At 57.8% G+C, this 54,065-nt stretch carries 66 protein-coding genes and 5 tRNA genes (2 of these 71 only partly in view); 12 read left to right on the top strand and 59 right to left on the bottom strand.

From position 1 onward, the window contains the following. From pyk to F8A88_RS07625, 49 genes are all read right to left on the bottom strand, one after another. Positions 1-924, bottom strand: partial view of a pyruvate kinase gene (pyk, locus tag F8A88_RS07865; RefSeq protein WP_151150574.1) — the 5' portion only. Its footprint begins 504 nt before the window's first position; 924 of the gene's 1,428 nt are visible here — the first part of the coding sequence; it begins with the start codon at positions 922-924; its stop codon lies off the left edge, out of view. A 66-nt stretch (positions 925-990) separates the two neighbouring features. Beyond that, positions 991-1,905, bottom strand: a complete 915-nt coding sequence (locus tag F8A88_RS07860) for a selenium metabolism-associated LysR family transcriptional regulator (RefSeq protein WP_151150573.1) — start codon at positions 1,903-1,905, stop codon at positions 991-993. A gap of 80 nt (positions 1,906-1,985) precedes the next feature. Further along, positions 1,986-2,510 (bottom strand): 50S ribosomal protein L17, encoded by a 525-nt coding sequence (gene rplQ, locus F8A88_RS07855; protein WP_151150572.1) that lies wholly within the window; start codon positions 2,508-2,510, stop codon positions 1,986-1,988. Then, positions 2,500-3,540, bottom strand: a complete 1,041-nt coding sequence (locus F8A88_RS07850; protein ID WP_151150571.1) for a DNA-directed RNA polymerase subunit alpha — start codon at positions 3,538-3,540, stop codon at positions 2,500-2,502. Before F8A88_RS07850 ends, rplQ begins: the two co-directional genes overlap by 11 nt. 13 nt (positions 3,541-3,553) lie before the next feature. Next, positions 3,554-4,180: a 30S ribosomal protein S4 gene (gene rpsD / locus F8A88_RS07845; RefSeq protein WP_151150570.1), complete on the bottom strand. Its 627-nt coding sequence runs from the start codon at positions 4,178-4,180 to the stop codon at positions 3,554-3,556. Positions 4,181-4,192: 12 nt separating this feature from the next. Then, positions 4,193-4,576, bottom strand: coding sequence for a 30S ribosomal protein S11 (rpsK, locus tag F8A88_RS07840; RefSeq protein WP_151150569.1), 384 nt, complete (start codon positions 4,574-4,576; stop codon positions 4,193-4,195). A gap of 95 nt (positions 4,577-4,671) precedes the next feature. Then, positions 4,672-5,046 carry a 30S ribosomal protein S13 gene (gene rpsM / locus F8A88_RS07835; RefSeq protein WP_151150568.1) on the bottom strand — a complete coding sequence of 125 codons (375 nt, stop codon included), beginning with the start codon at positions 5,044-5,046 and terminating at the stop codon, positions 4,672-4,674. Positions 5,047-5,058: 12 nt separating this feature from the next. After that, positions 5,059-5,172 (bottom strand): 50S ribosomal protein L36, encoded by a 114-nt coding sequence (gene rpmJ, locus F8A88_RS07830; protein ID WP_151150567.1) that lies wholly within the window; start codon positions 5,170-5,172, stop codon positions 5,059-5,061. 118 nt (positions 5,173-5,290) lie between these two features. Beyond that, positions 5,291-6,061: a type I methionyl aminopeptidase gene (gene map, locus F8A88_RS07825; protein ID WP_151150566.1), complete on the bottom strand. Its 771-nt coding sequence runs from the start codon at positions 6,059-6,061 to the stop codon at positions 5,291-5,293. A 2-nt stretch (positions 6,062-6,063) separates the two neighbouring features. Continuing rightward, the gene (gene secY / locus F8A88_RS07820; RefSeq protein ID WP_170283783.1) at positions 6,064-7,380 is read right to left on the bottom strand and encodes a preprotein translocase subunit SecY; all 1,317 of its coding nucleotides are present in this window, start codon (positions 7,378-7,380) and stop codon (positions 6,064-6,066) included. Between the two features lie 26 nt (positions 7,381-7,406). Further along, on the bottom strand, positions 7,407-7,853 hold the full coding sequence (rplO, locus tag F8A88_RS07815) for a 50S ribosomal protein L15 (protein ID WP_151150565.1): 447 nt from the start codon (positions 7,851-7,853) through the stop codon (positions 7,407-7,409). Next, positions 7,850-8,023 carry a 50S ribosomal protein L30 gene (gene rpmD / locus F8A88_RS07810; RefSeq protein WP_151150564.1) on the bottom strand — a complete coding sequence of 58 codons (174 nt, stop codon included), beginning with the start codon at positions 8,021-8,023 and terminating at the stop codon, positions 7,850-7,852. Before rpmD ends, rplO begins: the two co-directional genes overlap by 4 nt. 11 nt (positions 8,024-8,034) lie before the next feature. Further along, the gene (gene rpsE / locus F8A88_RS07805) at positions 8,035-8,526 is read right to left on the bottom strand and encodes a 30S ribosomal protein S5 (protein WP_151150680.1); all 492 of its coding nucleotides are present in this window, start codon (positions 8,524-8,526) and stop codon (positions 8,035-8,037) included. Between the two features lie 15 nt (positions 8,527-8,541). Then, positions 8,542-8,901, bottom strand: a complete 360-nt coding sequence (rplR, locus tag F8A88_RS07800) for a 50S ribosomal protein L18 (RefSeq protein WP_151150563.1) — start codon at positions 8,899-8,901, stop codon at positions 8,542-8,544. Between the two features lie 15 nt (positions 8,902-8,916). Continuing rightward, complete coding sequence (gene rplF / locus F8A88_RS07795) at positions 8,917-9,453, bottom strand: 50S ribosomal protein L6 (protein WP_151150562.1); 537 nt, start codon at positions 9,451-9,453, stop codon at positions 8,917-8,919. A 12-nt stretch (positions 9,454-9,465) separates the two neighbouring features. Then, the gene (gene rpsH, locus F8A88_RS07790; protein ID WP_151150561.1) at positions 9,466-9,849 is read right to left on the bottom strand and encodes a 30S ribosomal protein S8; all 384 of its coding nucleotides are present in this window, start codon (positions 9,847-9,849) and stop codon (positions 9,466-9,468) included. An 18-nt stretch (positions 9,850-9,867) separates the two neighbouring features. Beyond that, the gene (locus F8A88_RS07785) at positions 9,868-10,053 is read right to left on the bottom strand and encodes a type Z 30S ribosomal protein S14 (protein WP_151150560.1); all 186 of its coding nucleotides are present in this window, start codon (positions 10,051-10,053) and stop codon (positions 9,868-9,870) included. A gap of 10 nt (positions 10,054-10,063) precedes the next feature. Continuing rightward, complete coding sequence (rplE, locus tag F8A88_RS07780) at positions 10,064-10,603, bottom strand: 50S ribosomal protein L5 (RefSeq protein ID WP_151150559.1); 540 nt, start codon at positions 10,601-10,603, stop codon at positions 10,064-10,066. Positions 10,604-10,613: 10 nt separating this feature from the next. Beyond that, a complete protein-coding gene (gene rplX, locus F8A88_RS07775; RefSeq protein WP_151150558.1) occupies positions 10,614-10,934 on the bottom strand; it encodes a 50S ribosomal protein L24 in 321 nt (106 codons plus the stop codon). Between the two features lie 12 nt (positions 10,935-10,946). After that, positions 10,947-11,315 (bottom strand): 50S ribosomal protein L14, encoded by a 369-nt coding sequence (rplN, locus tag F8A88_RS07770; RefSeq protein ID WP_151150557.1) that lies wholly within the window; start codon positions 11,313-11,315, stop codon positions 10,947-10,949. Positions 11,316-11,336: 21 nt separating this feature from the next. Then, a complete protein-coding gene (gene rpsQ, locus F8A88_RS07765; RefSeq protein ID WP_151150556.1) occupies positions 11,337-11,603 on the bottom strand; it encodes a 30S ribosomal protein S17 in 267 nt (88 codons plus the stop codon). A 3-nt stretch (positions 11,604-11,606) separates the two neighbouring features. Continuing rightward, a complete protein-coding gene (rpmC, locus tag F8A88_RS07760; RefSeq protein WP_151150555.1) occupies positions 11,607-11,798 on the bottom strand; it encodes a 50S ribosomal protein L29 in 192 nt (63 codons plus the stop codon). After that, on the bottom strand, positions 11,798-12,214 hold the full coding sequence (gene rplP, locus F8A88_RS07755) for a 50S ribosomal protein L16 (RefSeq protein ID WP_151150554.1): 417 nt from the start codon (positions 12,212-12,214) through the stop codon (positions 11,798-11,800). The genes rpmC and rplP overlap by 1 nt, the downstream gene beginning before the upstream one ends. After that, a complete protein-coding gene (rpsC, locus tag F8A88_RS07750; protein WP_151150553.1) occupies positions 12,214-12,855 on the bottom strand; it encodes a 30S ribosomal protein S3 in 642 nt (213 codons plus the stop codon). The genes rplP and rpsC overlap by 1 nt, the downstream gene beginning before the upstream one ends. Before the next feature lie 9 nt (positions 12,856-12,864). After that, on the bottom strand, positions 12,865-13,197 hold the full coding sequence (gene rplV / locus F8A88_RS07745; RefSeq protein ID WP_151150552.1) for a 50S ribosomal protein L22: 333 nt from the start codon (positions 13,195-13,197) through the stop codon (positions 12,865-12,867). Positions 13,198-13,207: 10 nt separating this feature from the next. Further along, positions 13,208-13,483 carry a 30S ribosomal protein S19 gene (gene rpsS, locus F8A88_RS07740; protein WP_151150551.1) on the bottom strand — a complete coding sequence of 92 codons (276 nt, stop codon included), beginning with the start codon at positions 13,481-13,483 and terminating at the stop codon, positions 13,208-13,210. Between the two features lie 10 nt (positions 13,484-13,493). Then, entirely contained in the window at positions 13,494-14,324 is an 831-nt protein-coding gene (gene rplB / locus F8A88_RS07735) for a 50S ribosomal protein L2 (protein WP_151150550.1), read from the bottom strand. A 3-nt stretch (positions 14,325-14,327) separates the two neighbouring features. Further along, complete coding sequence (rplW, locus tag F8A88_RS07730; protein ID WP_151150549.1) at positions 14,328-14,618, bottom strand: 50S ribosomal protein L23; 291 nt, start codon at positions 14,616-14,618, stop codon at positions 14,328-14,330. 2 nt (positions 14,619-14,620) lie between these two features. Then, positions 14,621-15,241, bottom strand: a complete 621-nt coding sequence (rplD, locus tag F8A88_RS07725; RefSeq protein WP_151150548.1) for a 50S ribosomal protein L4 — start codon at positions 15,239-15,241, stop codon at positions 14,621-14,623. A 21-nt stretch (positions 15,242-15,262) separates the two neighbouring features. Further along, on the bottom strand, positions 15,263-15,895 hold the full coding sequence (gene rplC / locus F8A88_RS07720) for a 50S ribosomal protein L3 (protein WP_151150547.1): 633 nt from the start codon (positions 15,893-15,895) through the stop codon (positions 15,263-15,265). Between the two features lie 12 nt (positions 15,896-15,907). After that, positions 15,908-16,225, bottom strand: coding sequence for a 30S ribosomal protein S10 (gene rpsJ, locus F8A88_RS07715; protein ID WP_151150546.1), 318 nt, complete (start codon positions 16,223-16,225; stop codon positions 15,908-15,910). Positions 16,226-16,357: 132 nt separating this feature from the next. After that, positions 16,358-18,430: an elongation factor G gene (gene fusA / locus F8A88_RS07710; RefSeq protein ID WP_151150545.1), complete on the bottom strand. Its 2,073-nt coding sequence runs from the start codon at positions 18,428-18,430 to the stop codon at positions 16,358-16,360. 15 nt (positions 18,431-18,445) lie between these two features. Next, on the bottom strand, positions 18,446-18,916 hold the full coding sequence (rpsG, locus tag F8A88_RS07705) for a 30S ribosomal protein S7 (RefSeq protein WP_151150544.1): 471 nt from the start codon (positions 18,914-18,916) through the stop codon (positions 18,446-18,448). Between the two features lie 92 nt (positions 18,917-19,008). Further along, positions 19,009-19,380: a 30S ribosomal protein S12 gene (gene rpsL, locus F8A88_RS07700; protein ID WP_151150543.1), complete on the bottom strand. Its 372-nt coding sequence runs from the start codon at positions 19,378-19,380 to the stop codon at positions 19,009-19,011. Positions 19,381-19,591: 211 nt separating this feature from the next. After that, entirely contained in the window at positions 19,592-23,740 is a 4,149-nt protein-coding gene (rpoC, locus tag F8A88_RS07695; RefSeq protein WP_151150542.1) for a DNA-directed RNA polymerase subunit beta', read from the bottom strand. 82 nt (positions 23,741-23,822) lie between these two features. Further along, the gene (gene rpoB / locus F8A88_RS07690; RefSeq protein WP_151150541.1) at positions 23,823-27,938 is read right to left on the bottom strand and encodes a DNA-directed RNA polymerase subunit beta; all 4,116 of its coding nucleotides are present in this window, start codon (positions 27,936-27,938) and stop codon (positions 23,823-23,825) included. Between the two features lie 285 nt (positions 27,939-28,223). After that, positions 28,224-28,613 carry a 50S ribosomal protein L7/L12 gene (gene rplL, locus F8A88_RS07685; RefSeq protein WP_151150540.1) on the bottom strand — a complete coding sequence of 130 codons (390 nt, stop codon included), beginning with the start codon at positions 28,611-28,613 and terminating at the stop codon, positions 28,224-28,226. Positions 28,614-28,655: 42 nt separating this feature from the next. Next, entirely contained in the window at positions 28,656-29,186 is a 531-nt protein-coding gene (rplJ, locus tag F8A88_RS07680) for a 50S ribosomal protein L10 (protein WP_151150539.1), read from the bottom strand. Positions 29,187-29,332: 146 nt separating this feature from the next. Continuing rightward, complete coding sequence (rplA, locus tag F8A88_RS07675) at positions 29,333-30,040, bottom strand: 50S ribosomal protein L1 (RefSeq protein WP_151150538.1); 708 nt, start codon at positions 30,038-30,040, stop codon at positions 29,333-29,335. An 11-nt stretch (positions 30,041-30,051) separates the two neighbouring features. Continuing rightward, complete coding sequence (gene rplK, locus F8A88_RS07670; RefSeq protein WP_151150537.1) at positions 30,052-30,474, bottom strand: 50S ribosomal protein L11; 423 nt, start codon at positions 30,472-30,474, stop codon at positions 30,052-30,054. Positions 30,475-30,519: 45 nt separating this feature from the next. Beyond that, complete coding sequence (gene nusG, locus F8A88_RS07665) at positions 30,520-31,068, bottom strand: transcription termination/antitermination protein NusG (protein WP_151150536.1); 549 nt, start codon at positions 31,066-31,068, stop codon at positions 30,520-30,522. 40 nt (positions 31,069-31,108) lie between these two features. Then, positions 31,109-31,360, bottom strand: coding sequence for a preprotein translocase subunit SecE (gene secE, locus F8A88_RS07660; RefSeq protein ID WP_151150535.1), 252 nt, complete (start codon positions 31,358-31,360; stop codon positions 31,109-31,111). A 29-nt stretch (positions 31,361-31,389) separates the two neighbouring features. Then, a tRNA-Trp gene (locus F8A88_RS07655) sits at positions 31,390-31,466 on the bottom strand. Between the two features lie 13 nt (positions 31,467-31,479). Next, positions 31,480-31,629, bottom strand: coding sequence for a 50S ribosomal protein L33 (rpmG, locus tag F8A88_RS07650; protein WP_151150534.1), 150 nt, complete (start codon positions 31,627-31,629; stop codon positions 31,480-31,482). A gap of 2 nt (positions 31,630-31,631) precedes the next feature. Beyond that, positions 31,632-32,825, bottom strand: a complete 1,194-nt coding sequence (tuf, locus tag F8A88_RS07645) for an elongation factor Tu (protein ID WP_151150533.1) — start codon at positions 32,823-32,825, stop codon at positions 31,632-31,634. 52 nt (positions 32,826-32,877) lie between these two features. Next, positions 32,878-32,953: transfer RNA gene (locus tag F8A88_RS07640), tRNA-Thr, on the bottom strand. Between the two features lie 68 nt (positions 32,954-33,021). Then, positions 33,022-33,098: transfer RNA gene (locus tag F8A88_RS07635), tRNA-Gly, on the bottom strand. Between the two features lie 62 nt (positions 33,099-33,160). Further along, positions 33,161-33,246, bottom strand: a tRNA-Tyr gene (locus F8A88_RS07630). Between the two features lie 17 nt (positions 33,247-33,263). Beyond that, positions 33,264-33,339: transfer RNA gene (locus tag F8A88_RS07625), tRNA-Thr, on the bottom strand. A 280-nt stretch (positions 33,340-33,619) separates the two neighbouring features. Between F8A88_RS07625 and F8A88_RS07620 the strand changes: the two genes are divergently transcribed. Both F8A88_RS07620 and F8A88_RS07615 read left to right on the top strand, forming a co-directional pair. Beyond that, on the top strand, positions 33,620-34,633 hold the full coding sequence (locus F8A88_RS07620) for a tRNA dihydrouridine synthase (protein WP_151150532.1): 1,014 nt from the start codon (positions 33,620-33,622) through the stop codon (positions 34,631-34,633). 57 nt (positions 34,634-34,690) lie between these two features. Beyond that, positions 34,691-35,665: a chemotaxis protein gene (locus F8A88_RS07615; RefSeq protein ID WP_151150531.1), complete on the top strand. Its 975-nt coding sequence runs from the start codon at positions 34,691-34,693 to the stop codon at positions 35,663-35,665. Positions 35,666-35,736: 71 nt separating this feature from the next. On the opposite strand, the gene F8A88_RS07610 is transcribed toward F8A88_RS07615, so the two are convergent. The 4 genes from F8A88_RS07610 to F8A88_RS07595 all read right to left on the bottom strand — a co-directional run bounded on the left by F8A88_RS07610 (position 35,737) and on the right by F8A88_RS07595 (position 39,274). Next, entirely contained in the window at positions 35,737-36,636 is a 900-nt protein-coding gene (locus F8A88_RS07610) for an alpha/beta fold hydrolase (protein ID WP_241667386.1), read from the bottom strand. A gap of 72 nt (positions 36,637-36,708) precedes the next feature. After that, the gene (gene hypE / locus F8A88_RS07605; protein ID WP_151150529.1) at positions 36,709-37,713 is read right to left on the bottom strand and encodes a hydrogenase expression/formation protein HypE; all 1,005 of its coding nucleotides are present in this window, start codon (positions 37,711-37,713) and stop codon (positions 36,709-36,711) included. Between the two features lie 3 nt (positions 37,714-37,716). Beyond that, positions 37,717-38,811 carry a hydrogenase formation protein HypD gene (hypD, locus tag F8A88_RS07600; RefSeq protein WP_151150528.1) on the bottom strand — a complete coding sequence of 365 codons (1,095 nt, stop codon included), beginning with the start codon at positions 38,809-38,811 and terminating at the stop codon, positions 37,717-37,719. Between the two features lie 145 nt (positions 38,812-38,956). Next, positions 38,957-39,274 carry a TusE/DsrC/DsvC family sulfur relay protein gene (locus F8A88_RS07595; protein ID WP_151150527.1) on the bottom strand — a complete coding sequence of 106 codons (318 nt, stop codon included), beginning with the start codon at positions 39,272-39,274 and terminating at the stop codon, positions 38,957-38,959. Between the two features lie 275 nt (positions 39,275-39,549). Between F8A88_RS07595 and F8A88_RS07590 the strand changes: the two genes are divergently transcribed. The 7 genes from F8A88_RS07590 to F8A88_RS07560 all read left to right on the top strand — a co-directional run bounded on the left by F8A88_RS07590 (position 39,550) and on the right by F8A88_RS07560 (position 46,699). After that, the gene (locus tag F8A88_RS07590; RefSeq protein WP_151150526.1) at positions 39,550-40,167 is read left to right on the top strand and encodes an HD domain-containing protein; all 618 of its coding nucleotides are present in this window, start codon (positions 39,550-39,552) and stop codon (positions 40,165-40,167) included. Then, positions 40,133-41,050, top strand: coding sequence for a D-alanine--D-alanine ligase family protein (locus tag F8A88_RS07585; protein ID WP_151150525.1), 918 nt, complete (start codon positions 40,133-40,135; stop codon positions 41,048-41,050). The genes F8A88_RS07590 and F8A88_RS07585 overlap by 35 nt, the downstream gene beginning before the upstream one ends. Next, positions 41,047-42,330 (top strand): 3-deoxy-D-manno-octulosonic acid transferase, encoded by a 1,284-nt coding sequence (locus F8A88_RS07580; RefSeq protein ID WP_151150524.1) that lies wholly within the window; start codon positions 41,047-41,049, stop codon positions 42,328-42,330. Before F8A88_RS07585 ends, F8A88_RS07580 begins: the two co-directional genes overlap by 4 nt. 21 nt (positions 42,331-42,351) lie before the next feature. Beyond that, positions 42,352-43,092 (top strand): 3-deoxy-manno-octulosonate cytidylyltransferase, encoded by a 741-nt coding sequence (kdsB, locus tag F8A88_RS07575; RefSeq protein ID WP_151150523.1) that lies wholly within the window; start codon positions 42,352-42,354, stop codon positions 43,090-43,092. Continuing rightward, positions 43,093-44,217, top strand: a complete 1,125-nt coding sequence (gene carA, locus F8A88_RS07570) for a glutamine-hydrolyzing carbamoyl-phosphate synthase small subunit (RefSeq protein WP_151150522.1) — start codon at positions 43,093-43,095, stop codon at positions 44,215-44,217. Between the two features lie 39 nt (positions 44,218-44,256). After that, positions 44,257-45,057, top strand: a complete 801-nt coding sequence (locus F8A88_RS07565; RefSeq protein ID WP_151150521.1) for a tetratricopeptide repeat protein — start codon at positions 44,257-44,259, stop codon at positions 45,055-45,057. A 235-nt stretch (positions 45,058-45,292) separates the two neighbouring features. Continuing rightward, a complete protein-coding gene (locus F8A88_RS07560; protein WP_151150520.1) occupies positions 45,293-46,699 on the top strand; it encodes an FAD-dependent oxidoreductase in 1,407 nt (468 codons plus the stop codon). Positions 46,700-46,705: 6 nt separating this feature from the next. Here the strand turns inward: F8A88_RS07560 and gmhB are convergent, their stop codons facing one another. From gmhB to F8A88_RS07530, 6 genes are all read right to left on the bottom strand, one after another. Further along, positions 46,706-47,290, bottom strand: coding sequence for a D-glycero-beta-D-manno-heptose 1,7-bisphosphate 7-phosphatase (gene gmhB / locus F8A88_RS07555; RefSeq protein WP_151150519.1), 585 nt, complete (start codon positions 47,288-47,290; stop codon positions 46,706-46,708). Continuing rightward, positions 47,287-48,303: a 4-hydroxythreonine-4-phosphate dehydrogenase PdxA gene (gene pdxA / locus F8A88_RS07550; RefSeq protein ID WP_151150518.1), complete on the bottom strand. Its 1,017-nt coding sequence runs from the start codon at positions 48,301-48,303 to the stop codon at positions 47,287-47,289. Before pdxA ends, gmhB begins: the two co-directional genes overlap by 4 nt. A gap of 7 nt (positions 48,304-48,310) precedes the next feature. Continuing rightward, positions 48,311-48,766, bottom strand: a complete 456-nt coding sequence (locus F8A88_RS07545; RefSeq protein WP_151150517.1) for an NUDIX domain-containing protein — start codon at positions 48,764-48,766, stop codon at positions 48,311-48,313. A gap of 330 nt (positions 48,767-49,096) precedes the next feature. Then, positions 49,097-50,581, bottom strand: a complete 1,485-nt coding sequence (locus F8A88_RS07540) for a hybrid sensor histidine kinase/response regulator (protein ID WP_241667385.1) — start codon at positions 50,579-50,581, stop codon at positions 49,097-49,099. A gap of 17 nt (positions 50,582-50,598) precedes the next feature. After that, entirely contained in the window at positions 50,599-51,204 is a 606-nt protein-coding gene (locus tag F8A88_RS07535) for an L-threonylcarbamoyladenylate synthase (RefSeq protein ID WP_151150516.1), read from the bottom strand. Between the two features lie 36 nt (positions 51,205-51,240). Continuing rightward, positions 51,241-51,831, bottom strand: a complete 591-nt coding sequence (locus F8A88_RS07530) for a TrmH family RNA methyltransferase (protein WP_151150515.1) — start codon at positions 51,829-51,831, stop codon at positions 51,241-51,243. Between the two features lie 137 nt (positions 51,832-51,968). On the opposite strand from F8A88_RS07530, the gene F8A88_RS07525 reads away from it, so the two are divergent. The 3 genes in view from F8A88_RS07525 to F8A88_RS07515 are tightly spaced (at most 24 nt apart) and all read left to right on the top strand, a layout consistent with a single transcriptional unit that may run on beyond the window. Beyond that, a complete protein-coding gene (locus F8A88_RS07525) occupies positions 51,969-52,364 on the top strand; it encodes a response regulator (RefSeq protein ID WP_151150514.1) in 396 nt (131 codons plus the stop codon). A gap of 24 nt (positions 52,365-52,388) precedes the next feature. Then, positions 52,389-53,141 carry a histidine kinase gene (locus tag F8A88_RS07520; RefSeq protein WP_151150513.1) on the top strand — a complete coding sequence of 251 codons (753 nt, stop codon included), beginning with the start codon at positions 52,389-52,391 and terminating at the stop codon, positions 53,139-53,141. 2 nt (positions 53,142-53,143) lie between these two features. After that, on the top strand, positions 53,144-54,065 hold the 5' portion of the coding sequence (locus F8A88_RS07515) for a chemotaxis protein CheA (protein WP_151150512.1). Its footprint extends 737 nt past the window's final position; the window shows 922 of its 1,659 coding nt (coding positions 1-922); its start codon is at positions 53,144-53,146; its stop codon lies beyond the right edge, outside the window.

Below are 54,065 nucleotides of genomic sequence, written 5' to 3'. Positions count from 1 at the left end.
CGCCCCGTCCAATATGGCGTTGGCCACATCCGTGGTTTCCGGCCGGGTGGGAGCAGGATTGTCAACCATGGAAATAAGCATCTGCGTGGCCACGATGACCGGCTTGTCCTTGGCGCGGCAGGCATCGATGATGGTCTTCTGCATGATGGGCAGCTCCGGCAGGGGGCATTGCACGCCCAGATCACCCCGGGCAACCATGAGACAGTCGGCGGCCTCCAGAACGGCCTGCAGATTGTCGTAAGCGGCCCGCTGCTCCATTTTTGCGATGATGGGCAGCACACGGCCGTCCTTTTCCATTGCATCGCGCAAATCGAGAATATCGCGCCCTGACTGCACGAACGACATGGCCACGGCATCAACGCCCAGATCAAGCGCCTCGACAAGATCGATCCTGTCCTTGTCCGTAAGCGCGGGGATGGAGATGAACTTGCCCGGAAAGGCGATTCCCTTGTGCGAGGTCAGCAGTCCTCCATTGATGGCCCTGAGCGCGAACACGGCTCCCGGCTCCACGCAACGAACTACCGTAAAACGAAGCATGCCGTCACTCAGATGCACGGCATCCCCTTCCTTAAGCTCGGAAAGGATCACGGGATGGTCAAAGGGCAGGAACAATGCGTCCAGGTCATGCGCCGGGCGGCGTTCAACTGGGCCAAGCAGAACCTCCTGCCCGCGAACGACATGTGCAGGGGAATGGTCAAGTTCGCCGACACGTATCTTGGGGCCGCTGAGATCGGCCAGAACCGTCAGCACGATGTCCAATCGCGCCGAGATGGCGCGGATGTCGCGCACCGCGTCAGCGAATGAAGCGGCGTCGCCATGGGAAAAGTTGAGACGAAACACGCGCACGCCTTCGCGGACCATGGCTTCCATGGTGGCGGGTTCGCGCGATGCCGGGCCGAGTGTGGCTATGATCGTGGTTTTCATCCAAATCCTCCAGTGCTTCTGACACTACAGGATTTGGCGGCACAGGCAAACAGGACAAAGCGACAATCACGTGTCTTCCGCAAGCAGGTCGGCACCATGCTCGCGGAAAAAGCGCATGAATGCCTCGGCTGCAGGGAACAGACGGCGGTCCTTGCGGTAGGTCAGATAAAATTCGCGCTTGAGAGCAAGGTCCGGCACATCCAACACCACAAGGCCGGAACGTCCTCTGTAGCGGCGGGCAACGGTCTTTGAGGTGACCGTCACACCCATGCCCGCCAACACGCATTCCATGGCCGTGGCCGTGTTGTCCACACAGGCGCGAACATCCATGTGGGGCAGGATGCCGAACGGCTCCACCGCGCATTCAAAGGCCTCGCGCGTACCTGAACCCTTGCCGCGAATGATCCACGGCAACTGCGAAAGATCACGGATACTCACGGCATGGCCGGAAAGCCGCCGCGCAAGGTCGGCATGCGCCACCAAGACAACATCGTCTTCCAAAACAAGCTCGGACTCAAGCTCCGGCGCATGAGGCTGCGCGCCCACCACGCCAAGCAACAGTTCGCCGCAAACAACCCGGTCGGTGATGGATTTGCAATCGCCCACCTCGACATGAAAGGTTACATCCGGATACGCGGTGGCAAATGCGCCCATGATCTGCGGCAGGAAATACGTGGCCGGAATAGTGCTGCCACCGAGGTGCAGATCCCCGACAACCTTGTCCTGAAGGAGCTGAATTCTGATTTTGGCGTCTTCAAGGCGCTCGAACACGGAATGGGCGCTGCCGTAAAGAATCTCGGCCGCTTCGGTGGGAAGAATGGAACGCCCCAGGCGGTCGAACAACAGGATTCCCAGTTCTTCCTCAAGAGAGGATATGTGCGAACTGACTGTGGGTTGGGATAAAAACAACACCTTGGCGGCCTTGGAAAAGCTGCGCTGTTCATAGACCCGGCAAAAAGCTTCGAGCTTCCTCATATCCATGGTAACACCTGCAATCCATAGAGAAAATCTATAGGTCAACATAAAAAAAGGGCAGGATAATTCCTGCCCTTTTTTGAAACCTAATCTTCCTTGGAATCGGCCTCAGCCTTTTCCTCGGTTTTTTCGGCCTTGGGCTCCGCAGGCTTTTCAGCCTTTTTCGGAGCGGCCTTCTTTTTCGGAGCAGCCTTCTTCTTGGGAGCCGGCTTTTCCTCTGCCTTGGGCTCTTCGGCCGGGGCCGGAGCAGCGCCTGCGAGCTTGGTCAATTCAATGATGACCATGGGCGCGCAGTCGCCCTTGCGGGGCGAAGACAGCTTGATGATACGGGTATAACCGCCACCGCCGTTGAAACGGGGGCCGATTTCGTCAAACAGGCGCTGGACCATCTGGTGGCTGTTCAGCACCTTGTACGCCTGACGACGGGCATGCAGGTCATTCTTGAGAGCCAGAGTGATCAGGCGATCGATAACCTTGCGCAGTTCCTTAGCCTTGGCTTCGGTGGTACGAATGGATTCGTAGGTCAGCAGAGCCTTGGCCATGTTGCGGAACAGGGCCTTGCGGTGGGACGAGCTTCGATTGAGCTTCCTTCCGGACTTCCTATGCCTCATTTTTCTCTTTCCTCTTCAGCCATTCCTGATATTTTTTGTCAAAATCCTCAAGCACCATGCCGAATTTCAGCGTCATGCTGTCCAGAACCCGGCGAATCTCGTCGAGAGATTTACGGCCGAAGTTCTTGGTCTTGAGCATCTGCGCCTCGGTACGCTGCACAAGTTCGCCCACAAGCTGAATGTTGGCGGCCTTGAGGCAGTTGGTGGCACGAACGGAAAGCTCCAGTTCGTCGATGCTCTTGAACAAATTCGGATTGAGGTCGATCTTGTCTTCCTCGCTCTCCTGGGTCTCCGAGGTCATTTCATCGAAATTGATGAACACGGAGAGTTGTTCCTTGAGAATCTTGGCACTGTAGGCGCAGGCGTCTTCCGGGGTAACGGAGCCGTCTGTCCAGACTTCGAGAATGAGCTTGTCGTAGTTGGTCATCTGACCGACGCGAGCCTGCTCGACAGTGTAGGCCACCTTGCGGATGGGGGAAAAGCTGGCATCCATGGTGACCAGGCCGATTTCATCGGCGAGACCCTCATGCATTTCCGCGGGCATGTAACCCTTGCCCATGCGAATTTCCAGTTCCATCCTCAGGGGGCGGTCCTCGGTCAGGGTGGCGATGTGCTGCTCGGGGTTCAGAACCTTGACGTTCTGGTTTTCCTTGATCTTGGCGGCGGTGACCGCACCCTGTTTGTCGGCTTCGAGAACCAGGGTTTGGGCTTCGTCCGTGGTCATGGCCAGCCGAACGGATTTGAGGTTGAGGACAACCTCGGTCATGTCCTCCAGCACACCCTCCATGGTGGTGAACTCGTGCTGCACGCCTTCAATCTGAGCTGCCACGATGGCACAGCCCTGAAGGGATGAAAGCAGGGTTCTCCGCATGGCATTGCCAATGGTCGTTCCGTAGCCGCGCTCCAGAGGTTCGCACACGAACTTTCCGTAAGTCTCGGAAGACTTGGGGTCGCGGACGAGGTTCTCGGGCTTGACGAGTTCGGACCAGTTGCGGGCGTTGATAAGCTTGTCGCCGTTCTGAATAAGCATGCAATGCACCTATCTATTTTGAGTACAATTCGACGATGAGCTGCTCGTTGATCGGGAACTGGATGTCTTCCCGGCTGGGCAGTGCCTTGACCGTGCCCTTGAAGTTGGCACCGTCGGACTCCAGCCATTCGGGGCAGCCACGGCGGGCGATGACTTCCTGAGCTTCCATGATCACGGGCACCTTGCGGCTCTCTTCGCGAACTTCAATGGCATCACCCGGCTTAACCATCATGGAGGGGATGCTCACGCGGCGACCGTTCATGACGAACATGCCGTGGCGGACCATCTGGCGCGCCTGATCGCGGGAGTTTGCGAAACCGAGACGGTAAATGACGTTGTCGAGGCGGCGTTCGAGCAGGAACAGGAGATTGTGACCGGTAACGCCCTTCATGGCGTCGGCACGTTCATAGTACTTGCGGAACTGGCCTTCGAGCACGCCATACATGCGGCGGACCTTCTGCTTTTCGCGCAGCTGGATGGCGTAATCGCTCATCTTCTTGCGCATGCGGCCGGAATGGCCCGGAGCGTAAGGACGCTTTTCGTAGGCGCACTTATCGGTATAGCAACGGTCGCCCTTGAGGAACAGTTTCTGGCCCTCGCGGCGGCAGAGCTTGCACTTGGCTTGCGTATATCTTGCCACTGTAAATCTCCTTTAAACCCTGCGGCGTTTCGGCGGACGGCAGCCGTTGTGCGGAATCGGGGTGATGTCACGAATGAACGTCACCTTGAAACCAGCGGCGCTGATAGCGCGCATGGCAGCCTCACGACCGGAACCCGGTCCCTTCACCATGATGCCGACGGTACGCATGCCGTTGTCGCGCGCGGTTTTGGCGGCGGACTCGGCAGCGATCTGTGCGGCAAAGGGAGTGCTTTTGCGGGAACCCTTGAAAGCGGCTCCGGCACTCGCCCAGCTCACCACATTGCCCTTCGGGTCGGTGAAGGTGATAATGGTGTTGTTGAACGTGGCCTTGATGTGGGCCACGCCAACAGGGATGTTTTTCTTCTCTTTTTTCTTCGTACGGCGGGGTCTAGCCATTGCCGGACTCTCCCTTTAAAATTTCCGTTTGACGAGTAAAGGCGAACCTCGCATGGCGTGGTCGGCTTCCTCAATTATTATCGTACGTTCAAGCGCTACTTTTTCTTCTTCCTGCCAACCACCGAACGACGCGGACCCTTGCGGGTACGAGCGTTGGTGTGGGTCCGCTGACCATGGCAGGGAAGACCACGACGATGGCGCAGGCCGCGATAGCAGCCGATGTCCATCAAACGCTTGATGTTCTGGATCACTTCCCGACGAAGATCGCCTTCAACCTTGTGGTTCTGCTCGATCTCGTTACGGATGGAGTTGACCTCTTCGTTAGAGAGGTCATCAGTCTTTTTCTGCCAATCAACCTTGACAGTAGACAGAATCTCCATGGCCGTCGTGCGGCCAATGCCGTAGATATAGGTCAGCGCAATATCCATGCGCTTGTTCTTGGGCAGATCAACACCTGCGATACGTGCCACGGCTATTCCCCTTTATCCTTGACGCTGCTTGTGCCTGGGGTTCTCACAGATCACCCGCAGGACACCACGGCGCCTGATGATTTTGCACTTGGAACACATTTTCTTAACAGAAGGCCTGACTTTCATGTCAAACTCCAAATCAATAGCGTATCGCCAGAACCCGCCATTGGGTCTGGCCGTCAAAACGAAGCTGCATCTTTTACAGCAGAATCTGCAAAAGAGCAAGTATTAAAGATCGACCTCCCTAATTGGTCGAACTCAGAATCCGCGGACCGTCCGTGGTCACAGCAATGGTATGCTCAAAATGCGCGGACAAACTCCGGTCCCGGGTCACTGCGGTCCACTGATCGTCCAAGACCTCCACTTCGTGTGTCCCGAGGGTCACCATGGGCTCTATGGCCAGCACCATCCCCGCCTTGAGCGGGACGCCGGTCATGCCCGAAGGCACGAAGTTAGGTATCTCGGGCTTCTCGTGGAGATGCGCTCCGATACCGTGTCCGACAAAACGCCGGACAATGCCAAATCCGAATTCCTCGACATAGTTCTGCACAGCCGCAGAGATTTCATACAGATTATTGCCGGGGACGGCTTCAGCGATTCCACGATGCAACGCCTCACGGGTAACGTCCATGAGTTTTCGGGCCTCATCAGAGACCTTGCCAACGGCGTAGGTCCTTGCGGAGTCACCGTAGAATCCTTCGTACACGACACCCATGTCAAAACTGACTATGTCCCCTTCGGTGAGGAAGCGAGTCTCCGAGGGAAAGCCGTGCACTATCTCATCATTGACGGAACAACACAGGGCATAGGGAAAGCCCTGGTATCCCAAAAAAGCAGGACGTACGCCGAAATCGGCGCACCGCTCCCTGCAAATATCTTCGAAAAGCATGGTGGGAACGCCCGGACGGACGTTCTCACCAAGCTCGTCAAGTATCGTCGATACAATTCGATTCGCCTCACGAATGAGACTGATCTCCTTGTCGTTCTTGAGGAAGACACCCCTGAACTTTTTCAAGGCTATCGCCTTCCCTTCACTTTCCCGGCTTTGCCCATAAGGCCTTCATACTGCCGGGAAATCAGGTACGATTCGATCTGGCCCATGGTGTCCATACCCACACCGACCACAATAAGCAAGGCCGTGCCGCCGAAATAGAACGGCACGTTGAGCTTGGCGATCATGATCATGGGCAGCACACAAATGGCGGAAACATACAGCGCACCCCAGAGGGTGATGCGTGCAAGAACCCTGTCGATGTATTCGCGGGTCTTGACGCCGGGACGGATGCCGGGAATGAACCCGCCCTGCTTCTGGATGTTTTCGGCGATGCCTTTGGGATCAAAGACGATGGCCGTGTAGAAGTAGCAGAAGAAAATGATGATGGCGATGTAGACCAGATTGTAAATGATGGAGCTGGGGGTCAGGAACCCGGTGAGGTCCTTGAGCCACGCCACATTCGAAAACTGGGCAATGGTCGCCGGGAACATCAGGATGGACGAGGCGAAGATCGGCGGAATAACACCGGCGGTGTTGATTCGCAGCGGCAGATGCGTGGTCTGCCCGCCGACCATCCTGCGGCCCATCTGGCGTTTGGCGTAATGAATGGGAATCCGGCGCTGGCCGCGTTCCATGAACACGATGAACGCCAGAGTCGCCACCATGACGGCCATGATGATGAGCAGCATGAACAGAGAGATTTCCCCGACCGTCATCAAACGCGTGGTGTTGATGAGGGCCGAGGGAAGCCCGGCAACGATACCCCCGAAGATGATCAGTGAGATACCGTTGCCGATTCCCTTTTCAGTCATTTGTTCGCCAAGCCACATGAGGAAACAGGTTCCCGCGGTCAGTGTCAGAACGGTCATGAGCTTGAAGCCCATGCCCGCATGCAACACCACAGGTGCACCGGAGGGACTGCTCATGCCCTCAAGGCCGGCCGAAATGGCGAAGCCCTGAACCAGGCAGATGAGCACGGTTCCATACCGGGTGTACTGGGTCATTTTCTTGCGCCCTGCTTCGCCTTCCTCCTTCTGCATCCGCTTGAGCTCGGGGCTGACCACGGTCAGAAGCTGGATGATGATGGAGGCGGAGATGTAGGGCATAATGCCCAGCGCGAAGATGGACAGGTTTTTCAACCCGCCACCGGAGAACATGTCAAAAAGCCCGAACAGAGTGTTCTGGGCGCTGGCAAAGAAATCAGCCAGAGCCCCACTGTCCACGCCGGGAACAGGGATGTGGATACCAAGCCTGTAAACAGCGAGCAGTGCGAACGTCCAGAGCAGTTTCTTTTTCAGCTCCGGCAGACGGGCGAGATTTTCGACTCCTGACAATGCCACGTTAACCCTTCCAATACGGTTGAAGCTTAGCCTTCAATGGCCTTGGCGGTTCCGCCGGCCTTCTGGATCTTATCGGCAGCCGAAGCGCTGAAGCGGTGAGCCTCAACAGTGACGGCCTTGGACAGTTCGCCGACGCCCAGTACCTTGATCGGTGCGCCCTGCTTGGCAAGACCGCGCTCGTAGATATCGGCCACGGAAATCTCGGCCTTGTCTTCAAACGCGTCAACCAGACGCCCGATGTTGATAGCGACATATTCCTCGCGGAAACGGTTCTTAAAGCCACGCTTCGGAAGACGGCGTGCCAGGGGCATCTGACCGCCTTCGAAACCGGGACGGACACCACCGCCGGAGCGGCTGTTCTGACCCTTGTGGCCCTTGGCAGAGGTCTTACCCCAGCCGGAACCGGAACCACGGCCTATACGCTTCCGTTCCTTGTATTCTTCCGGGAACGGATAGAGTTCGTGCAGCCTCATGATTCAGTTACCTCCACCAGGTGCTTCACCTTTGCGATCATGCCACGGATTTCCGGGCGGTCCTCAAAAGACTTTTCCTGGCGAATCTTGCGCAAGCCCAATGCTTCCAGGGTCTTGACCTGCTGGGGCTTGCACGCAATTTTGCTCTTGATAAGTTTAACCTTCAACATTCCGGCACTCCTTACTTTCTCGGCGTGGAAACCGGCTTGCCGCGCAGTTTGGAGACTTCCTCTGCACTGCGGAGGGAAGCCAAACCGGCGATGGTGGCGCGAAGAACGTTGTGCGGATTGTTGGTACCGATGGCCTTGGTCAGGATGTCCCTGACGCCAACGGCTTCCATGATTGCGCGCACCGGACCACCGGCGATGATGCCGGTACCCTCGGAAGCGGGCTTGAGCACGACACGGCCTGCGCCGTAACGTCCGAGAACCTCGTAAGGCAGCGTGCCTTCCAGCAGGGGGACGTCGATCATGTCCTTCTTGGCCCGTTCGGAAGCCTTGCGAATGGCTTCGGGGACTTCGTTGGCCTTACCGAGACCGTATCCAACCTTTCCTTCACCGTCGCCGACGACGACGAGGCAGCTGAAGCTGAACCTACGACCGCCTTTCACAACCTTGGCAACGCGGTTCAGGTAGACGATCTTTTCGATCAGTCCAGAATCATTCTGTTCCATCATGATAGTCACCCTCTAGAATTTCAGGCCGCCCTCGCGAGCGCCGTCGGCAAGAGCCTTGATTTTGCCATGGTAGATGTAACCGTTGCGGTCGAACACCACGGTCTCGATCTTCTGCTCAAGCGCCCGAGCCGCGATGTCCTTGCCCACACGGGCAGCGGATTCGCAGTTGGGGTTGAGGGCCTCACCATCCTTGGCGGCAACCTGCGTGGAGGCGCTCGCCAGAGTGGCACCGTTTACATCGTCGACAAGCTGCGCATACAGGTGCTTGTTGGAACGGAAGACGACGAGCCTGGGGCGTGCAGCTGTGCCGGACACCTTCTTGCGGATGCGGATCTTCCTGCGGTGCCGAGCCTGTTCTTTGGTCATTTTCATATTGCTACCCTACCCCTACTTGGCTCCGGCCTTGCCGGCCTTGCGCTTGATGATTTCGTCAACGTACTTGATGCCCTTGCCCTTGTAGGGTTCCGGCGGACGCACGCGGCGAATCTGAGCCGCAACTTCTCCGACCAACTGCTTGTTGATGCCGGAAAGCGTCACCTTGGAGCCTTCGGCCTTGGCTTCGATGTCCTTGGGCAGATCAAACTCCACCGGGTGGGAATACCCGACATTGAGCACGATCTTCTTGCCCTGTACGGACACCTTGTAACCAACGCCGATAACTTCCAGGGCTCGTTCAAAGCCCTTGGTGACACCCTCGACGCAGTTGGCGAGCAGAGTGCGGCGCAGGCCGTGCTGGCTACGGGCAAGACGGGAATCGTCCACGCGCACCACTTCGACCTGGTTGTCCTCGATTTTATATTCGACCTTCGGATGGACGGCGGTGGTCAGGGCACCTTTGGGCCCCTTGACCGTAACCTCGTCCGCGCCGACCTTGATCTCGACGCCCGAAGGGATTTCAATCGGTTTCTTTCCTATCCTAGACATGGTTAACCTCGGTTACCAAATTTCGCAGAGCAGTTCGCCGCCCACGTTCTTTTCATGAGCCTGGCTTCCCTCGAGCACGCCTGCGGACGTGGACAGAATGCAGATACCAAGTCCGTTCTGCACTCTGGGAATGTCCTGGGCACCGCAATATACGCGGCGACCCGGCTTGCTCACCTTCTTCAGGCCGGAAATGATGGCCTGACCGTCAGCGTACTTGAGGGTGACAGTGATGTCCTTTTCCTCAACAGCATAGTCAGCGATATAGCCTTCGGCCTTCAGGATTTCCGCGATGGATGCCTTCACCTTGGAGGTGGGCACGGTTACGCTTTTATGAAAAGCGCCATGCGCGTTCCTGATGCGGGTCAGCATATCGGCTATGGGATCAACAACAGCCATTATATTCTCCTTAGAAAATTACCAGCTCGCTTTACGCACGCCGGGAAGTTCGCCAGCCAGGGCTTTGTTCCGGAAGCAGATACGGCAAATGCCATACCTTCTCAGAAACGCCCGGGGCCGCCCGCAGATGGGGCAGCGGTTGTAGGCGCGAACCTTGAACTTGGGCTTGCGACGAGCCTTTACTCTCAGTGCAGTTCTAGCCATTTCGGTCCTCCTACTTCTTGAAAGGCATTCCGAGAAGGTCAAGAAGCATCTTGCCTTCCTTGTCCGTTTCGGCGGATGTGACGATGGTAATGTTCATACCCTTCACGTGCTCGATCTTGTCGATTTCCAGCTCCGGGAAAATGGAATGTTCCCGAATACCGAGGGTGAAGTTGCCACGTCCGTCAAAGCCCCTGTCCGGAATGCCGCGGAAGTCGCGGACACGCGGAAGGGCGAACGAAACCAGTTTATCCAGAAAGTCCCACATCAGATCCCGGCGCAGAGTGACGCGAACGCCGACCGGCATGTCCTCGCGCAGTTTGAAGGCCGCAATGGACTTCTTAGCACGGGTGATAACAGCACGCTGGCCAGCAATCTTGGTCAACTCCTCGACGGCATCTTCGATGAGCTTGGTGTTCTGGCTGGCTTCGCCAAGGCCGATATTGAGAGATATCTTCTCGACCCTGGGCATCTGCATGGGGCTCTTGTACCCGAACTCCTTGTTGAGCTCGGGGGCCACTTTCTCTTTGTATACTTTCTCAAGACGAGTCATTGTGGTCTACCTACTTGAAGATCTCGTTGCACTTTTTGCAAAAACGGACCTTCTTGCCGTCTTCGGTCTTCTTGTACCCGATCCGGGTCGGCTTGGTGCAAGCATCACAAACCGCCTGGACATTGGAAACATGGATCGGGGCTTCCTTTTCCACAATACCGCCGGGCTGATTGGCGTAGGGATTGGCCTTGGTGTGGCGCTTGACCACATTGACCTTCTCCACGAGAACGGCATCCTTTTTCTTATAAACCTTCAGGATCTTGCCGATCTTGCCCTTGTCCTTACCGGCGATGACCATGACCTTGTCGTCTTTGCGCAGCTTAGTCTTCATATTGGTCACCTCCTACAAAACTTCAGGAGCAAGGGAAACAATCTTCATGAAACCGGCAGCGCGCAGTTCCCTGGCAACAGGCCCGAAGATACGAGTACCCACGGGATCCATGTTGGTGTTCAGGAGAACGGCCGAGTTGTTGTCGAACTTGATGTAGGATCCGTCGGGACGACCGATTTCCTTACGTGTCCGCACGACAACGGCTTTCATGACAGCGCCCTTCTTCACTTTGGAATGGGGCATGGCCTCTTTCACAGAAACGACGATGATGTCACCGACGCTTGCGTAGCGCCTCTTGGAACCACCAAGAACCTTGATGCAGGATACTTTCTTGGCCCCAGAGTTGTCCGCTACGTCGAGTTTGGATTCAACCTGTATCATTGGTGTTTATCCTCTCAACGCCTAAACGGCTTTTTCCAGAATCTGAACCAGATGCCATCTCTTGCGGCGGCTCAGGGGCTTGGACTCAACAATCTGCACCTTGTCACCGGTGTGGCAGTCATTGGCCGGATCATGGGCCATGAACTTCTTGCGGCGACGGATGTATTTCTTCAGCAACGGGTGCTTGACCAGGGTCTCGACGCGGACGACAATAGTCTTGTCAGCCTTGTCGGAGATGACAACCCCGGTCAGGGTGCGCCGGTTGCCTTCGTACTTAAACTCAGCCATGGGTTATGCTCCCTGTCTTTCCCGCTGGATGGTCAGGATGCGGGCAATAGTCTTCTTCACTTCACTCAGCTTTCCGGTGTTTTCAAGCTGCGCGGTGGCGTGCTTGAAACGCAGGTCGAAAAGTTCCTTGCGGAATTCGTCCAGCTTGTCGGTCAGCTGAGCATCGTCCATTTCACGAAGTTCCTTGGCAGTCATTACTCAAGACCCTCCTTGACGACGATGGTGGTCTTGATGGGCAGCTTGTAGGAAGCACGCTTGAGCGCTTCCTTGGCCAGAGCAAGATCGACACCTTTGACTTCATACATAACCCGGCCCGGTTTCACCGGAGCGCACCAACCTTCGGGAGCGCCCTTACCCTTACCCATGCGGACTTCCGCAGGCTTGGAGGTGATGGGGAAATCAGGGAAAATACGGATCCAGACCTTACCACCGCGCTTGATGTGGCGCATGATGGCTACACGAGCAGATTCAATCTGCTGGCTGGTGAGTTTTCCGTGCTCCAGAGCCTTCAGGCCGATATCGCCGAAGGCTACGCTGTTACCCCTGAGGGCCTTGCCTCTGTTGCGGCCCTTCTGCCGCTTACGGAATTTAACCTTTTTCGGAGCGAGCATTACTGTTCTACCTCTTTGTCCAGAATCTCACCCTTGAAGATCCAGACCTTGACGCCGATGACGCCGTACGTCGTGGACGCAACAGCATAACCGTAGTCAATGTCCGCACGAAGCGTGTGAAGAGGCACACGACCGTCACGGTACCACTCTCCACGGGCGATTTCCGCACCCGCAAGACGGCCGGCACATGCGACCTTGATACCCTCGGCACCGAATTTCCTGGCAAGGCCCACCGTACGCTTCATGGCACGGCGGAAGGCAACGCGGCGTTCGAGCTGCTGGGCGATGTTCTCAGCTACAAGCTGAGCCTCGACCTCAGGCCGACGGATTTCGTTCACTTCAATGGTGAATTCAGTTTTGAACTTGCTTCTCAATTCTTCACGCAGTTTTTCGATCTCCACGCCCTTGCGGCCGATGATGATGCCCGGCCGAGCAGTGTGGATGATCAGACGGATCTTGCCGCCTGCGCGTTCGATTTCAATGCGGGCAACGCCTGCTTGATACAGCTTTTTCTTAACGAACTTGCGCACCTGGTCGTCCTGATAGACGAATGCGGGATAGTCCTTTTTGCTGTACCAGCGAGACAGCCAGTTCTTGTTATACCCCAGACGAAAACCGTAAGGATGTACTTTTTGACCCATGGCTGCCCCCTAAACTTCCTTGACCACTATGGTTATGTGGCTGGTGCGCTTGCAAATGCGATAAGCGCGGCCCATGGCCCGAGGCTGGATGCGTTTCCAGGTCGGTCCTTCATTGACGATGACTTTATCAACAACCAGAGCGTCCACGTCGACACCCGGCTTCTGCTCCGCGTTGGCAACGGCGGAATACAGAACCTTGCTCAAGATCTGCGCGGGCTTCTTGGGCGTGAAGCGCAGAATATTCAGGGCATCCTCAACGGGCTTGCCCTTGATGTTCTCGGCAACGATGCGGGTCTTACGTGCGGACACTCGGATGAACTTTGCTACTGCTTTAGCTTCCATTTCATCTCACCTATTTACCCTTCTTCTTGTCGGCAGCATGGCCAAAATACGTCCTGGTGGGAGAAAACTCACCAAGCTTGTGGCCAACCATGTTCTCGGTCACGAACACGGGAATGAACTTGCGACCGTTATGCACGGCAAAGGTCATGCCGACCATCTCGGGAATGATGGTGGACCTGCGGGACCAGGTCTTGATGACCCGGCGATCGTTATTCTCCTGAGCCGTGGAGACCTTCTTGATGATGTGGTCGTCCACGAAAGGACCTTTTTTGAGAGACCTAGGCATACTTCAACTCCTATTTCTGTCCGCGACGCTTCACAATGAGCTTGGAAGACGCTTTCTTCTTGTTGCGGGTTCTGTAGCCCTTGGCCGGGGTGCCCCACGGGGAAACCGGGTGACGACCACCGGAGCTACGACCTTCACCACCACCGAGCGGGTGATCGATGGGGTTCATGGCCACGCCACGGACTTTGGGACGACGGCCCAGGAAGCGATTGCGTCCGGCCTTGCCCAGGGAGATGTTTTCGTGGTGGATGTTGCCCACCTGGCCAACGGTGGCCATGCAGGTGACCAGCACCTTGCGGACTTCGCCGGAGGGCATGCGCAGAAGCGCGTACTTGCCTTCCTTTGCAACGAGCTGTGCATACGTCCCTGCAGCGCGGCAGAACTGGCCGCCGCGGCCCGGGTGCAGCTCGATGTTGTGCACCACGGTACCAGTGGGGATGCTCTTCAAGGCCAGGGCATTGCCGGGCTTGATGTCAGCACCTTCGCCAGCGACGATGGTATCGCCACGGTTCAGGCCCACAGGGCACAGGATGTAGCGCTTTTCGCCGTCTGCATAATGCAGCAGGGCAATGCGGGCGCTGCGGTTCGGATCGTATTCGATCTGGGCAACCACAGCGGGCACGGCCAGCTTGTTACGCTTGAAGTCGATCATACGGTACAGGCGCTTGACACCGCCGCCGCGACGGCGGGAGGTCACGCGACCGTTGTTGTTCCTGCCTGCCTTCTTGGTCAGGCCCTTGGTCAGAGACTTCTCGGGAGTGGTCCGTGTGATCTCCGCGAAATCGGAAATCGTCTGGAACCGGCGGCCCGGAGAAGTCGGCTTCAGCTTGCGGGTAGCCATGGCTTACACTCCCTCGAAGAATTCGATTTTTTCACCGGCCACGAGCTTGACCATGGCCTTCTTGTAACCGGACTCGCGTCCGACCACACGACCAAAGCGCTTGCGCGGCAGTGCTTTTTTACGAATGATGTTCACGGACTCGACCTTGACGTCGAAGGCGGTTTCAACGGCCTTCTTCACCTCGACCTTGTTGGCATCGGGGTGAACGTAAAAGGAGACGTGATTGGCCTGCTCCTTGGCTTCGGTAGCCTTCTCGGAGATAACCGGCTTAAGCAATATTTTGGAATAATCCATGGCTATTTCAACCTCTCCTGTACGTCAACGGCGGCACCCTCAAGCATCACCAGCTCGGGGTACAGCAGTACATCGTAAACATTAAGCTTCTCAGCCTCGACAACTTTGATGCCGGGAATATTCCTGGCAGAAAGAGCGAGATTTTTATCAGCTTCCTTCACGACAATCAAGGCTTTTTCCAGTCCGAGAGCCTTCTTGACATCGGCAAAGGCCCGGGTCTTGATCTCGGGCATGTCGATGGCCTTGACGACCATCAGCTTGTTTTCCGATGCGCGGGAAGACAAAGCCATTTTCATGGCCAGCTTGCGGACCTTCTTGTTGACCTTGAATTCGTAGCTGCGCGGCTGCGGGCCAAAGGTGATGGCACCGCCGCGCCACAGCGGGGAGCGAACGGAACCGGCGCGTGCGCGTCCGGTGCCTTTCTGGCGCCAGGGCTTGCGACCACCGCCACGGACCGTATTACGGGTCTTGGTGGCGTGGGTGCCGCTGCGCTTGGCAGCAAGCTGGGCCCTGACGACGAGCTGCAGGATCTCGGGCCGGATTTCGACCTCGAAGACCTCGGGAGCAAGCTCGATATTGCCCACTTCCTTTTTGTTCTGATCAAATATGCTCAGTTTCGTCATTGTAGATACCTCTCGCTCCGCTTAGGCGTTTTTGCGGATCATTACCATGCCGCCCTTGGGACCGGGCACCTGGCCCTTGACCACGAGGATGTTCTCCTCAGGACGGACATCGACGATCTCGATGTTGGAAACGGTCACGCGGGCATTTCCCATCTGGCCGGGCATCTTCTTGTTCTTCCAGACACGGCCGGGGAAGGTTGCGTTACCAACGGAACCGGGAGAGCGGTGAACCTTTTCCGCACCATGGGATGCGCGCGAGCCACCGAAGTTCCAGCGCTTCATAACGCCCTGGAAACCTTTACCCTTGCTCTTTCCGGTCACCTTGACCTTTTCGCCGGGAGCGAAGATATCGACAGTGATTTCACTGCCCACCTCGTATTCGGAAACGTCCTTGAGACGAAATTCCTTGAGGTGGCGGAACAGGCCTTTGCCAGCCTTGGCCTGATGGCCTTTCTGCGGCTTGCCGACCTTACGTTCCTCAATAGCGTCAAAACCGACCTGGATGGCGCTATAGCCTTCCTTGTCAGTGGTTTTGACCTGCATCACCGGGCAGGGACCAGCCTGGATCACGGTCACAGGGCAGACGGTACCGTCTTCCCTGAACACGCGGGTCATGCCCAGTTTCTTTCCGAGTATACCAAGATTCTTAGCCATGATTACACCCCACTACAGCTTGATTTCAACGTCCACGCCGGCAGGCAGGGACAGTTTACCGAGGGCATCGACGGTCTGCTGGGTCGGTTCCAGGATGTCCAGCAGCCGCTTGTGAATGCGCATCTCGAACTGTTCGCGGGACTTCTTGTCCACATGCACGGACTTCTGGACGGTGGTCCGATGAATATTCGTCGGAAGCGGGATGGGGCCGGCGATAGCCGCGCCGGTATTGCGCGCGGTATCAACGATCTCGGTCACCGCCTTGTCCAGAATGCGGTAATCATAAGCCTTGAGCTTAATCCTGATCCGATCGCTCGTCATGGAAGCCATTTGGATTCTCCTTTTTGATCCGGTTGTTTCCACGATGACGCTGGAAGTCAAAGCTGCCGGGGTGTATCGGCTCGGCGTTTCCGCCATGCGAGCCACCCCGGACTTGTGCTTGAAGACTCAGCGATCACACATCTATTGTTTCTTAACTATCTCTTCAGCCAAGCTGGCCGGAACCTGCTCGTAGTGATCGAACTGCATCGAGAACGTGGCGCGGCCCTGGGTGCGCGACCTGAGGTCGGTGGCGTATCCGAACATTTCGGACAGAGGCACAAAGCACCGGACGACCTGAACGCCCGTGCGGGCTTCCATTTCGCCCACGCGGCCGCGGCGGCCGTTGAGGTCGCCGATCACGTCGCCGAGGTATTCCTCGGGGGTGACCGCTTCCACGGACATGATGGGTTCGAGCAATACGCCGCCGGCCTGGCGGCATGCTTCCTTGATTGCCTGAGAACCGGCAATGTAGAAAGCCTGCTCACTGGAGTCCACGTCGTGATACGAACCGAACACCAGCTTGACCTTGAGGTCCACCACGGGATAGCCGGCAACAACACCGGCCTTCATGGCGTCCTGAATACCCTTGTCAATAGAGGGTATGTACTCCTTGGGAATCACGCCGCCCTTGATCTCGTCGGCGAACTCGTAACCCTTTTCCGGGTTGGGTTCGACTTCGATGACAACGTGACCGTACTGACCGCGACCACCCGACTGCTTGGCGTGCTTGAAGTCCGCCTTGGTAGCCTTGGTGATGGTTTCGCGGTAGGCAACGCGGGGTGCGCCCACGTTGGCGTTGACGTTGAATTCGCGCAGCAGGCGGTCAACGATGATTTCCAGGTGCAGTTCGCCCATGCCGGCGATAAGGGTCTGCCCGGTTTCATCGTCGCTCTTGACGCGGAAGCTGGGGTCTTCCTTGGCCAGCTTGGCCAGGGAGTTGGTCAGCAGGTCGCGGTCCGCCTTGGTCTTGGGCTCGATGGCCACCTCGATGACCGGCTCCGGAACGTCCAGGGACTCCAGCACGATGGGCTTCTTGAGCTCGGCCAGCGTGTCACCGGTTGCAACGTTCTTGAGTCCGACGGCGGCAACGATGTCGCCCGCGTAAGCTTCCTTGATTTCCTCACGCTTGTTGGCGTGCATCTTCAACAGGCGGCCGATACGCTCCTTCTTGCCGGAGGCACCGTTCATGACCGTGTCACCGCTGCGGATGACACCGGAATAAATGCGCAGGAAGGTCAGATGACCGACGAACGGGTCGGTGGCCAGCTTGAAGCCAAGGGCGGCAAGCGGCTTGTCGTCGTCGCACGGGCACTCGATTTCTTCGCCGTTGTCCGGATTGATACCGGTCATGATCTCGATGTCCAGCGGAGACGGCAGGTAGTCCACAATGGCGTCCAGCAGCGGCTGCACACCCTTGTTGCGGAACGCGGTGCCGCACAGGACCGGACAAATGGTCAGGCTGTTGGTAGCCGTGCGCACGCCGTTCCTGAGTTCGTCTTCGGTCAACTCTTCGCCGCCGAGGTACTTTTCAAGCAATTCCTCGTCTTCTTCGGCAATGGCTTCGATAAGCTCACCGCGGTACAGTTCATACTGTTCCTGAAGGTCGGCGGGAATATCCTGCTCAATGTACTCGGTGCCCAGCTTGTGGGACTCGTCGTACACGAGGGCCTTGCCGGAAATCAGGTCCACAACGCCGACGAACTCGTCTTCCGCGCCGATGGGCAGCTGAAGGGGCACGGCCTTGGAGCCGAGCCTGGTCTTCATCATGTCCACGCAACGGAAGAAGTCCGCGCCGATGCGGTCCATCTTGTTGACGAACGCGATGCGGGGGACCGAGTAACGGTCCGCCTGGCGCCAGACGGTTTCGGACTGGGGTTCGACACCGGCAACGGAGTCGAAAACAGCCACACAACCGTCGAGCACGCGCAGGGCGCGTTCGACTTCCATGGTAAAGTCAACGTGACCCGGGGTGTCGATGATGTTGACGCGATGGTCGCGCCAGAAGCAGGTGGTGGCGGCAGACGTAATGGTGATGCCGCGTTCCTGTTCCTGAACCATCCAGTCCATGGTGGCTTCGCCGTCATGGACTTCACCGATTTTGTGGGACACACCGGTATAAAACAGAATGCGCTCAGTCGTGGTAGTCTTGCCCGCATCGATGTGGGCCATGATACCAATATTGCGCTGTTTTTCTCTGGGTACCTGTCTGGGCACTGCTCAACTCCGGAACTACCAGCGGTAGTGAGCGAAAGCTTTGTTCGCTTCCGCCATTTTGTGGGTGTCTTCCCGTTTCTTTACTGCTCCGCCACGATTGTTGAAGGCGTCCAGCAGTTCACCGGACAGGCGTGCGATCATGCCCTTTTCACCACGGTTGCGTGCATAGGAAATGAGCCAGCGAATGGCCAGGGCAACCTGACGATCCGGGCGGACTTCCATGGGCACCTGGTAGGTGGCACCACCCACGCGGCGGGATTTGACTTCCAGAGCAGGCTTGACGTTGTCCAAAGCCTTCTCGAAAGCCTTCAGGGGCTCTTCCTTGGTCTTGTCGGCCAATTCGTTGAGAGCCTGATAGAAAATTCTTTCGGCAGTGCTCTTTTTGCCGTCAAGCATAAGACGGTTCATGAAACGAGTAATGAGCTTGCTGCCGTAGACAGGATCCGGAAGGATCTGTCTCTTGGGTACTGGACCTTTACGAGGCATTTTTTTCTCCTGTGTTTCCGAGGGGACATTATTTCGGGCCGCCTCAGCCCTACTTTGGCATCACTCCCCGGCGTTGTATGCGAAGGCTGGCCCTATTTGGGCTTCTTGGCACCGTACTTGGAACGGCCGCGACGACGATCATCGACACCGGCGGTATCAAGGGAGCCGCGGATGATGTGATAACGCACACCGGGCAAGTCCTTGACACGACCACCGCGGATCAGCACCACGGAGTGTTCCTGCAGGTTGTGGCCTTCACCGCCGATGTAGGCGGTAACTTCGATTCCATTGGTCAGACGCACACGAGCGACCTTACGAAGCGCGGAGTTCGGCTTCTTGGGGGTCGTGGTGTAAACCCTGGTGCACACGCCGCGGCGCTGGGGGCACTGCTGCAGAGCACGGGTTTTCTTGCGCTTGACCTGCAGCTTACGCTGCTTTCTCACAAGCTGGTTAATGGTGGGCATGAATCCTCCAAAACGTGTTACAAACAATAATCCAACGGTAATCCGTCGGGCAAAGAGAACCGCTTGTATGCGCAAAGAATCCCCCTTGTCAAGGTTTTTCACCTTGCACAGGGGTATTCTTCACACGGTACTCACACAAAAAAGTTGGGGCAGGTTCTCCCACCCCAACCTCATATCCCGCGCAAACGGGCGTATTACATCTATATATGCGCTACTGGTTTTCCACGAGCAGCGGCTGATCTTCCAATTCTTCCAAGAACTTGTCCGGACGTTCCGGCTGTTCGGGAACCGTGATGGTGGATTCCTCATACTTGCGGAATCCGGTTCCTGCCGGGACCAAACGACCAACGATTACGTTTTCCTTGAGTCCGCGAAGGTGGTCGGCCTTGCCTTTGAGCGCAGCCTCGGTGAGCACCTTGGTGGTCTCCTGGAACGACGCGGCCGAGATGAAGGAGTCCGTGGACAGGGAAGCCTGCGTGATACCCAGAACCAGCGGTTCGGCCACGGCGGGCTGGAGCCCTTCCTGCACGGCACGATGGTTCTCGTCCATGAAGCGCTGCTTGTCCACCTGCTCGCCCATCAGGAACGTGGTTTCGCCCGGATCGATGATGCTGACCTTTTTCAGCATCTGGCGGACGATGATCTCGATGTGCTTGTCGTTGATGCCGACGCCCTGGAAACGGTACACATCCTGAATTTCTTCCACAAGATAACGGGCCAGGTGCTTCTCGCCCTTGATCTTGAGGATGTCATGCAGTTCGGGGTTGCCTTCGGTGAGCAGGTCTCCCGACTCAACAAAGTCTCCCTCCGTGACCGTGATGTGGCGGCCCTTGGGAATGAGATATTCCTTGGAATCGCCCACTTCCGGGGTAACGATGATCTTGCGCTTGCCCTTGGTGTCCGGACCATACGAGCAGATGCCGTCGATTTCCGAGCACACGCCCAAATCCTTGGGCTTGCGCACTTCAAAGAGTTCGGCAACGCGCGGCAGACCACCGACGATGTCTTTGGTCTTGGACGATTCACGCGGTTTACGTGCGATGACGTCACCGGCCTCAACATCCTGCCCGTCCTTGACCATGAGGATCGCGCCCACAGGCATCTGGAAGGTTGCCGGGGCCGAGGAATCCGGACGGACCAGAACGTTGCCGTCCTCGTCCACGATGGAAACGGCCGGCTTGAAGTTGGTGGTCCTGTATTCCATGACCGTGAGCATGGAACGCTGGGTGCGGTCCTCCTGCACGGTCTTTCCTTCGATGATATCGTGGAAGCGGACACGGCCCTTGACGTCGACGATAAAGGGTTCCATGAACGGTTCCCATTCAGCCAGCGCAGTGCCTTTCTTGATATCCTGACCGTCCGAAACCATGAGACGCGCACCCGAAGGCAGCACGTACTTTTCACGTTCGCGGCCCTGTTCGTCCACGATGCCCACCTGGCAGCTCTTGCCGATGACCATGGTCTGGCCGTCACGGTTCACGACCGTGCGCATGCGCGAGAACACGACCTTGCCCTGATGCTGCGACTGAATGGCGGACTGTTCGATTTCCTTGGATGCGGTACCACCGATGTGGAAGGTACGCATTGTCAGCTGGGTTCCGGGTTCACCAATGGACTGTGCCGCGATGATACCCACGGTCTCGCCCACGTTGACCAGATGGCCGCGAGCCAGGTCACGCCCGTAGCACTTGGCGCAGACGCCGTGCTTGCTCTTGCAGGTCAGCACCGAACGCATGGTCATGGAATTCACGCCGTGCTTTTCGATGAGGCCCGCGTAATGTTCGTCGATGAGCGAGTTGGCCGGAACGATGAGCTCTCCGGTGTCCTCGTCGAAGATGTCGAAGAGGGTAACGCGACCGAGAACGCGCTCGGCAAGGCGCATCTTGATTTCGCCACCCTTGACGAGGTGGCCGATTTCAAGGCCGTCCACGGTACCGCAATCCAGTTCGGAAACGGTCACGTCCTGCACCACGTCCACGAGGCGACGGGTCAGGTAACCGGAGTTTGCGGTCTTGAGCGCGGTATCCGCAAGGCCCTTACGAGCGCCGTGCGTGGATGTGAAGTACTGGAGCACGGACAGACCTTCACGGAAGGACGCGGTGATGGGCGTCTCGATGATCTCGCCCGAAGGCTTGGCCATCAGACCGCGCATGCCCGCGAGCTGGCGCATCTGGTCCTGGTTGCCTCGAGCACCCGAGGTGGCCATCATGTAGATGGAGTTGAAGCTGGAGTTGGATTCGGTCTTTCCGGTGACCGGATCTTCCACTTCATCCACCGAGATGTCCTTCATCATTTCGTTGGAGACGTCGTTGGTGGTTTTGGTCCAGACGTCAACAACCTTGTTGTATTTTTCCGTGCGGGTAATGATGCTGTCCGCAAACTGGCTTTCGATCTGCTCCACTTCGGCGTGAGCCTTGGCCAGCAGAGTCTTCTTGGCCTCGGGGATCTGCAGGTCCTTTACCGCGATGGTCACGCCCGCGCGGGTCGCGTACTCGTAACCCACGTCCTTGAGGCGGTCGCAAAGGATAACCGTGGCCTTGGTTCCGGCCAAACGGTAGGCCCCTGAAACCAGTGCGGCAATATTTTTCTTGTTCAAGACGCAGTTGACCATGTCGAACGGCAGCTTGGCGGGCAGAATCTCGCCCACGATCACGCGGCCAGCGGTGGTTTCCACCAGCTCGCCATGCATGCGCACCTTGATGCGTGCGTGCAGCGCGGTGACCCCGGCGTCCACAGCGGCGATGACTTCGCTCGTATCCGAGAAGATCATGCCCTCGCCCGGCTCGAAGGAGCGCGGTACGGTCAGATAATACAGACCGAGCACGATATCCTGCGAGGGGTTGATGATGGGCGTGCCGTTGGACGGGCTGAGAATGTTGTTGGAGCTCATCATCAACACGCGGCATTCAATCTGCGCTTCCACGGAAAGCGGCACGTGAACGGCCATCTGGTCACCGTCGAAGTCCGCGTTGTATGCGGAACAGACCAACGGGTGCAGCTGGATGGCCTTGCCCTCGACAAGCTGCGGCTCGAAAGCCTGAATGCCGAGGCGGTGCAGGGTCGGTGCGCGGTTGAGCATGATGGGATACTCGCGAATCACGTCCTCGAGAATTTCCCAGACCACCAGGTCTTCACGTTCGACCATCTTCTTGGCCGACTTGATGGTGGTGGCGATTTCACGCCGCTCCAGCTCCGCATAGATGAACGGCTTGAAAAGCTCCAGCGCCATCTTCTTGGGCAGGCCGCACTGGTGCAGCTTGAGCTTGGGACCGACAACGATGACGGAACGGCCGGAGTAGTCCACGCGCTTGCCGAGCAGGTTCTGACGGAAACGGCCCTGCTTGCCCTTGATCATGTCGGACAGGGACTTGAGCGGACGACCGTTGGTGCCGGTGATGGCGCGGCCGCGGCGGCCGTTGTCGAACAGCGCGTCCACGGATTCCTGCAACATGCGCTTTTCGTTGCGGATGATGATCTCGGGAGCGCCGAGTTCCAGCAAACGCTTGAGACGGTTGTTGCGGTTGATCACGCGGCGGTACAGGTCGTTGAGGTCCGATGTGGCGAAACGGCCACCATCCAGGGGAACCAGCGGGCGCAGCTCGGGCGGAATGACCGGAATCACTTCCATGATCATCCACTCGGGCTTGTTGCCGGATTCCAGGAATGCCTCCACAACCTTGAGGCGCTTGGTCAGTTTTTTCTTCTTGGTCTGGGAGCGCGTGCTCTGGGATTCCTCGCGCAATTCAACGCGCAGGCTTTCCAGTTCGATGGCTTCCAGCAGCTTGCGGACGGTTTCCGCCCCCATGCCCACTTCAAGGGCATCTTCACCGAAGTGTTCGATCACCTGGAAGTACTGGTCTTCCGAAATGATCTGATGCTTCTTCAGCGGGGTTTCGCCGGGCTCAAGAACGATGAACGAGTCAAAGTACAGAACCTTTTCCAGATCGGCCATGGTGATATCCAGCAGGGTACCGATCTTGGAGGGCAGTGTTTTCAGAAACCAGATATGGGCAACGGGCGCGGCCAGTTCGATATGGCCCATGCGCTCGCGGCGAACCTTGGAGGCGATAACCTCGACGCCGCACTTTTCGCAGACGATGCCGCGATGCTTCATGCGCTTGTACTTGCCGCAGTTGCATTCGTAGTCCTTGACCGGACCAAAAATCTTGGCGCAGAAAAGACCGTCACGCTCAGGCTTGAACGTACGGTAGTTGATGGTTTCCGGCTTTTTGACCTCGCCGAAAGACCACTCCCTGATTTTTTCCGGGGAGGCGATGGAGATTTGCATCGCCTTGAGGCCCTTGCCTGCCAGAGCGGCATTGGGGGCTCCGCGCAGAGTGAACAGATCGTCCAACGTCATCTGTAGTCCCTCTTGCTAGATGTTATTGCATGCCCGGCCGAACAATTGCCCGGCCGGGCCTTGTCTACTCGTTTTCCGTCCGCTAGGCGGCCGGACGTTTCCTGAACGGTCCGTCGTCGGAACGCCCGGGCTTTTCTTCCTGAATGAGGTTCACGTCCAGACCAAGGGACATGAGTTCCTTGATCAACACGTTGAAGGATTCCGGCAGCCCGGCTTCCAGGAAGTTGTCGCCCTTGACGATCTTCTCGTACATCTTCACGCGGCCCTGCACATCGTCGGACTTGACGGTGAGGAACTCCTGAAGGAGATAGGCCGCGCCGTACGCTTCAAGTGCCCAGACTTCCATTTCACCGAGTCGCTGTCCGCCGAACTGAGCCTTACCACCCAGAGGCTGCTGCGTAACCAGCGAGTAAGGACCGGTGGAACGGGCGTGGATCTTCTCGTCGACCAGGTGGTGCAGCTTGAGGATATACATGACACCCACCGTGACCCTGTTATGGAAGGGTTCACCGGTGCGTCCGTCATACAGGATGACCTTGCCGTCCGAGGGCTGCTTGGCCCTTTCCAGCAGGTTCCATATTTCCTCTTCGCGCGCGCCGTCAAAGACCGGAGTCTTGGTGACGATGCCTTCATGGCGCTCGCGAACCGCAGCCACGAATTCCTCGTCGTTCATTTCATCGACGAGCTGGCTGATGGTCTCGGAATTCAGGATGTCCTTGACCTCTTCGCGCACTTCCTTAAGAGCCACGCCTTCGTCCACCATCTCATTGAGCTGGCGGCCGATCATCTTGGCGGCCCAACCCAGGTGGGTTTCCATAATCTGCCCGATGTTCATACGGGAGGGAACACCCAGCGGGTTGAGAACGATGTCCACGGGCATGCCGTCGGCAAAGAAAGGCATGTCCTCTTCCGGCAGAATGCAGGAGACAACACCCTTGTTACCATGGCGGCCCGCCATCTTGTCACCCACGGCCAGCTTGCGCTTGACCGCGACATATACCTTGACCATCTTGATGACGCCCGGGGGCAGATCGTCCCCTTCGGTGACCTTTTCGCGCTTCTGGTCGTAGACGGTCTTGATGAACTTGACCTGATTTTCGTATTCGGCAAGCACTTCGCGCACGGCTTCATTGCCGCCCTTGTCAAAGACACCGGCCAGTTTCTTAACCGGAACCGCGGAAAGCATTTCCTCGGTGACGACGTCACCGGCCCTGCCCACAACGGCCTTTTTCGCGCCCACGAGATCCTTGGCCAGCTTGGTTCCGGACACGACCTCGGCAATGCGCTTGCGGGTGTTGTCTCCCAGGGCAGCGATGTGCTTGGTTTCCTTCATATCGAACTTGGCCAGCTCGAAATCCTCGATGTTGCGAGTGCGGTCGTCCTTGTCGCCGGAACGACGGTTGAAAACCTTGACATCCACAACGGTACCCTCGATTCCCGGCGGAACCTTGAGCGAGGTATTCTTCACGTCCCGGGCCTTGTCGCCAAAGATGGCGCGCAAGAGCTTTTCTTCCGGGGTGAGCTGGGTTTCGCCCTTGGGCGTGATCTTGCCGACCATGATGTCGTCCGGCTTGACCTTGGCCCCGAGGCGGATAATGCCGCATTCGTCGAGATTGCGCAGCATTTCCTCGGAAACGTTGGAAATGTCGCGAGTGATTTCTTCGGGTCCCAGCTTGGTATCGCGGGCGACCAGTTCGAATTCCTCGACGTGGATGGAGGTGTAGACATCCTCCTTGACCATGCGTTCGGAAATGAGGATGGAGTCCTCGTAGTTGTATCCGCACCACGGCATGAAAGCGACCGTGAGGTTTTTGCCCAGAGCGAGCTCTCCGTTGTAGATGCTCGGTCCGTCGGCAAGAACGTCGCCCTTCTTGATCTTCTGGCCGACCTGAACGCGGGAGCGCTGGCCGAAACAGGAGTTCTGGTTGGACTTGTGCCACTTCTGCAGCTGGTAGTGCTTGGAGTCGCCCATTTTCGGGGCAACGGGACTGTCATAGTTGACGATGACCCGCTCGGCGTCCACGTAATGGACCATGCCGTCTTCCTCGGCAAGGATGCAGGCACCCGAGTCGCGGGCAACCGAGGCTTCCATGCCTGTTCCCACCAGGGGCATGGATGCCCGCAGCAGGGGAACGGCCTGACGCTGCATGTTGGAGCCCATGAGTGCGCGGTTTGCGTCATCATGCTCCAGGAAAGGAATCAGGGCAGCGGAGATGGAGACGGTCTGGCTCGGACTGATGTCCATGAGCGTGACCTCTTCCTGGGGAGCCATGAGCGGATCGCCGTGCTGGCGGGACTGGACGCGCTGGTTAACGAACGCGCCCTTGTCGTCCAGAATGGCGTTGGCCTGCGCAACGACCTCGCCTGCCTCACGGGTAGCGTCCATATACAGGACTTCATCACTGACCATACCCTTTTTAGCAAGGCGGTACGGCGTTTCGATGAAGCCGAAGTCGTTGACCTTGGCATAACAGGTCAGGGACACGATCAGACCGATGTTCGGGCCTTCCGGAGTTTCAATGGGGCAGATGCGTCCATAGTGCGAAGTATGTACGTCGCGGACTTCAAAGCCTGCCCGTTCGCGGGTCAGGCCGCCGGGTCCGAGTGCGGACAGGCGGCGCTTGTGGGTCACCTCGGAGAGCGGGTTGGTCTGGTCCATGAACTGGGAGAGCTGGGAAGTGCCGAAGAACTCCTTGAGCACGGCTGCAACCGGCTTGGGGTTGATCAGGTCGTGCGGCATCAGGGTAGCCACTTCCTGCAGGCTCATGCGCTCCTTGATGGCGCGCTCCATGCGGACAAGACCGATGCGGTACTGGTTTTCCACCAGTTCGCCCACCGGACGAACACGGCGGTTGCCCAAATGGTCGATATCGTCGGCCGGGCCATGGGAATCCTTGAGGAACATCAGTTCCCTGATGGCACAAAGAATGTCTTCGTTGGTCAGGGTCCGGGTATTCTGGTCCACGTCCAGCTTGAGACGCGAATTCAGCTTGTAACGGCCCACCAGCGAAAGGTCATAATAATCGGAACTGCGGAACAGGTTCTCGAAGAAGCTGGACGCAATTTCCGGAGTAGGCGGAGAGCTGGGGCGCAGGCGGCGGTAAATCTCGATCTGGGCCTGTTCCATGCTTGTGGTCTTGTCCAGCACGAGCGTGTCGCGCAGGGAAGACGAGACATCGGAACCAAGCGTGTGCAGCACGGACAGCTTCTTGATCTTGTTCTCGCGAATCTTGTCCATGACATCCACGGTGATTTCACCCGTGGATTCGACGACGACCTCGCCATTGGAATCAGCAACGTCCACGGCAGCGAACTGTCCCAACAGGCAATCCGGATCGACTTCGATCTGCTCCACCTTGTTGCGCAGAAGTTTTTTCCAGGTACCCTTGGTGATGGGAGCGCCCTTCTTGCAGAGAACCTTGCCGTCCGGCAATGCGATCTCGGCAAAGGCGGGTTCCTTGCGGAACTGGTCTTCCTTGACGCTGCGGAACACACGAGCACCCTTGAAGGTGTAATCCTCGGTGTCGTAGTAGTAGTCGAGAATATCCTGACGCGTCAGGCCCATGGCCTGAAGCAGGATGGTGGCGGGCATCTTGCGTCGCCGGTCGATGCGGACGTACAGGATGTCCTTGTGGTCAAAATCGAAGTCCAGCCAGGATCCGCGCATGGGAATGATGCGCGAGGAATACAGGACCTTGCGGCTGGAATGCGTCTTGCCCGAATCATGTTCGAAAATGATGCCGGGGGAACGCTGCAGCTGGTTGACGATAACACGCTCTGTGCCGTTGATGATGAAGGTGCCCTTCTCGGTCATCAGCGGCAGCGTGCCGAAGTAAATGTCCTGTTCCTTGATGTCGCGGATAGTGCGGTTGTCGGTCTCCTCGTCCACGTCAAAAACCACCAGACGCACCTTGATGCGAATGGGAGTCTCATACGTCAGGCCCTTGGAGATGCACTCTTCCTGGTCGTACTTGGGTTCGCCGATCTCGTAGCTGACAAACTCAAGGCTCGCTGTCTTGTTGAAGTCCTCGATGGGGAAGACGGAACGGAAAACGCCCTCCAGGCCATAATCTCCACGGCTCGCAGGCGGAATCTCGTCTTGCAAAAACTTGACGTAGGAATCCACCTGGAGTTCGAGAAGATGCGGAATGGGCAACTGGTTGACGATTTTACCAAATTCTTTTCTGAGCTGACCCATTGTACCCTCTGCGAGTAGTTATGGTGTTGGGACGGGACGCCGGAAATGCCAAGTCAGAACCCGATGCACCAGGCCCGACGCCGATCTTTTGATATGAAAATTACTGATATACGCCGCGCTTAACACACATGCGCACGGATTCGTGAACACAGTCCCTGTAAAAACAGGAGATTGAGATTACACAAGTCCGCCTCAGAACGATATTATATATTCAGACAGCGCAAAGAGCGCACGCCCTCGAACAAAGGGCTTGCGCTCTTTGCGATCTAACGCAAATAAGCGTAATTACTTAACTTCAACTTCAGCGCCGGCTTCTTCCAGCTGCTTCTTGGCTTCGTCGGCTTCTTCTTTGGAAACGGCTTCCTTGATGGCCTTGGGAGCTTCGTCCACGAGAGCCTTGGCTTCCTTGAGGCCGAGACCGGTCAGGCCGCGAACAGCCTTGATGACGGCGATCTTGTTGCCACCGGCGCCAGCCAGGATGACGTCAAATTCGGTCTTTTCTTCAGCAGCACCGGCAGCATCGCCACCAGCCACCGGAGCGGCCATGACGGCGGCAGCGGGAGCAGCGGCTTCAACGCCGAACTTGTCTTCCAGTTCCTTGATGAACTCGGAGAGTTCCAGAACGGTCATATTGCCGATAAACTCGACTACCTGATCTTTGGTGATGTCAGCCATTGTAATGTCCTCCTAGGGAATTCAAACGCTTTGAAAGGTTGGTTACGCGGCTTCGCCCTGTTCTTTCTGGTCCTTGATGGCGACCAGAGCGTACAGGAACTTGCGCTCGATGTTTGCGAACAGAGACACGAAGTTGCGAGGCACGGCCTGCATGGTTCCGAGGACGGAACTCAGCAGTTCGGGCTTCGTAGGCATCTTCGAGAGCTCCTTGATGCCGTCGGCGTCAAGATACTTGCCTTCAAGGCAACCGAACTTCAGCTCAAACTTCTTGCTGGTCTTTGCAAAGTCGGTCAGCACCTTTGCCAGGGCTACGGGATCTTCGTAACCCAGCGCAAATGCGCAGTTATCCTTGAGATGTTCGCTCAGTTCACCGTGATCGGTGTCCTTGAGAGCCAACCGGGCCAAAGTATTCTTGACGACCTGGAAGTCAACCCCGGCTTCATAGCACTTGGCGCGGAGATCAGTCATCTCCTCGACAGTCATGCCCTTGAAGTCGGTGACGACGGCAATGTTCGCCCGTGCAGCCTTCTCATGAAACTGCTCGATGATCTGGGCTTTCTCTTGCCTGTTCATCTAAACTCCTCGTCGTTCGGCCCGGAAAGCAGGTCAAAGCGTAGTCTATGCAGGGCATTTAAGGGACACGGTCCCACCTGCGGTCTCTGACTCAACTTCCCGTGCGTATTTGAATCCCGCCGGGAGAACCCGGCGGGAGTCTTGCCTTATTTGTCCAGGAATTTCCTGACAGTCAGCGGATCGATCTTGATGCCGGGGCCCATGGTCGTGGCAACGGCCACGTTCTTCATGTAGGCGCCCTTGGCGGACGAAGGCTTGAGCCTCATGATCGCATCCAGCAGCGCAAACATATTCTCCAGCAGCTTTTCGGCTCCGAAGGAGACCTTGCCGATGGGAGCATGCAGCACGCCGGCCTTGTCGACCTTGAATTCAACCTTACCGGCCTTCATTTCCGAAACGGCGGAGCCGATGTCGAAAGTAACGGTACCGGTCTTGGCGTTGGGCATCATGCCGCGGGGTCCGAGCAGACGGCCGATCTTACCGACCTGTGCCATCATGTCCGGAGTGGCGACAGCCTTGTCGAAATCGAGCCAGCCGCCCTGAATCTTCTCGACCAGGTCCTCGGCACCGACGATGTCGGCTCCGGCTTCCTTGGCCTCGGCTTCCTTGTCACCTTTACAGAATGCGGCCACACGGACGTCCTTGCCAAGCCCATTGGGCAGGCTGACGGCTCCACGGACCATCTGGTCGGAATATTTGGGGTCAACACCAAGGTTGATGGCCACGTCAACGGTTTCGTCGAACTTGGCGTAGGCTTTTTCAACAGCCATCTTCACGCCGTCTTCGACAGAAACCCGCTGAGCCATGTCCACGCCTTCAACGGCGTTGCGGTATTTCTTTCCATGTTTGGGCATGGCGGTCCTCGCTATTTAACTTCGATGCCCATGCTCCGGGCGGTGCCCATGATGGAGCGCATAGCGGCTTCGATATCGTTGCAGTTCAGGTCGGGCATCTTGGTTTCGGCGATTTCGCGCACCTGGTCCTTGGAGACCCTGCCCACCTTGTTCTTGTTGGGCTCACCGGATCCCTTGGACAGCTTGGCTGCCTTGATCAAGAGAGTAGATGCCGGCGGCGTCTTGGTGATGAAGGAGAAGCTGCGGTCCTGGTACACCGTGATGATGACCGGGATAAGCATACCCTTCTGGTCCTGCGTCTTGGCGTTGAATGCCTTGCAGAACTCCATGATATTCACGCCATGCTGCCCCAGAGCCGGACCGACCGGCGGAGAGGGATTGGCGGAACCTGCAGGAATCTGCAGCTTGATTTTACCCATTTCTTTCTTGGCCATTGTACTTCCTCGATGAGAAAATTCGCGTTAGCGCGCGGAGAGGGCCTACCCCTTGTCCACCTGGACAAAGTCCAGTTCGACAGGAGTTTGACGCCCGAATATGGACACGGAGACGCGGAGCTTTCCCTTGTCGTAATTGACTTCCTCGACAATGCCGTTGAAGCCTCCGAAGGGGCCGTCAATGACACGGACCTCGTCCCCACGCTCGAAGTTGTACTTCGGTCGCGGCTTCTCCTGACGAGATTCCATCATGTTGAGGATGTTCTGCGCTTCGCTGTCCCGCATCGGCGTGGGCCTGTTCTTGCCGCCCACAAACCCCGTGACGCGGGGAATGGACTGAATCAAATGCCAGGAATCATCCGTCAGGATCATCTTGATCATGACGTAGCCGGGATAAAACTTGCGGGTGGAGGTCCTGCGCTCGCCTTTGACGAGCTCGACGACCTTCTCGGTAGGCATGACGACCTCTTCAATGAGGCCTCCGTCCTGACCGGTCCGCATCATCTCCCGGATTGTCTGCTCAACACGCTGCTCGAAACCGGAATAGGTATGTACTATATACCACCGGGCCGAGGGCGCGCGAGATTCGCTCATGGCATCTGTTGTTGTCACTTCAGTCGTGCCTCAATGGGACTTAGGACAGGATGAAGGCCACGAGCTTGCTCAGCCCGAGGTCCACAACGCCCAGGTAAAGGGCTATGACCAAGGTAACCACGACTACCGCCACACACGTGGTGACGGTTTCCTTTCGGGAAGGCCAGACCACTTTCTTGATCTCGACCTTGGATTCCTCGAAAAAGGTCTTGAGCTCATGGATCTTGCCCATGACGCCCCCCTGGGCAACAGGTTGCTGAGGAGCGACTTTCTTGGCTTTCTTTCTGGCCATAACTCTTGATATCCCAATAAATTTAAAAGTGGCAGGGGTGGAGGGATTCGAACCCCCAACCTCCGGTTTTGGAGACCGGCACTCTAGCCGTTAGAGTTACACCCCTGCTCTATCGAAGACTACTTGGCTTCCTTGTGGACGGTGTGTTTCTTGTCCCAGGGACAATACTTTTTCACCTCGAGTCGACCAGTAGTATTCTTCTTATTCTTCTGCGTGGCGTAGTTCTTACGCTTGCACTCGGTGCACTGCAGCTGAATGTTGACGCGCATGATTACTCCAGAATTTCGGTGACGACACCGGCACCAACGGTGCGGCCGCCTTCACGGATTGCGAAGCGCAGGCCAACTTCCATGGCGATGGGGGCGATCATCTGGACCTCGAAGGTCGCGTTGTCGCCGGGCATGACCATTTCAACGCCCTCTTCCAGGGTCACGACGCCGGTGATGTCGGTCGTGCGGAAGTAGAACTGCGGACGGTAGCCGGAGAAGAACGGAGTGTGGCGACCGCCTTCATCCTTGGACAGGACGTAGACTTCGGCCTTGAACTTGGTGTGCGGGGTGATGGAACCCGGCTTGGCAGCAACCTGACCACGCTCGACTTCGTCGCGCTTGATGCCGCGAAGCAGCAGACCCACGTTGTCGCCAGCCTGACCCTGATCAAGGATCTTGCGGAACATTTCAACGCCGGTGCAGGTGGTCTTCTGGGTGTCGCGGATACCGATGATTTCGATTTCCTCGCCCACGTTGATGACACCACGCTCGACACGACCGGTAACAACGGTACCGCGGCCGGAGATGGAGAAAACGTCTTCCACGGGCATCAGGAACGGCTTGTCGATGTCGCGTTCCGGCTCGGGGATGTAGGAGTCGCAGGCTTCCAGCAGCTCGAAGATGGGCTTGGCAGCTTCATCATCGGCGGAATCGCATTCCAGAGCCTTCAGCGCGGAACCCAGAATGACCGGGCAGTCGTCGCCGGGGAAGTCGTACTTGGAGAGCAGTTCGCGAACTTCGAGTTCGACCAGCTCAAGCAGTTCTTCGTCGTCGACCATGTCGCACTTGTTCAGGAACACGACAACGGCCGGGACACCGACCTGACGGCCGAGCAGGATGTGCTCACGAGTCTGGGGCATGGGACCGTCAGTGGCGGCCACAACCAGAATCGCGCCGTCCATCTGTGCGGCACCGGTGATCATGTTCTTAATGTAGTCGGCGTGACCGGGGCAGTCCACGTGAGCGTAGTGGCGATTGGCGGTCTCGTACTCGACGTGCGCGGTAGCGATGGTGATGCCGCGCTCCTTCTCTTCGGGAGCCTTGTCGATTTCGTCGAATGCGACGAATTCGCCGCCGCCGGCCATGGCCGCCAGCTTGGTGATGGCAGCAGTCAGCGTGGTTTTACCGTGGTCAATGTGGCCGATGGTACCAATGTTGACATGCGGCTTGCTCCGCTCGAATTTTGCCTTACCCATTGCAATTCCCCCTAGAATTTTGGTTATGAATATTTTGTGGTTTTCATCAATGTGGAGCCCACGAGCAGAATTGAACTGCTGACCTCATCCTTACCAAGGATGCGCTCTACCTACTGAGCTACGTGGGCTTCTTACTATACAAATATACAGCTTTGCTCAAGGTGTCAGGAAATTGCGGACACGGGATGCGGAAAAATGGAGCGGGAAACGAGACTCGAACTCGCAACCCTCAGCTTGGAAGGCTGATGCTCTAGCCAATTGAGCTATTCCCGCTCATACCCCGTAGTCAGCAGCGGAATCCTGAATTCCACCTCCTACAGCGCGGCATAAATATATGGTGGTGGGGGGAGGATTTGAACCTCCGAAGGCATACGCCGACAGATTTACAGTCTGTTCCCTTTGGCCACTCGGGAACCCCACCAATATTTCACAGAGTCATGGAGCTGGCGATGGGACTTGAACCCGCAACCTGCTGATTACAAATCAGCTGCTCTACCAATTGAGCTACGCCAGCTCGGGGATGAACCCTATACTTGGCATCGCTGCGGATTGCAAGGAATTTCGGAGCAAAAAAACAAATTTATCTCTCTGCCCCGGCTCCTTTCGCCAGAGAACGGCGGGTTCTACTCGGAAAAAGGACGCGATGTCAACCCCCGATTTCTTTTTTTCATTCATTTTTTCGTATCACATCCGTTTTCACATTGCTGCGCGCCCAGCTCCTCCCCTGCGGCACGCCACCCTGAGCAACGCATTTGTTTTGACTGTCTACGAAACAACGCTTAAAAGCTTCCGTCATGACCACATTCACCATTGATCAGGACAAGCCATGGCTTGCGCCGCTCGCCGGTTATTCCGACCTGCCCTTCCGCCTTTTGTGCCTGGAGCGCGGGGCCGGTGTTGCCTGTTCGGAAATGGTCAGCATCAAGGGGCTGGCCTACAAGAACAGCGGCACCAAACGGCTGCTGGCCACCTGCGAACAGGACACGCCCATGGTGCTGCAAATATTCGGTGCGGACCCGGATCTTTTCCCCGGCGTCATGGACAAACTCGTGGACATGGGTTTTCGCAATTTCGACCTCAACGCCGGATGCTCTGTGCGCAAAGTCAACAAGTCCGGCTCGGGCGTGGCACTCATGCGCACACCGGACCTGCTCGTCCGGCTTGCGGGCATCATGGTTGAACGGGCAGCCCGCCATCCGCAGGGAGGCCGCGTGGGCGTCAAGTTCCGCCTCGGTGCGGACCACGGCGACGATACATATATAGAATTGGGGGAACGACTCCAAAATGAAGGCGTGGACTGGGTCACCCTGCATCCCCGGTACGGCAGGCAGCTGTTCCGCGGCGAAGCCGACTGGGGCAAGCTGGCGCTACTCAAACAGCACCTGGGCATCCCGGTGATCGCATCCGGCGACCTGTTCACGGCTGAGGACGGAATACGCTGCCTCGAGCAAACCGGAGCCGACGCAGTCATGTTTGCGCGGGGAGCCATGTTCGATCCCACGGTTTTTGAACGATTCATCGCCCTGCGCCAGGGCACCCCTCTGCCGCCCATGGACGGGCACCTGCTTGCCGCCGTAGTGCGCAGGCACATCGAACTCACGCGAATCCACGAGGGCACCGAACGCTCGTTTCGCAAGATCCGCTCCATCATCCCGCGCTATGCCAAGGGACTCGCGGGAATCCGCGCCCTGCGCGGCAGCCTGTTGCAATGCGAAAACTGGGACGAACTGTTCGCGGCTGCCGACAGAATCGAACACATGAAAAACGCGGCAGATAATTCCCTCCCGGTTGACGACGATATCCTATAATGTTTATCAATATATTCAAAAGACAATCCGTCTACAGCGGAAACGACCGGAGCAACCATGAGCGCCCAAAACGACATTCTTCTTGAAGCGGGAACCAACGAACTCGAAATTGTGGAGTTCTACCTGGAAGAAGATCCCCGCAACGAAAAACCCAACGGCCATCGCGCATATTACGGTGTCAACGTAGCCAAAGTGCTTGAAATCATACGCATGCCGGAAGTCACGGAAATGCCGGAAGTCACGCATCCTGCCGTGCTCGGCGCATTCGACCTCCGGTCCCGCATCATCCCGTTGCTGGACCTTGCGGCATGGCTCAAGAAAAAACGCGTTGAAAACGAACCGCCCAAGGTCATCGTCACGGAATTCAACAACGTGACCTCCGCATTCATGGTTTCCGGGGTCACACGAATCCACCGCATCAGCTGGGAAGACGTGGAAGCACCCAACAAATATGTTTCCGCGCTCTCCAGCGAGTCCATCACCGGCGTGGTCAAGTTCAGAGACAGAATGGTCTTCATCCTCGACCTTGAACGCATTGTTGCGGAGCTCAACCCCAAACTGCGCCTCAAGCTTGACGAAAACGTTGCGTTCGACGTCAAGAGCAACTACCGGGCATTGATCGCCGACGACTCCCCGCTGATCCGCGAAATGATCCGTGACCTGTTGCAACAGGCTGGATTCCATGTGGAAAAAACAAACAATGGCCGCGAATGCTGGGACAGGCTTCAGGAAATCAAGCAATCGGCAATGGATTCGGGCCGCCCGGTTACCGATTTCGTACAGGTGGTCATCTCGGACATCGAGATGCCCATGATGGACGGCCACAACCTGACCAAACGCATCAAGGAAGACCTTGCCCTGCGCGACCTACCGGTCATCCTGTTCTCGTCCATCATCACGGACAAGCTCAGGCACAAGGGTGAATCCGTGGGTGCGGACGACCAGTGTTCCAAGCCGGAAATCACCCAACTCGCCCTGCGCGCAGCCAATCTCATCGAAGGACGCGAAACCGAGGCCCAAGACGAAGGCTGACGACGCCCTTTCCCGACAAAAAAAGCCCCGGCCAACATCCATGGTCGGGGCTTTCTTTGTTTGAACCAATGCTATTGGTGGAGCAGATTCTGATCCACAGTCAGAAAATCAACAATCACACGGGCCAGTGTTGCCGGATTCTGGTACATGAGCCAATGCCCACCTCCCCGGAAACGCACCAGCCATGCACCCGGGATCAGTTCCGCTGTCCGAATGCTCTGCGCCGGAGGCGTCAGGGGATCATTCTCTCCCACCAGCACCAGCGTGTCCTTGGAAATGGATCGTACCCGCTCCGAGGTCCCTTGCCACCGGGCAATGGCTGAATACTGTGCGGCCACGGTCGCAGGGCTCGCAGGTATGGCAGGTGCCGGAAGTCGTTTGAACACGTCCGGATGCTCACCCACCCATGGCGCGGGAAACAGGTATTTCATAAATTCTTCGGGACTCAACCTTCCAAGACGTTCCACGGCCGCGACAACAGGTGCAGGATCAACGGCAGTGCCATACAGGATCAGCTTGCCCACGTTGCGTGGCGATTCAAGGGCCATTTCCTGCGCTATCAGGCTGCCCATGGACCAGCCCAGCACATGCGCCCGTTCCAGTCCCAGCGCATGCATCACCCCCAGGGCATCCCGAGCCATGGTCTTCATGCTCAATTCCTGCATGCTGTCCGCACCGCCGGTACCGGAATAGCCCATGCCCCGGTTGTCGAACATGATCACGCGAAAATGCTCCGCCAGCCCGCTCACCAGCACGGGGTCCCACACATCCATGCATCCCGCATACCCCATGACCAGCAACAAAGGCTCCCCCTGCCCCACGACACGGTACCCCATGTCCGCACCGTTGACCGTTACGGTTTGCACCGGGACGTCGACGAAACGGTCCTCATGCAGCGCTGCAGGCGAGTGGTGACAGCCGAACAGAGAAAATACCAACAAGGCAGTGGCAACAATTCGAATTCCGAGCATGATCATCCTCCCGAAAAAAACAGGCCACCCCCGAAGGAGTGGCCGTATTCTCTGAATATTCACATGGACGTCTCAACAGATTCTGGGCAACTGCTCGCCTTCGAGCATGTTCAGCAGCCGCTTGCCGCCGAGTTGGGTGACCATGACCACCTTGCCGGGGTTGGTGTCAGTCACCGTACCCACACGGCAGGCATCCCGGCCCAGTTCATCGGCACGCATGATTTCCAGTGCCTTTTCCGCATGCTCTTCGGGCAGAATACACAGAAACTTGCCTTCGTTGGCCAGATACAGGGGATCGAGACCAAGGAACGAGCAACCGCCGCTGACCTCGGGCCGCACAGGAATATCGGTTTCGTTCAGTTCACAGCAGACGTTGGAAGACCCCGCGATTTCGTTCATGGTGGTAGCCAGCCCGCCCCGGGTGGGATCGCGCAGTACATGCACCTCGGGAAGTTCCTGAACCAGCTTGACCAGCAAATGGTTCAGGCCCGCGGAATCCGACTGCACCGCTGCCTCGAACTCCAGCCCCTCGCGCGTGCCCAGAATGGCCAGACCGTGGTCGCCCATGGTCCCGCTGAGCAGGATGGCATCGCCGGGCCGGGCGCGGTCACCGGCCGGAGCCGGGTCCACGATGATGTCGCCCACGCCCGTGGTGTTGATGAAAATCTTGTCCACCGCGCCCTTGGGAACCACCTTGGTGTCTCCGGAAACAACGCTCACACCGGCCTTTTTCGCGGCCTTGCCCATGGAGGTGACGATCCGTTCCAGATCGTCCATGGCAAAGCCTTCCTCAATGATGTAGCCGCAGGTCATGTAGCGGGGAATGGCTCCCATCATGGCCACGTCGTTGATGGTGCCGTGCACGGCCAGCGAACCGATGTCGCCTCCCGGGAAAAAGATGGGGTCCACGGTAAAGGAATCCGTGCTCATGGCAATGCGCCCGCTGACCTGCAGCTCGGCGGCATCGTTGAGCCGGTTGAGTTCGTCATTGCCCAGCTGGCCCAGAAACAGCTCGGAAACCAGCCGCTGCGAAGCCCTGCCGCCACTGCCGTAATCGAGAAGAACCTTTTCGCTCATGAATCAGTCAACCTTGTATTTGTAGTATGCCGCACAGCTGCCCTCCGTGGAGACCATGCACGGTCCCACGGGTTTGGCCGGTGTGCAGACTTTCTTGAACAGCGGACACTGGTCCGGAGTGATCACGCCCTTGAGGACATCGCCGCACCGGCACCCCGGCAGGGGCGGCACTTCCGTGATCTCGATGCCGTACTTGACTATGGCGTCCATGTCCGTCCACTCGTCGCGAATCTTCAGGCCGCTGCCCGGGATCAGCCCGATGCCGCGCCACAGGGCATCGCACGGCTCGAACACGGAGTACAGAACCTCGCGGGCCTTGGCATTGCCCGTGTCGGCCACGGCACGCCTGTAGTTGTTGGTCACCTTTGCGGTGCCCTCGTTGCGCCAGCGGACCATGTCCACCAGCGACTTGAGAATATCCGCAGGTTCAAACCCGGTGATCACCGCGCTGCGGTCATAATCCGTGGCAATGAACTCGTAGGGTTCCATGCCGATGACCGTGGACACGTGCCCGGGCAGGATGAAACCGTCGATGCGCGTGGAGGCATCGTCCAGCAATGCGCCCAGCGCCGTGGGCACGGTCTTGTGAAACGGCAGGACCATGAAATTCTTCAGCCCCTGCTTGCGGGCCATGACCATGGTGGCCGCGATGGTCGGAGCCGTGGTCTCAAAGCCCACTCCAAGGAAAACCACGGTCTTGTCCGGATTTTCCGCGGCCAGTTTCAGGGCATCGAACGGCGAATAGATGACGCTCACGCTGGCGCCATCTGCCTGCGCGGCCTTCAGGTTGCGGCCGCCATGGCCGGGAACGCGCATGAGATCACCGAAGGTGGCGATGATCACGTCGTCGTGCTCGGCCAGATCCAGAAACGCGTTCACCTCGGATTCGTGCGTCACGCACACGGGACAGCCCGGTCCGCTCAGATGCACAACCTTGTCCGGCAACAGGGAACGAAGTCCGCTCTGGAAAATGGCCACGGTATGCGTGCCGCACACCTCCATGAACCGAAGTTCATCGTCCAGTTCCCTGTCCAGGGTTTCCAGCAACCCCTTGCAGAGCTCCGGGTCCCGAAACTCCTTGATGAGATCAATATTCAAAACGCAAGCCCCCCACAGCTTTGGTTCAAAAAAATGTTCAGGCGTTCAGTCATATACCGAACACGGCATCAGTGCAATTGCGAAAGGACAATAAAAAAGGGCGGAAGCACAAGCTTCCGCCCTTCGGCAATCATATGGATGCGAACTAGACGCAACCGGTGGGCTTGGGCAGGCCAGCCATTTTGCAGGCTCCCTTGCCGGGTCCGGACGGGAACAGTTCGTAGATCTGCTTCAGCTTGAAGCCGGTGACCTTCGAAAGAATGCGCACCATCGGGGCAATGCCGTTCTTCTTGTAGTAGTCCTGCAGGAAGTCGATGACCTTCTGGTGATCGTCGGTCATTTCCTTGATGCCTTCAGTGTCCTTGATGTAATCGACCCATTCGGGGGTCCAGTCCTCAAAGCGCTGCAGGAAGCCGTCTTCATCTACCTCGAACGATTTGCCCTGAAATTCAACAACAGCCATTGGATTCCTCCTCAATGTTGATTGAACAGTCCGGCGATTCCCGCCGGTTGTTATCATATTGTCCTAGTACGAACTATGCTCCAACCCTTTAGTTTGCGTCACGAAAAATAGCAAGAACAAATTTGAAATCCCCTTTCGCCACGATGAAATTTTGGTCTCCATGTCCGTGCTTTGCTTTATTTTTGCACCGCGAACTGGTAGATTATGAAACGGAAGCGCAGCAAACCGGCACGGCAGCACGCCGAACCGGAAAAAAAGGCGCCCGCCCCGAGCCAATGACTCATACGACAACCACAAACCATTGGACCTTGCCCGAGCCCCCGCCGTCCAGGACCGACATTCCGGTTCCGGATGAAGAACAATGCCTTGCGCTCTGGGACAGGTTTGAAATGCTCGACAATATCCGCAGGCACAGCACCTGCGTGGCGGATGTGGCCACCTTTCTGGCACAAAAGGCAAAGGATCAGGGGCATGACGTGGACGTGCAGCTTGTTCGTGCTTCGGCCCTGTTGCACGACATCGCCAAAACCTACGCCATCCTGCACGGCGGCAACCACAGCCAGCTCGGCGGGGCGTGGATGCAGGAAGTGACCGGAAACCCGGTACTTTCCTCGGGCGTAACCCACCACGTCTACTGGCCGTTCGCCATCGACCTCGAAAATCACTTTCCCCAACTCGCCGTGCTGTATGCGGACAAACGCGTCCGCCACGACACCGTGGTTTCCATTGCCGACCGCTTCGAGGATCTCATCGAACGCTACGGCAGCACCGAATACATACGCAGGCGCATACAAGCAACAATGGACCAGGCTCTGGAGGTTGAAACGGCCTTCACCCGGTTCATCAAGGTAGATCTCAATGAACATACTTTTGATTGCGGGCGGATGGAGTAGCGAACGGGAGGTCTCCCTCATGGGGGCCGCCAACATTCGCGCCGCGCTTGAAAATCTCGGCCACACGGTGCGCGACTTCGACCCGGCGCACGAATTGGACGATCTGACGCACCGCGCCCGCAAGGCGGACTTCGCCTTCATCAACATGCACGGCTCCCCGGGCGAGGACGGTCTTGTACAGGCCATGCTCGAAAGCGCGGACTGCCCGTATCAGGGCGCAGGTCCGGCGCCTTCCTTTCTGGCCCTGAACAAGGCCGCGGCCAAGCAGATATTCCGCGACAACGATATTCCCACGCCCGACTGGCACCTGCTGACCGCGCCACTTGAGAACGACACGGATATCCCTCTGGACTTCCCGGTATTTGCCAAACCCAACACGGGCGGGTCCAGCGTGGATATGGGCATTGCCCGCAACCGCGAGGAACTGGTCCGGCAAACCAGCATCATTTTCAGCCACTGCGATCAGGCCCTGCTGGAACAGTATACGCCGGGAACAGAACTCACCTGCGGCATTCTGGGCGAAACGCCCATGCCCGTCATCCTCATCCGGCCCAAACCGGGCGCGGAATTCTTCGACTACGCCAACAAGTACGACGAGGACGGGGCCGAGGAAATATGTCCGGCTCCCATTGACGACGCCCTGAGCAAACAGATCATGGAACTGACCGTCCGGGGCAGCAAGGCCCTCGGCCTGACCGGGTACAGCCGGGCCGACTTCATGCTGGGCGAGGACGGGGTTCCCCGCATGCTGGAAATCAACACCCTGCCCGGCATGACCACGACCAGCCTTGTTCCGCGCGCGGCAGCGGCCATGGGCCTGAGCTTCGAGGACCTCATCGCGGAACTGATACGGCTCGGGTTGGAAGAACGGGGACGCGCATGAGCCTGCAATCCATGGCGCTGGGGACCTACGACCTTCTCTGGCGTGCAGCGACTCCCCTGTTGCGCCATCATTCCCGCCTGCACGACGGATTCGGACAGCGCACCCTGGAAAACGACCTGCCCGCTCGCGCCGACATCTGGATCCAGGGCGCCAGCGGCGGCGAATCCTATCTCACGTGGGAACTGGTACGCGAACTGAAAAATCCGTTCTCCTCCCGCCCCCTGAACGTGCTGGCCACCACCAACACCAGACAGGGCATGGAAATCCTCGAACGCGCGGCACGGGAAACGCACGACAACAAAAAAGGCGTCACCCTGCAACCCCGCTATTTTCCATTCGATGCCCCGCGCATCATGCAGACCGCCCTGCGCCACGTGCGCCCCAAAGTGGTGGTCATACTCGAAACCGAAATCTGGCCCGGTTTCCTGCACGCCTGCCGGCAACAGGGAACCAAGGTGCTGCTGGCCAACGGACGCATGAACCCGCGCAGCCTTGCCGGATACCTTGCGGCCCGCAAGCCCTTGCGCGCGCTGGCACCGGACAGGATTCTGGCCGTTTCCGAACGGGATGCCAAGCGGTTCGCCACCCTGTTCGGCAAAGATCGGGTGCAGACCATGGCCAACATGAAATTCGACCGCATGCGCGCCCCGGCCGGAAATCCCCGGTCCGACAATCCGTTGCGGGAAATCATCGCCCCGAATGCGCGGTTCGTGGTACTCGGTTCCGTGCGCGAACAGGAGGAGTCCGAAATCGGACGGCTGACGGCCCGTCTGCACCGCAAGGCCCCGGACGCTGTCCTCGGCCTGTTTCCCCGGCACATGGAGCGCATCGACGCATGGAAGGAGCGGCTCGACCAGCACGGAATTCCATGGAAATTGCGTAGCAAGCAGACCGGACCGGCCGAACCGGGCACCACCCTGCTCTGGGATACGTTCGGCGAGTTGGTCCCGGCCTATGCCCTGGCAAAGGCCGCGTTCGTGGGCGGCAGCCTCGCGCCGCTGGGCGGACAGAATTTTCTGGAGCCGCTGACCTGCGGCATCACGCCGGTAACCGGGCCGAGCCTGCACAATTTCGCATGGGTGGGCACCGAGATATTCGAATCCGGCCTTGCGATCCGCGCGGACGATGCGGACGGCGTATGCCAAGCCCTGCTGCGGCTGTTGGACAATCCGCCGCGACCCGCGGATGTGAAGAAAGCGGTGCACGCATACATCCGTTCCCGCAGGGGCGGCGCCAAAACCGTAAGCAAACATATTGCCCAATTCATGAATAATGATTAACAGACCCAACACGGTTGCAGCATGAGCATGTTCCCACTCTGTCACGGCATCATTCCCGCGCGCTTCGAGTCCTCGCGCTTTCCCGGCAAACCCCTTGCGGAATTGCTGGGGAAACCCATGTTCTGGCACGTCTATGACCGGGCGCGCCAGTGCGAACAGCTGCAAAGCGTGACCCTGGCGACCGACGACGAACGGATTTTCAAGGCCGCAGAGGCTCTGAATGTCCCCGTGGTCATGACCGCTGCCGACCATGCCAGCGGCACGGACCGCGTTCTCGAAGCGGCACGGAAGATCGGCGTGGGAGACGATGAAGTGGTGGTCAACATTCAGGGCGACGAACCCGCGCTGGAACCGGCCATGCTCACGGAGCTGCTCTCGCCCTTTGAACGCGAAACAACCATGATCGCCACACTGGTGAGCGGCATGAACGCTCAGGAAGCCGCCTCCCCGGACCGGGTCAAGGCCGTGGTTTCGCAGGACGGCAGGGCATTGTATTTTTCCCGGGCCATGGTCCCCTTTGACCGCGACGGCGGACAGGGAACGTTTCATCTGCACATCGGAGTCTACGCCTTCCGCATGGAAGCGCTGGCCCGATTCGGCGAACTGCCGCCAAGTCCGCTGGAGCAGAGGGAACGGCTCGAACAATTGCGTTTTCTCGAAAACGGGTACGACATCCACGTCACCGAAACAGCACACGCCTGCCATGGCGTGGACCGGCCCGAAGACCTTGAAACAGTCATCAGAATTCTGGAGCAGAAGTAAATGAAAGCTATTCTGGCCCTTGAAGACGGCACGATTTTCAAAGGCACCTCGTTCACCGGAGAGGGCGAGGCCTGCGGCGAAGTCATCTTCAACACCGGGATGACCGGCTACCAGGAAATCCTCACAGACCCGTCCTATACCGGACAAATGGTCTGCATGACCTATCCGCTCATCGGTAACTACGGAATCAATGCCGAAGACGTGGAATCGCGCTCGGTGCAAGCCTCGGGCTTCATCGTCAAGGAGTGCTGCAAGCGCCCCAGCAACTGGCGTTCCACCATGTCCCTGCCCGATTACCTCACCGAAGCCGGGGTCATGGGCATCGAAGGCATCGACACCCGCGCCCTGACCCGGCATCTGCGCATCAACGGCGCCATGCGAGGTTTCATGGCCACGGGCGACGCCGCCGTCAACGATCTGATCGAAAAGGCCAAGGCAGTGCCCTCCATGGAAGGCCAGAACCTTGCGGACCGCGTGTCCTCTTCCTCCCCCTATGGGTGGGTGGACGGCAAGCCCCGTCAGTTCCAATCCCTTGACGAAGCCAGCTGGAACGGCAGCGGTCCCAAGCTGATCGTCTATGATTTCGGGGTCAAATGGAACATCCTGCGTTGGCTTGAAGAAGAAGGATTCGATATTCTGGTGGTTCCTTCGGACTGCAAGCCCGCGGAAGTGCGCAACATGAATCCCGACGCCATCTTCCTTTCCAACGGCCCGGGAGACCCGGCCGTGGTGGAAAACGGCGTGGAAGCCGCGCGCGACCTGTGCCAGGACTATCCGGTGGCAGGCATCTGCCTCGGTCACCAGATTCTGGGGCTGGCCATGGGCGGCAGCACATACAAGCTCAAATTCGGACACCATGGCTGCAACCATCCGGTCATGGACCTGACTACCGAAAAAATCGAAGTTTCGTCCCAAAACCACGGATTCTGCGTGGATATAAGCGGCTTGAATTTTTTGCAGGCCACGCATATCAATCTGAATGACAAGACACTTGAAGGCTTTGCGCACAAGGAAAAACCGATTCTGGCCATCCAGTATCACCCGGAAGCAGCACCCGGCCCGCACGACAGCCGGTACTTCTTCACCCGCTTCCGGGAAATGGTTCGCACGGAAAGCGGCAAATAGCGCAAACCGAACATCGGTATACAAAGAAACGAGGCACGTATGTCCGCTGAGTTGATCACTGCACGAAAAAAACTGTCTTCGGTTTCCACCAACCTGAAAAAAGGCAAATACATGCCCGCTGTTCAGGCCGTTCACGACGGCCTGCTCACCATGCTCAGGCAATCGCTCATGAAGAGTGAACGCACGGAATTTGAAGAACTGCTCAAAAAGGTCGCCTACAGCCTCAATTCGGACGACAATCTGCGCAAGGTTTATCCGCTGGTCATCAACTACGAACCGGGCAAGGAAAAGGTCTTTCTCGATGCCATGGTGGAATTGCTCCGCCTGCTTCAGGAAAAGATGAACGAAGACGCGCAGCTGGACATCGCGGCCATCGAAGCGCGCAAGCGCAAGGATCTTGCCGAAGGCCAGAAGCATCTGGACAACCAGTCGTTCGACAAGGCCAAATCCGTTTTCGACAAGCTCATCGGTGACTTCGGCAGCGACATCGACCTCAAGGCCGACATTGCGGACCGCTACCTCAAGGCCGAACGCTATCAGGAAGCCTTCAACCTGCTGGACGACGCCCTGCGCGACGATCCCAACGCCATCTTCCTCTACAACCGCATCGGCATCGTCCTGCGCAAGATGAAGGACTTTGAAACCGCCGAGAAATACTATCTCAAGGCACTGGCCATCTGTCAGGACGACGAGTATCTGCTCTTCAACATGGGCAGGCTCTATTTCGACTGGAAAAAATGGCCCAAGATGGCCAAGGCCGCTGAACGCGCCATGGATATCAATCCCGACTTCAAGGAAGCCGCCAAGATGAAGGCCTTTGCCCTCAAGAAAATGGGCTGACGCCTCCGGCGGCCCACGAACCTTTTTGACGATAGAAAATTTGGGGAGGGCTCTTTTGAAAAAGGGCCCTCCCCCCTAAAACTTTCCGACGCTGCGGCCGGTCCTGCTTTCGCAGGACCGGCCGCAGTTCATTTATCGTTTATGTAAGGTTTCGTCTTTCAAGCCCGTTTTGTAGTCGAAAAATACAAAAAGGCGACAGCCATCAAATCACGTCACAGAAAGCATCCACTTTCCCATGGGCCGCGCATTGCGCTACACTGAACTCATGCATGTGCATTCCTGCGACATACTCATTCTCGGCGCCGGCCTTTCGGGTCTGCGCGCTGCGTGGTCGATCACTGAGCAAAACCCGGAAATCTCCGTTACGCTCGTCTCCGCCAACGACGGCCCGTCCGGTTCGTCCTTTGCCAACCAAAACAACGCTCTGGGCATGATCGTTCCCCGCTCCGGTGACGAACGAGAATGTTTCGTGAACCGGGCCATGGAATTGGGGGCTCCCGGCTTCATGGACGAAAAACTGGCACGAATTCTGGCGGAAGAGGCTGAACCGCGCCTTGATGAACTCAAATCCCTGGGGCTGCGGTTCCGGCAGAATGAACAGGGAGACATGAAACGGTTCCCTGTTTGCGGCGACCCGAGCGGACGCGCCGTTATCTTCGAGGACCTCGGGCACGCTCACCAACAATTCGCAAGGCAAATCCAAGACAAAATAACGCACATGCCAGCCACCATACAGGGGCTCACCCCTCATGAGGGACGATGCGTGGGCGCATGGGGCGTGGACGACAAGGGACGCACCGTTACCATTGCGGCCACGGCCACCATACTGGCCCTCGGCGGCCCGGCTCCGCTCTACCCGGCCCACTCGGCAGGACCGGGCAATCCCGGCATATCGTTGGGTCTGCTGCGCGAGGCGGGCGTGGCAACGGCCAACACAGGCTTTTTGCAATTCATGTGGTTTGACGACGGGGGACAATTCGTAAACGTGGGCGCACTACCCATGCAAGCCACCGTGGCCGGAAAAACAGGTCCGGAACCCGAAATGCGCGCCCTGCGTTCCACCCATTGCCCGGCCTTTCATTTTCACAAGGACAACACCGTGGACCGATGGCTGCTGCACGGGGCCGACCAGCAAGGCAACGTCATGGTGCGGATAGACGGGGAAACGCGCGCAATGCGACTGACCGCCCATGCGGGCAACGGCGGAGCCGTGGTGGATGAGCATGGTGCGACCAGCCTGCCCGGACTGTTCGCCGTGGGTGAATGCGCCACGGGCATGCACGGGGCCAACCGGCTGGGCGGAGCCATGGTCGCTGCCACGCAGGTGTTCGGCCGCAGGGCCGGACTGGCAGCGGTACGCCATGCAAAAGCATCCGAACGTCCCCGAAAGAAGGCGATACAATCGCAGATGGAGGGTGCTGTTGCCGACAACGGATACAGCCCCACTCCCCATTCCGAGATAGCACAGGGGCTGCAACGCCATGCCCTGTTCATGGCCGGACCGGGCATGGAAAATTTCATTGAACGCCTCAGGAAATTGAGCGCAAGCCCGGACAGACTCACCGCATTGCAGGCCCTTGCCACCCTTGAGGTGACCACCGGCATGGCCGCGGCATACAGCGCCTCGAGACCCCGGCCGTAATTCCGATTACTGGGGACGCTTCGGGAAATCCAGCCGCCCGGCCTGTTTGCTGCACACCCGCCCGATAATATCGGCAGCCTGCGCAAGGTCATCCACAACATGATCGGCGATGCCTCGGCAGGCGTCTTCCTCCTGCGCGCCCTTGCCCGTGCGCACCAGAATGGATACGGCCCCGGTATTGCGCCCCAGTTGCATATCCGCGAGCTTGTCGCCGATCATGAAACTTTCGAACGGATCGAATCCCAGTTCCCCGGCGGCCTGCAGCATCATGCCCGGCTCGGGCTTCCGGCAGCGGCAGTCTTCCTCGGGCGCGTGCGGACAATGATACACCGCGTCAATGTGCACGTTCTGCTCCCGCAACAGGGAAAGCAGGCGGTTGTTGACCGCATGCACGTCATCCTCCGTGAAATAGCCCCGGCCCACGCCGCTCTGATTGGTGAGCAAGGCCAGCCCGAAGCCCATGTCCTGCATGCGGCGCAACCCTTCCACTGCACCGGGCAGCAGTTCAACGCCTTCCGGGTCGCACAGGTAATGTTTGTCCTCGATGACGGTACCGTCCCTGTCCAGCAACACGAAGCGCCGCCTGTTCATGCCGGGCCTCCGCAGGCTCCGGTCATGCGGAGCACCATATCCAACGCTGCCTCAAAGCTCTTTGTCGAGGCCTTGCCCGTGCCCACCACGTCGTAGCCGGTGCCGTGGTCCGGGGAGGTGCGCGGATAGGGCAGGCCAAGGGTCACATTCACGGCCTCACCGAAATGCAACAGCTTGAGCGGGCCGAGCCCCTGATCATGGTACATGGCCAATACCGCGGGATACTTGCCCGAAGCCGCAAAATGAAACACCGTGTCCGCAGGAATGGGGCCTTCCACGTTCAACCCCTCGTCATTGGCAGCTTCCAACGCAGGCCCCACGGTCTTGATCTCCTCGTCGCCGATGCGCCCTGACTCCCCGGCATGGGGGTTCACGCCGCACACGGCAATGGGACCGCTCAGGCAGATGCCATCCAGAAATTTCCGGGTCAGGCGCAGGCAGCGCAAAATACGCTCACGGGTGACCAGACCGGGCACGTCCGCAAGCCGGGGATGCGTGGTCACGAGACTCACGCGCAGCAGCGGGCGATCGGCATTGTCCGGGTCGTGGCCGCACAGGTGCATGCACACGCCCTCCGGCCCAACGCCCAGCCGGGTGGCCAGAAATTCCGTATGCCCGGGGAAATCGAAACCCGCCTTTTGCAACATGGCCTTGTTCAGCGGGCAGGTCAGCAGGCCATGCGCAACGCCTGATTGCAGCAGGTCCACGGCCTTTTCCAGCGCAACGCCGGCGGCCAGTCCTCCCTCCATGGAAGGAGCGCCTTCGGGAAAGCCGATCCGCGCCAACTGCGGCGGTTCCAGCAGAAACACACCGCCGCTGTTCGGCAATTCGCCGGGTTCGGCTATGCGCGTCCAGAAAGGAGTCTGCCCCTGCTCAAGAAGCCGTTTCAGGCAGGACTCCGGTCCCACCATCAGATACCGGGCATCGGTCCGCCCGGACAGGCAACGCTGCACCAATTCCGGCCCCAGTCCGCCGGGATCGCCCAACGTCACGCAAATGGTTTTCATGCTCATGGTATTCTTATTTTTTGTTGGCCGCCGCCCGGTTCAGGGCATGCGGACCGTTCATGTAATCCGAAAGAATCCGGCCATGATCAAAGGCCAGATCGGGCAAATCGTCCAGGGGGAATATGCGCGCCTGTCCGGCGTCGTCTCCAGCTTCAATCAGGGATACGTCCCGTGCCACCGCCGTGTAGACCACACTCATGGTATGAAAACGCGGGTCCCGCGACGGATCGGAATACACACCCAGCAACCCGGTCAGCACCACGTCGAGGTTGGTCTCTTCTTTCATTTCGCGCACCACGGCGTGTTCGCAGGATTCCCCGTAATCCACGAAACCGCCGGGCAACGCCCAGCCAAAGGGAGGGTTGCGCCGTTCAATGAGCACCACGCCATCCGCATGGGCGGACGCCCCCGGCACGAGGATTATGCCGTCCACCGTGGGATAGGGGTTTCTGGGCTGCTTGTTCTGCATAAAATCTCCTTGTACGATCAAGAGTTGCCCAAGCCCGGCCGCATGTCAAACCAAACCACGGAAAGGCTCTTTTCAAAACGAAAAAAGCCTCCGACATATGGCCGGAGAGCTTTTTTCGAATCGCTATGCAAAAGAAGGATGCTTTCAAATTTGCAACCTGCATGCCACAAAGGGAAACACCAAAAAAATTAATCTTTAAATCAATATTTTCAAGCACTAATATACAGACGGGACACCTTCACCGAAAAAAAATATCACTATCCAGAGTTTCGTTTTTTGAACCGCAGACCTGAAAACGCGGCTTTTGGGGCCATGCGTGTTCAAATTTTTTCACCCACCCGTGTCTGCAGCCAACGGCAGGGTCACGTGAAATTCCGCCCCGTTGCCCACGTCGGATTCCACCCATACATCACCGCCATGGGCCTGGACGATGCTGCGCACGATCATCAGGCCAAGGCCCACGCTGAGTTCGTCGCCGGTGGGCTGGTTCCCGGTACGGGCAAAGCTCTGGAACAACCGGGTCTGGTCCTCCACGGAAATACCCGGCCCCTCATCCACGACCACGAAATGCACCACGTCATCCTCACGCCTCACCCAGACCCGCGTGGTGCTCCCGTGGGGTGAATATTTGATGGCGTTGGAAAGCAGGTTGTCCACCATCTGGGCCATACGCCGCGCGTCAATGTTCAGAGGGGGCAGCGCGTCACTCTCCATCTCGATGGAAATGCTCTTTTGGGACGCGGCAAAATTCTGAATACGGACCCGCTCCGCAACCAGCGCCGCAAAATCCGTGGCCGCAATGCGCAGGTCGAGCCTGCCGGAATGAATGACCGAAACGTCAAGCAGATCATTGACCATGTGCAGCATGTTGTCGGTGGACGTCTGCACTATCTCCAGAATCTCCCGCTGGTCTTCGGAAAGGGGATCGGATTGGCCTTCCAGCAGCATATCCAGAAAACCGCTCATGCCGTTGATGGGCGTGCGCAGGTCATGGGCCACCACACCAAGGAACCGGTTCTTTTCCTCGTCGTGGCGCTTGAGTTCGCGAACCATGTGCAGCATGTCCATGTTTTGCAACACCCGGCAGTTGAATTCCTCCTCGGTAAAGGGCTTGTGCAGAAAGTCATTGGCTCCGCTCTTGATGAACCAGGCCGAAAGAGGTTCCGTCACACGGGCCGAGACACCGATCACGGCGAGCCTGTCGCGGCCGCGTTGGGCGCGTAATTGCCGAACCAGTTCCAACCCGCTCATACCCGGCATTTCATAATCCACGATGGCGAGCTGCATGTCGTCGTGGGCGGCAAGGACATCCATGCCCTCTTTGCCGCTCGAGGCTTCCACCACCTCGAACATCTGGCGCTCCAGAAGCTGACGGATGAACGAACGGAACGATGGGGAATCATCCACAACCATGGTGCGAACGCCCCGGTTGCGCTTAAGCCGCAGTGCCTGTTCCACGAGTTGCCGCACTGCGGTCCTGTCCTTGACCACATAATCGATGATATTCTTGGAAAGGATTTCGGTACGCAGTTCCTCGTCCAGATTGGCGGTAAAAACAATGGAAGGTATGCCCCGCGCACAGGCGTGGTCCACGACTTCGCCGTCCGGGGCATCCGGAAGCGTCACGTCGAGAATGGAAAAGAAGATGTCCTGGCCGGCCTCGGCCATGACCTGTTCGGCTTCGGCAAGAGTTGTTGCGGTTACGACCCTGAATTCACGGGTATCAAGAAGGCGGCGCGATATTTCCTGCAACACCATCCTGCTGTCCTCGACCACAAGGACAAGCGGTTGGTCTCTGGCCATGTCGTCCGGCATACGCTCTCTCCCGTGAATTATCGATTGGTGATGACGAATCCTTCGGCCTCGAGCATGTGCACGGCAACGGCGCCTGCACGAACGACCTCTATTTCGTTGTCGTTTCCCGGCCGGATCACCGTGGACGGGGCACCGCCCAACGGCAATGGAGCGTCGAGGTAGCTCGCGTCCACCCCGGCCAGAAGATCGGGATCAAGCGCTTCGGGATCGGCCGTGGCTTCATGCCCGCTGATATTGGCGCTGGTGGCCACCAGGGGCACGCCCAATTCGCGGCTCAGGGCCGCGGCAACAGGATGCGGACTGAGCCGCACCGAAGTGAATCCCTGTTTGTCGGACACCTGCGGGGCAAGGGATTCACGGGCACGCACCAAAACCGACAGGGGGCCGGGCCAGAAGTGCTCCGCAAGTGAGATCAATGAAAACGGGACGTGGTCCGTGACCAGCTCAAGCCCGCCCTGCCATCCGATGATCAACGGCAACGGCTTGATTTGCGGTCGTTTCTTGAGGGCCACCACCCGCGCACAGGCGTCCTGATCCGTGGCCGCACACCCCAGGGCGTACAACGTTTCGGTCGGATAGACGGCCACCCCTCCGCGGCTCAGGCAATCAAGCACGTTCTGCACTGTTGCTCCACAAGGTTAACGTGGAAAGACACCATTTCATCGACTGTACCAATCCTTGCAGAGCGCCCGGAACTCATCGTCGTCGAAACGCGGGGAGTCATACATCCCGGCTTCGTTGCGCTGCAAAAAGGCCTGATACAAAATGATAGCCGCTGCAACGGACACATTGAAGCTCTGCACCATTCCCTGCATGGGAATGTATACTTCATCGGAAACCAATTCCGCAAGCTCGGGCGCGGTTCCGTCGTGTTCGTTGCTCAGGATGATGGCCGTGGGGATCGTGTAATCGAAAGCCATGACCGGCCGGGCCGTTTCCGAAAACCCGGTGCGCAATATCTGATACCCCCTGTCGCGCAGGGATTGGATCATGCCCGGGCCGTCGTTATGACGAATCCTCCGGACCCATTTCTTTGCCGAAGCCGAGGTGCGCTTGCCAAGATCCGGCCACGGCGACGTTGTATAATACAACTGGACTTCGTGGACTCCGAATGCGTCGCAACTGCGCAACACCGCGGAAACATTGTGCGGATCCCATATATTATCCATGACAAGAGTCAGGTCGGGCTGCCGCTTGGCCAACACCTGTTCAATGCGCTCCCTGCGCCGTTGTGTCACTGGTATGTTCATGTTCGCGGTCGTATCGACAAAGAACTTTAAACGCAAGTAGTAACATTATTTTCTTGGAAGCCCGGTTGACTTTTACTCGTTTTTGAGAACAAAGTGATCCTACGGAATATTAAACCAAAACAGGCAACGGAGCAGGCATGCGGGCCCTGATAGTCGAAGATGAATTCCTGAGCAGAAAAGTCTTGCGGTCCTTTCTTATGAGCCTTTTCGAGATAGACATCGTTGTCAACGGCAAGGAGGCGGTTGACGCTTTCAAGCTGGCCCACAGCGAGGGAAATCCATATTCACTCATCCTCATGGACATCATGATGCCAGAGGTGGACGGAATCGAGGCTCTGGAACAGATTCGCACCCTGGAGCGGGATGAAAAACTGAGCCCACGGGTCAAGGTAGTCATGACCTCGGCCCTGGACGATCCGAAAACCGTGATCAAATCGTTTCACGAAGGCGAGGCATCCGGATATATCGTCAAACCCGTGGATAAGGACAAGCTCTTCGTCGAACTCGAAAAACTGGGGTTGCTCAAGGAGTAACCCGCAAGCCGGGGACCATCATTCATGAGTGAAGAAGATGCGTTGGTTGACGAATTCTTTTCGGAGGTCAACGACAAATACTACCCACAGGTGCTTGAAGGCATCGACATGCTCGAAGGCGGCGACCTCGGCGAAGGAATAGAAATTCTTTCGCGCCCGTTGCACACCATCAAGGGTGTCACCGGGTTCATGTCCGGGTTCGAATACGCATCGGGCTTCACGCACAAGGTGGAAGACTTTCTCAAGAAAGTTCAGGCTGGGAGCGTAGAGCAGTCGTCGGAGAACATCACCCTGCTCTCCCGCGCCGTGAACATGATCTTTCAGGTGGTGGAACAGATCCGCGACGAAGGCGTGCCCGATGAGGAAGAGCCCAACGAAATTCTCGGCAAGATAGACGAGGCTTCCGGGTCAGGGCCGCAGGACGAGGCTTTGGCCTTCGACGGTGTGGACACCGAAGAAAAACAGGGAGTGCTCGTGCTGCGCGTCAAAGACGCCCGGGTTCACCTTGCCCCGCAAAGGGATCTGCTTACTTCAGCCATCATGCAGGCGGACCCCGGAAGCAGCATCCTGCTGGACCTGAGCCGTGTGCTCACCTTCAACTCCGCGGCATGGGAAACCATAGCCGCATACTCGGAAGCTTTCAAAATCGCCGTCTTCGGCATGTGCCCGGCCTGCAAGACGACGTTTTACTCCTGGGGCATGGACGACAGGGTCGCCGTCCACCCCGATGAAGAATCCTATTTCACAAACGCGGCTCCCGGCACGGAGAACAACTGACCATGCGCGAAGCCATCCTTGAGTGTATAGAAGCGCTGGAGAACGAAGTTCTGGCATTGGAAGCGGCCGGGGGCGGCAACGTCGACGAGGTGCTGGCCTCGCTCGGACTCTCGCGGATGAAAATCCAGTCCGCACAAATCATCGCCATATTGGACATGCTCAACGACGGCATCACGCCCGTAAGCACGGAAATCATAACGTCCATGCTGAACGTCGTGGATGCACAAAAGCAATTCCTGCACTCCCTGGCAGGCATACTGGATCAGGGACCGGCGGTCTTGGATTCCGAAGCTGTAGCCGAACAATCCAGACAGGCGGAAACAGCCGAACAGGAATCCGAGGAAGCCATTGCCGCGGCCATGGGCGGCGAAGCTGCCACCACGGGCGAAGCGGAGCAAACCGATCCCCCTGCCGAACAGGCAGCCAAACCCGCCGTCAAATCCAAGGACGCGCCACAGGAGAAAGGCCTCGCGGCACAGGCCATTTCCTCCATTCGTGTGAGCACGGACCGGCTGGACCGGGTCATCGAACTGGTGGGCAAGCTCATGGTCACCTATGCGGTCATCGCCCAAGGCGGTCTGGGCATCGACTCCAAGGTCATGGCCAGCCTCCGGGAACTGGACAACGTCATCAGCAAGCTCCAGTTCGAGGTGGACGCCATCAGGCTCGTTCCGCTCAAACAAATTTTCATGCCCATGCATCGATTGGTGAAAAGCCTGAGCCAGAAAATCGGCAAAAAGCTTGATTTCGAAATGTCCGGTGAAAGTCTGGCCCTGGACAAAACCATCGTGGAATCCCTGAACGAACCGCTGGTGCATCTGTTGCGCAACGCAGTGGACCATGGTCTTGAAACCACCGAAGGCCGTATCGAGGCAGGAAAGCCCGAAACCGGCAGCGTAAAACTCTCGGCATGGCGCAAGGGCG

The organism is Pseudodesulfovibrio senegalensis, assembly GCF_008830225.1.
GTDB classification, from domain to species: domain Bacteria; phylum Desulfobacterota; class Desulfovibrionia; order Desulfovibrionales; family Desulfovibrionaceae; genus Pseudodesulfovibrio; species Pseudodesulfovibrio senegalensis.
The sequence above is the reverse complement of the archived record's forward strand: the minus strand, read 5'-3'. Positions and strand labels throughout refer to the sequence as shown.

Excerpts from the sequence above, each read along its gene's own strand:
- rplJ (WP_151150539.1), bottom strand. The coding sequence starts at position 29,186 with ATGAACAGGCAAGAGAAAGCCCAGATCATCGAGCAGTTTCATGAGAAG.
- rpsJ (WP_151150546.1), bottom strand. The coding sequence starts at position 16,225 with ATGGCTTCCATGACGAGCGATCGGATCAGGATTAAGCTCAAGGCTTAT.
- F8A88_RS07850 (WP_151150571.1), bottom strand. The coding sequence starts at position 3,540 with ATGCTTATTCAGAACGGCGACAAGCTTATCAACGCCCGCAACTGGTCC.
- rpsC (WP_151150553.1), bottom strand. The coding sequence starts at position 12,855 with ATGGGTCAAAAAGTACATCCTTACGGTTTTCGTCTGGGGTATAACAAG.
- nusG (WP_151150536.1), bottom strand. The coding sequence starts at position 31,068 with ATGAGCGAATCTCGCGCGCCCTCGGCCCGGTGGTATATAGTACATACC.
- F8A88_RS07595 (WP_151150527.1), bottom strand. The coding sequence starts at position 39,274 with ATGGCTGTTGTTGAATTTCAGGGCAAATCGTTCGAGGTAGATGAAGAC.
- hypE (WP_151150529.1), bottom strand. The coding sequence starts at position 37,713 with ATGAGCGAAAAGGTTCTTCTCGATTACGGCAGTGGCGGCAGGGCTTCG.
- rplB (WP_151150550.1), bottom strand. The coding sequence starts at position 14,324 with ATGGCTACCCGCAAGCTGAAGCCGACTTCTCCGGGCCGCCGGTTCCAG.
- tuf (WP_151150533.1), bottom strand. The coding sequence starts at position 32,825 with ATGGGTAAGGCAAAATTCGAGCGGAGCAAGCCGCATGTCAACATTGGT.
- rpmD (WP_151150564.1), bottom strand. The coding sequence starts at position 8,023 with ATGTTGAAGGTTAAACTTATCAAGAGCAAAATTGCGTGCAAGCCCCAG.
- rpsH (WP_151150561.1), bottom strand. The coding sequence starts at position 9,849 with ATGGCTGTTGTTGATCCCATAGCCGATATGCTGACCCGCATCAGGAAC.
- rpsE (WP_151150680.1), bottom strand. The coding sequence starts at position 8,526 with ATGGAACAGAATGATTCTGGACTGATCGAAAAGATCGTCTACCTGAAC.
- rpmC (WP_151150555.1), bottom strand. The coding sequence starts at position 11,798 with ATGACTGCCAAGGAACTTCGTGAAATGGACGATGCTCAGCTGACCGAC.
- rplK (WP_151150537.1), bottom strand. The coding sequence starts at position 30,474 with ATGGCCAAGAAAGAAATGGGTAAAATCAAGCTGCAGATTCCTGCAGGT.
- rplD (WP_151150548.1), bottom strand. The coding sequence starts at position 15,241 with ATGACGAAACTGAGCATATTTGATCAGAACAAAAAGGAAGTGGGCAAT.
- secE (WP_151150535.1), bottom strand. The coding sequence starts at position 31,360 with ATGGCCAGAAAGAAAGCCAAGAAAGTCGCTCCTCAGCAACCTGTTGCC.
- F8A88_RS07860 (WP_151150573.1), bottom strand. The coding sequence starts at position 1,905 with ATGGATATGAGGAAGCTCGAAGCTTTTTGCCGGGTCTATGAACAGCGC.
- rpmJ (WP_151150567.1), bottom strand. The coding sequence starts at position 5,172 with ATGAAAGTCAGGCCTTCTGTTAAGAAAATGTGTTCCAAGTGCAAAATC.
- rplN (WP_151150557.1), bottom strand. The coding sequence starts at position 11,315 with ATGATACAGGTTGAATCCAAACTCGACGTAGCGGACAACTCTGGGGCC.
- rplR (WP_151150563.1), bottom strand. The coding sequence starts at position 8,901 with ATGAAAATGACCAAAGAACAGGCTCGGCACCGCAGGAAGATCCGCATC.
- F8A88_RS07540 (WP_241667385.1), bottom strand. The coding sequence starts at position 50,581 with ATGCCGGACGACATGGCCAGAGACCAACCGCTTGTCCTTGTGGTCGAG.
- pdxA (WP_151150518.1), bottom strand. The coding sequence starts at position 48,303 with ATGAGCATGAAAACCATTTGCGTGACGTTGGGCGATCCCGGCGGACTG.
- F8A88_RS07520 (WP_151150513.1), top strand. The coding sequence starts at position 52,389 with ATGAGTGAAGAAGATGCGTTGGTTGACGAATTCTTTTCGGAGGTCAAC.
- rpoB (WP_151150541.1), bottom strand. The coding sequence starts at position 27,938 with ATGGGTCAGCTCAGAAAAGAATTTGGTAAAATCGTCAACCAGTTGCCC.
- rpmG (WP_151150534.1), bottom strand. The coding sequence starts at position 31,629 with ATGCGCGTCAACATTCAGCTGCAGTGCACCGAGTGCAAGCGTAAGAAC.
- F8A88_RS07545 (WP_151150517.1), bottom strand. The coding sequence starts at position 48,766 with ATGCAGAACAAGCAGCCCAGAAACCCCTATCCCACGGTGGACGGCATA.
- rplX (WP_151150558.1), bottom strand. The coding sequence starts at position 10,934 with ATGAAGACTAAGCTGCGCAAAGACGACAAGGTCATGGTCATCGCCGGT.
- rplL (WP_151150540.1), bottom strand. The coding sequence starts at position 28,613 with ATGGCTGACATCACCAAAGATCAGGTAGTCGAGTTTATCGGCAATATG.
- rpsS (WP_151150551.1), bottom strand. The coding sequence starts at position 13,483 with ATGCCTAGGTCTCTCAAAAAAGGTCCTTTCGTGGACGACCACATCATC.
- F8A88_RS07565 (WP_151150521.1), top strand. The coding sequence starts at position 44,257 with ATGTCCGCTGAGTTGATCACTGCACGAAAAAAACTGTCTTCGGTTTCC.
- F8A88_RS07615 (WP_151150531.1), top strand. The coding sequence starts at position 34,691 with ATGAGCGCCCAAAACGACATTCTTCTTGAAGCGGGAACCAACGAACTC.
- F8A88_RS07560 (WP_151150520.1), top strand. The coding sequence starts at position 45,293 with ATGGGCCGCGCATTGCGCTACACTGAACTCATGCATGTGCATTCCTGC.
- F8A88_RS07530 (WP_151150515.1), bottom strand. The coding sequence starts at position 51,831 with ATGAACATACCAGTGACACAACGGCGCAGGGAGCGCATTGAACAGGTG.
- rpsK (WP_151150569.1), bottom strand. The coding sequence starts at position 4,576 with ATGGCTAGACCCCGCCGTACGAAGAAAAAAGAGAAGAAAAACATCCCT.
- carA (WP_151150522.1), top strand. The coding sequence starts at position 43,093 with ATGAAAGCTATTCTGGCCCTTGAAGACGGCACGATTTTCAAAGGCACC.
- F8A88_RS07590 (WP_151150526.1), top strand. The coding sequence starts at position 39,550 with ATGACTCATACGACAACCACAAACCATTGGACCTTGCCCGAGCCCCCG.
- rplO (WP_151150565.1), bottom strand. The coding sequence starts at position 7,853 with ATGAGGCTGCACGAACTCTATCCGTTCCCGGAAGAATACAAGGAACGG.
- rpsQ (WP_151150556.1), bottom strand. The coding sequence starts at position 11,603 with ATGGCTGAGTTTAAGTACGAAGGCAACCGGCGCACCCTGACCGGGGTT.
- rplP (WP_151150554.1), bottom strand. The coding sequence starts at position 12,214 with ATGCTCGCTCCGAAAAAGGTTAAATTCCGTAAGCGGCAGAAGGGCCGC.
- rplF (WP_151150562.1), bottom strand. The coding sequence starts at position 9,453 with ATGTCTAGGATAGGAAAGAAACCGATTGAAATCCCTTCGGGCGTCGAG.
- rplA (WP_151150538.1), bottom strand. The coding sequence starts at position 30,040 with ATGCCCAAACATGGAAAGAAATACCGCAACGCCGTTGAAGGCGTGGAC.
- rplW (WP_151150549.1), bottom strand. The coding sequence starts at position 14,618 with ATGGATTATTCCAAAATATTGCTTAAGCCGGTTATCTCCGAGAAGGCT.
- F8A88_RS07610 (WP_241667386.1), bottom strand. The coding sequence starts at position 36,636 with ATGCTCGGAATTCGAATTGTTGCCACTGCCTTGTTGGTATTTTCTCTG.
- F8A88_RS07525 (WP_151150514.1), top strand. The coding sequence starts at position 51,969 with ATGCGGGCCCTGATAGTCGAAGATGAATTCCTGAGCAGAAAAGTCTTG.
- rpsL (WP_151150543.1), bottom strand. The coding sequence starts at position 19,380 with ATGCCCACCATTAACCAGCTTGTGAGAAAGCAGCGTAAGCTGCAGGTC.
- F8A88_RS07580 (WP_151150524.1), top strand. The coding sequence starts at position 41,047 with ATGAGCCTGCAATCCATGGCGCTGGGGACCTACGACCTTCTCTGGCGT.
- kdsB (WP_151150523.1), top strand. The coding sequence starts at position 42,352 with ATGAGCATGTTCCCACTCTGTCACGGCATCATTCCCGCGCGCTTCGAG.
- rplC (WP_151150547.1), bottom strand. The coding sequence starts at position 15,895 with ATGGCTAAGAATCTTGGTATACTCGGAAAGAAACTGGGCATGACCCGC.
- F8A88_RS07620 (WP_151150532.1), top strand. The coding sequence starts at position 33,620 with ATGACCACATTCACCATTGATCAGGACAAGCCATGGCTTGCGCCGCTC.
- rplQ (WP_151150572.1), bottom strand. The coding sequence starts at position 2,510 with ATGAGGCATAGGAAGTCCGGAAGGAAGCTCAATCGAAGCTCGTCCCAC.
- F8A88_RS07585 (WP_151150525.1), top strand. The coding sequence starts at position 40,133 with ATGAACATACTTTTGATTGCGGGCGGATGGAGTAGCGAACGGGAGGTC.
- gmhB (WP_151150519.1), bottom strand. The coding sequence starts at position 47,290 with ATGAACAGGCGGCGCTTCGTGTTGCTGGACAGGGACGGTACCGTCATC.
- rpoC (WP_151150542.1), bottom strand. The coding sequence starts at position 23,740 with ATGACGTTGGACGATCTGTTCACTCTGCGCGGAGCCCCCAATGCCGCT.
- rpsG (WP_151150544.1), bottom strand. The coding sequence starts at position 18,916 with ATGCCTCGTAAAGGTCCAGTACCCAAGAGACAGATCCTTCCGGATCCT.
- rplV (WP_151150552.1), bottom strand. The coding sequence starts at position 13,197 with ATGGAAGCTAAAGCAGTAGCAAAGTTCATCCGAGTGTCCGCACGTAAG.
- F8A88_RS07785 (WP_151150560.1), bottom strand. The coding sequence starts at position 10,053 with ATGGCTAGAACTGCACTGAGAGTAAAGGCTCGTCGCAAGCCCAAGTTC.
- rplE (WP_151150559.1), bottom strand. The coding sequence starts at position 10,603 with ATGACTCGTCTTGAGAAAGTATACAAAGAGAAAGTGGCCCCCGAGCTC.